We start from the raw sequence: 57671 nt of genomic DNA, 5'->3' as shown, positions 1-57671 counted from the left end.
CGCCCCACCAGGCACGAAAGCGCTCCTCGTCCAGCTTCAAGGGCCCCCGCGAGAGCGGTTGGGTCGCCGTCGAGGTGGCGGCGGCTTCAGGAGCGGGCCGGGCGCGGCGCAGCACCGCCTTCACGCGCGCCACCAGCTCGCGCGGACTGAAGGGCTTGGTGAGGTAGTCGTCGCCGCCCAGCTCCAGGCCGAGGATGCGGTCCACCTCGTCGTCGCGCGAGGAGAGGAAGACGATGGGCAACTCGTGCGCGCGGCGGACCTCGCGGCACACCGCCAGCCCGTCCATCTCCGGCATCATGATGTCCAGGACGATGAGCGCGGGGGGAGCACGCTGGACCTGCGTCACCGCCGCCCGTCCATCCGCGGCCTCCTCCACCCGGAAGCCTCCTTGCTCCAACGCGAAGCGGACGATGTCCCGCAGGTGCGGATCATCATCGACGACGAGGATGGTGGGACGCTCGGCCAAGGGACACTCGGAAAATGGGAGGGCGAGACTCGGAGTGTAGCTCCGCCACCCCTCCTCAGGGACTTGCCGTCACAGTCGTATTTTTTGTCGTCACGGAACGCAACTGCCGGATGGGTCGGTCGATAACCCCGGCATGACCGTTGTCGGTTCCCCCCGCCCGCTGACTCGTCTGCTCGTCAATTCATCCACCGCTGGCGTGGGGACCCGTCCCTCTCAAGACGTGTCGTCGCCCCAGGCGCGGAATGTCGCCGCCCTGGGCCTCAAGGATACGTTCGAGCAGGCGCCCGCCGCGAAGAAGGGCCCGGCCAGGACGGAGGCGCCCACCCCGCCGGCGCCGTCGGAGGGCAATGACCCCTTCGAGGGGCTCCGGGACGCCGCGCTGCTTCGCGCCATCAAGGAGTCGTCCTCCGGCAAGCACGTGAAGAGCTACACCGAGGCGCGCAAGGTCATCTTCGGCGAGCTCGATGTGGTGAACGGCAAGGTGGCGTGCGTGTACACCGGCCGGGAAATCGAGGGCGGCAAGCTGCCCAAGAACTCCGACATGAACGTGGAGCACACCTGGCCCCAGTCGAAGGGCGCCACGGGCGTCGCGAAGAGCGACCTGCACCACCTGTTCCCCACCGACAGCAAGGCCAACTCGAAGCGGGGCAACTGGCCCTTCGGCGAGGTGGTCAACGTGAAGTGGAGTGAGAACGGCGCCAAGTTTGGAACCGACGCGCAGGGGCGCACGGTGTTCGAGCCGCCCGACTCGCACAAGGGCAACGTCGCCCGCGCGATGTTCTATTTCTCCTCCACCTACAGCAAGCCCATCCCGGATGCGGAAGAGGCCGTGCTGCGCGAGTGGAATGACCTGGACGTCGTGGACACCGCGGAGCACGCGCGCAACCAGCGCGTCGCGGACATCCAGGGCAACGTCAACCAGTTCGTCGAACACGAGGACCTGGTCGACCGCATCAAGGACTTCTGAATTGACGGAAAGGGACGAGCGACCTCGGGGGAGGGGCTCGTCCGGGCCGAGCCGGGGCGTCAGTCCGAGCCCCGGCTCACCCAGTCACCGTGGGCGAAGGGTACGGCGGGTACCCTTCGCGAACCTTGAGTCGCCGCGTCCGCCGCCGCGGGCGCCGGATGGCCACCGCCGCTACGAGCGCGAGCACCACCGGAACGAACACCAACAACGCTTGAGCCGTCACCATCTCCCTCCTCCTGGAACTATGGCGGTGGGGTCTGACGCTCAGTCCCTGCAAAACCTGAAAGAACCAGGACTCCAGGTGTGGGGCGGGGTGTGACGGAACGGCTCAGGAGCAGGAGAAGTACGGGCCGTAGCCGGTACTCACCGAAGCTCCCGTGGAGTCCGTCACCGTCACCCTGGCCCTCAAGTCGTAGAGGAACGTTCCGGTTCCATCTGGCCCGGGACACGAGAAGCTCCGGGTGGCGCCGCCCGCAGTGGGCCCGGACGTGTAGGTCCTGTTCGTCGCATACAGGAAGTGCTGCTGGGTCCAGGAGTAGGTGAACGGCGGAATGCCGTCCGTGACGGTCGCCGTGCAGGTGACGCCGCTGAAGTCCTGGGAGCAGGCGAGCGAGGCCGAGAGGGCCGCGTCCTGCGTGACCAGCGAATCCGCACCTGGGTCCTCGATGTCGGCGGGTCCACCACAGGCCATCAAGAACAACCCAGCTCCGAGCATCGTCGCTGCCATGAAGTTCGTCGCCATGCGCGTCTCCTGGAACGTGATTCGGGTGAAGGACCGCGCTTCAACAATATCATCAGTGCAAAGTCGTTAAATCCCGCGAAAGCGTTGCGAGTCTTTGTGCGCCGTCGCGGGGCGTCAGGCGGACGGGTGTCTGGACTGTCTCCGCGCCATGAGCGCCAGGGTCATGAGCAGCGTCCAGGACAGCGCGCTGATGACATAGCCCGCCCAGAGGATGGGCGGTCGCCGGTACTCCAGTCGAAGCGTTCCTTGTCCCAGGCCGAGCAGATGAGGGTATGCGCGAAAGAGGGGCTGCTCGATGCCCTGCTCATTCACCAGCCGCATGCCGGGAAACCACGCCAGCTTCACCTTGAAGAGTCGCGGGCCTCCCTCGGGAAGCTCCAGGCGATAGGTTCCTCGCCCTTCCTTGTGCAACGAGACGGGCGCGGGCGGCAGGTTCACAGAGGGCCCCGCGTGGGCGAGCGCGTCGTGCAAGGGCTGCCATTCCGCGTCACCCACGAGCGTCTGTCGCAGGTGGATGCGCGCCTCGCAGGCGGGGCCGATGGGATGGAAATAGGCGTTGTAGAAGAACCGCTCCTCTCGCTCGAAGGGCATCAGCTCGGACGGAGGAAGCACTTCCACGGCGGAGTTGAGGGCGGGGCCGCCCGGGATGTCCTCGCGCGACTCGACTCGCAGGGTACGGAAGGGCGCGCCATTCACCGAGAACGAGGGCTCGGGCACGAGCCGGAAGCGCGAGGTTCCACCCAGCTCGAGCGTCCGCGTGTAGCAGGCGGCGCGGGCGGTGATGGCCTCCAGCGGAGTGCCCGGCTCCACGGGGCGCGCGGCCAGCACCCGCGCGTCCACCGAGAAGCGGGTGACGTTGAAGTCCGCGAGGAAGTGGTCCAGCACGCATTGCTGGAAGGGGCACGTGAAGCTGCCGAAGTAGAAGTGGTCGAGGATGACGGGTCGCCCCACGAGCGTGGCCATGTACGAGCTGACCAGGTGGTTGGCGGTGTTGCTCTCCCAGAAGAGGCCCTTGGGACCTTTGAATTCCTCGTCCATCGCCCCCAGGTAGCTCTCCACCGCGAAGTCGAAGGCCCGTCGGTACTCCAGAACGAAGTGGCGTCCGAAGCGCTCATCTGGGGTGGGCGCGGCCTCCCGCTCGAAGCGAGTTCCTTGCGCGATCCTGTCCGGCAGCGTGAGGCCCGAGCGCAGCGGAAAGAGCCAGGTCACGAGCCCCAGGGCCGCGAGCGCGGCGCTGCGCACCAGTCGGGTTCTCCACGGGGACGTCGTCGCGGGCAGGGCGTCCAGCACCGCCGCCGCCACGGCGGGGACCAGCACGAGGCCGCAGATGTCGAAACGGTAGTAGTGGAGCGAGGGCAGCCACGCGGCGTCCTCGAAGACACGCGCGAAGAGGGAGGGCAGGAGCAGCGTCACGACGCTGCCCGCGAGCAGGCGCATGCCGCGCGTCCAGCCGAACAGCGCCACGGGCAGGCACGCGAGCGCGACGCTCCAGCCTGTCTGTTCGACCATGACGCGGTTGCTGACCATCAACCCCCGGTAGGCGAGGAAGGGCAGCCAGAAGAACGCGCTCAGTCCCGCGCCGAGCACCAGCGCCCCCATGAGCCGAGGCACCCGGACAATCCGAGGCAGCGACAGGAGCACGAGCACTCCCGCGGCCAGGCCCATGATGAGGTGTGACAGGACCACTCCGGCCAGGAGCAGCGCCAGCCTCAGTGGTCGCGGTGTGCCGTACAGCTCGGCAGTCACCGTGAAGAAGAACACCGCGCCGAGGAACTGACTGGTGATGCCCACCCGGAACAGGTCCAGGAAGCAGAGGCCCTGTGCGAAGCCCTCCGCCTTGTGCGTGTAGAAGAGCAGCACCGAGGCGAGGACGAAGAGCCAGCGGACCGCTGGCCGCTCGAAGCGGAGTGCCAGGGCGCCCACGCCCGCGAAGTAGCCCGCCACCAGCAGCGACAGGAACAGCTTGAAGGTGGTGATGGGCTCCAGTGGAAGCCAGAGCAGCGCCCCCAACAGCAGGTCCTCGAGCGGCGGGTAGAAGAGGTTCTGGACGTAGCCCAGGAAGGCGCTGTCGTTGAACTGGTGGAAGTACCCTCGGCGCACCGCCATTCCACTGGCGAGATGTCCGGCGACGTCGATGCTGAAGACATCCAGCCGGGTCACGATGAGCACCGCCCCGTAAATCGCCGCCAGGGCGAGCGCGACGAAGAGGGCAGGGCGCGAGGTGAGTGTTTGCTTCATGGATACCGGGGACGTGGCTTGGACTCAGCTCGTGAGATTGTCTGTCATCTGGCGGGTGGAGGCTTGCCGTAGAACGCGGTGGGGGCGAAGCCATCTCGCCCCGCCGCCAGCATTACCGCGAAGCCCTCGGGACCCGCGCCCACGGAGGTGTTGGGGGACTCCAGGATGTAGCGGCCCGGGGCCGTCTCGCGGAAGCGGACGCCGGTGAGCGTGGGCAGCTCGGTGCGCTCGGCGTAGGCGGTGTCGTAGGAGAAGTCGAGCCCCCCGGAGGCTCGGCAAAAGACGCGGCGGGGGGAATACACGGCGCAATACCAGGACCAGGCATAGGGCAGGTCCACCGCGTGCGCGGCGTCCTGGAGGACCTGGCGTGGTGCGGTGGGTGGCAGGGGGATGAAGAAGAACTGGAGGTTTGTCTGGGCCCAGTCGGTGATGGGGGCAGCCATCTCCAGCTCGACGCTGGTGACGGCCTCGTCCCGGCGCAATGTCACAGCTTTGAAACGGTGGGCGCGCGCGTTGAGCGAAGGGTAGAGCACGGGCTCCGTGGTGCGAGTCGCGGCGAGTCTCATGTCGCCCGGGCCCACGGAGGGGACGGTGAGGTGGTCCACGAAGCCCACGTAGTCGCGGGCGGTGGCGAGGGTGACGGAGAGCGTGCCGGGAACGGGAACACCCTTGAGGGCGTAGTAGCGCTCCAGGGGCACCTCCACGTGGATCCGGGCGCCATCCACCTGCACGAGCACCTCCGCGTCGGGGCCCACCGCGTCCGCGCGGACCGTGTCGCGCACGTAGACCTGGGGCGTGTAGCCCTGCGTGCGCGGCGCCATCAGGCCCACGCGCACGTCCAGTCGATGGGGCAGCTCCAGCGCGGTGCGCACCGGGTAGCCCAGGTCCGCGGCGTACTGCGGGTCCGCCGTCAGCGAATACGTCGTCGGGGCGCCGTCGGTGGGCTCGCCCAGGAACAGATAGAGGTTCTGGTCCGCGGGGTTGCGAAAGCCGCCTTGGAGCGTCGCATCCACCACCAGGCGCGTGGTGGTGCGCGTCGCGGACAGGGCGGTGACCACCAGCTCGCGCGCGCCCGTGAGTTCGAGCCGATTGACTTGCTGATGCTCGACGAGGCGGGTGCAGTGGGACTCGACGTCCCCGGTGGGCAGCACGCAATCCAGCGCATACGGCGGGGGCTTCGAAGTACAGCCGAGCACGGCGGCCCACAACAGCAGCCGTGCCCGCAGGTGTCGCGGCGAAGCCAGACGGACTACCACTTCTCGATGGAAGTGATGGTCAGCGCGAACGGAGTGCCGATGAACGTGCCGTTCGACGTGCAGGGGCGGTTGGTGATGTCCAGGAGGTTGGCGGAGTAATAGCCGTGGGTGGAGCCGTTGCCCTTCTCGTAGAACTCGGTGCCGTTCGGCAGGACGACCTTCCAGACGTAGTCGAAGTGCTCGTACCACTTGGGGGTGGTGCGGTTGGAGATGGTGTTCCGGACCGTCACGGTCCACGTCCACGGGGCGGACGCGGGGGCGGCGACCGTCTGCGTGTTGTCCCACTCGATGGCGACGCCGTTGTCGAGCCCGCCCCAGCCGTGGATGAGATACACGGACGTGCCCCAGGGCAGCGTGTAGTTCCGGTACGACATCCGGATCTCCGCCTCATAGGAGCTGGCGTAGACACAGGAGTGGAGCACCGCGCGGCCGTCGGCCCACTGCTCGATGGCGACGGCGGACGTGGAGGCGAAGAACAGGGCGAGGGCGAGGACGTTTCGGACAGCCGAGGTCATGGAGAGAGACTCCCAGGTGGACGGTTCGGCCGATGTCTCTAGCACGAGGGTGGGTGCCGGCGCACTCCCTGTGTGTATGTCCACGGACAGGAATCCCGTGGTTTGCCGGGCGCGTGAAACACCGGGAGGTGATGGCTCGGGCACTCCGGGGCCTCTGGAATGACCCGCTCGGTGCCTTGGGAATGCAGCTTTCTGAGTCACCCGAAGGGCGCAAACCCCGCGCGAAGGTGTCGGACCTGCCCCAGTTGGATGTATGGATTGTCTTGTATTTGATGGGCCCCGAAGTCCTCGCGCCACATCAGCGAATCTTCGCTTTCGCGCGAGAGGGGAACAGTCATGCACCTTTTGAAGCGTCTTCCCGTCGCCGGGTTGTTGCTGGCGCTCGTCGCTGGCTGTGGTGAGGAGTTACCCGCGGGCGCGGGGGCGGTACAGATGGTCATCGGGACGCAGGAGTTCGCGGCGAGCGAGTCCAGCGTCACTCGCATCCAGGTGGTCATCTCCGGTCTGGGCATCTCCGACATCCAGCAGGACCTGGTGAAGACGGGCAGCACCTGGGGCGGCACCATCGATGGCATCCCCGCTGGGACGAATCGGGTCGTCGTGGTCTCCGCCTACGCCTCGAACAACTCGCTCCAGTACCAGGGACAGGCGACGGAGGTCACCATCGTCGAAGGCGAGACGGCGCTCGTGGCCGTCACGCTCCATGACATGACGTTGGGGCACTACACGGACAACGATGCGCCCATCATCGACTCGGTGACGGTGTCAGGCACGACGGTGGAGGCCGGTGGGCAGCTCACCCTGGGCGCGACGGCGCATGACCCGGTGCCCAACGACCTGGTTTCATATTCCTGGAGCGCTTCCGCGGGAACGTTGAGCAGCGCGACCATCGCGAACCCCACGTGGACGGCGCCCTCGTCCGCGCAGACCGTCACGCTGACGCTGACGGTGAGAGATCAGCGCAACGGCATCAGCCGGGCTCGAGTGACGGTGGAGGTCACGGAGGAGCTGGAGGTGGGCGGCAGCGCCACCATCCAGGTGAGCTTCAACACGCCGCCGCTCATCCTCTTGGTGACCGCGAGCGAGGGCAGGGTGGTGCTGGGCCAGAGCACGGCGGTGAGCGCCAATGTTCATGATCCGGACCTGGGGACGGTGCTGTATCAGTGGACGTCGTCCTGTGCGGGGACCTTCTCTTCGCCCACGGGCCAGTCGTCGAACTTCACGCCGTCGGCGGTCCCCACGGGCGCTTGCAACAACTGCAGCGTCACGATGACGGCGCGAGACCTCAAGGGTGGCGTTCGCTCGGGTTCGTATCACCTGTGCGTGGTGTCCACTCCCGCGCCGTAGTCGAGCGCGTGAGGGGGGATTCGCCGTGGGGCCGGGTGCGGTGTCCTCGTGGATGAGGAACGCCATGCTCGGCCCGTCGTTTCAATCCAAGGAACTCTCGCTGACGAACGAGTCCCCGCGCGGGAGTGTCTGGCTATTCGTCCTGGCCGAGATGCCGCGCGAGATGGCGAACTCCAGCAGCGCGTCGAACAATTCGCACGGTGCGGCCGGAGTGGTCTGCCTTGAGCGCTTGTCTGTGATGGTCTCGGCACGGCTCATGGACGATGCCGTGGCGTTGACCGGGCCGGGCGCTACTGGAAGTCGACCGGCGGCGCTCCCTGCGTCAGCCTCTTGGCGACCGCCGCCGCGCTGTCACGCATGTACTTGAGCCGATCATTGAAGTCTCCGTCGCCGCCGCTGCCCGCGCGCTCGGTGTGGAGCAGCTCTCCGCTCTCGTTGATGTAGTGCACATAGAAGAGCGCGGTGCCGTCGGCGGTGAAGCGATCCGTATCCACGCTTGCGAACGGCGTCCCGTCCTCGGTCCGGAGCTCCCGTTGGATGGGGGAGCGATAGAGGGTCGCGACCGGGATGATGATGCCCTTGGCGCCGGCCTCCTTCACGTACCGGGCAAGGTCCTGCTTCATCCTCGGCGGGACGGTGAACTTGTCGGTGGCGATGTTCGGGAGGGCCTCGCACCACTCGCTGTCCCCCTTCAAGCGCTTCACCTTCGCAGTGGAGACGTCCTGGCCGTAGGCGCTCCAGAGTGCCGGTGCGACGTAGTCCTCGATGTTTTGGATGACCTTGTCGTTGTTGTCCGCCGACTCGGCACACGCGAGCAGCGGTGTGAGCGCGTAGGGTTTGTCCAGCGCGCTCCATTTCCCTCCGGTGAAGTAGGTCGGGTTGGAGGTCGCGAGGCCAGGGACACAGCCGGAGATCGCGACGAGCAATAGAGCGGAAAGGAGGGGAGCGCGGTGAGCGGGCATGGAGATTCCTCGAGCGGGTAGGATTGGTACGTCCCGTACCTCTCCAACGTTCCATGCTTCGTTCTGTCGCACCGGTTCACATCACAACCGATGCATGCGACGCCCGACGCTCAGCGGATGACCGTGGTGATCCGCTCAGACCCCGTGCGCGACACCCGCCGTGTCTCTCGTCCGTTGAAGTCCACGGACTCGCCTTCACCCACCAGGGCGCGGATGGTGATGCGTGACAGGCATTGGCTGTCGTCCACGGCGTGCGTCACCACGTAGCGCGGCACGTTGGAGGCCGCCTCGCCCAGCCGCAGCCGCATCTCCCGAATCGAGTCGATGTAGCCAGCCAGCGGCTCCATGCGCGCCAGCGCCCGGCGCAGCACCTTGTCGGCCCGCTTGCTCATCACTCGGTCCCAGACGAGGTAGCCCGCGCCCAACGTCGCCGAGCTGGTGAAGAAGATGACGAAGTTCAGCACGCCCCCGAGGTAGCGGTTGCGCGTGAAGCCCTGCTCACCCGTCGCCTCCGTGAGGATGTCCTTCAGCGTCTCCACCGCCGCCTGGTTCGCCATCGCCGCCCACTCCCTGGCGTCCTTCGGACTGCCCAGCAGCAACCGGCAGACCCCCAGGTGCAGGGAGATCAACGAGACGCGCGCGGTGTCCCGCTCGGCGCCCAGCGCCTCCGTGAAGCAGTGACTCGCGGACTTGAGCAGCTCGAGCTGCGCCTCGCGGGTGCACTCGGGCCGCGTCGCTGTCTCCAGGTGGATCCGGCCTTGATGAAAAGCCCCCTCCCTCAGCAGATGCGGTTCCCGATGCAGATGGCCCAAGAGGACCAACTGCTCCCCCTCCGTCCCCAGCAGCGCCTCCAGCAGCGCCACCGAACCTTCATCCTGGAACTTGCCGCCCACCTGCCGGGGCGTCGCCTGGATGAGGTCATTCCACGTCGCCATTTGCGGACTCCCGTGTGCTGCCGCGCCTCATGGATCCGTCGAACCCCCTGAGGAACAAGTCTGCCACAGCCACGCGGTTTCACGAGCGGGGGGCCCCTCTTCCGTCCTCCGCCGCGCGCTCTTTCATGCCCAAGAACGAGAGCGCTTTCAGGCTCGGCAGAAAAAAGTACCCGCCTCCCCGGGTAGTCACGAATTTTCGCAGAGATGTCGCGCATTGCCGGACTGGCTCCGCGGGGATGACCAGGCGTCCGCCGCCGTCTCCGGCGAGTGGGTCCTCAACGCCCTCAATGCCTCCGAGCTGTTCGAAGTGCACCCAGCTTCGCTGGACAAGTTCGAACTGACGGCCCACGTGCGCGTTGAGGGCGATGAACAGGAGTCCCTTGCCCTCCGGGTCCTCGTAGTTGAATCCGCGCCGCAGGAGTCGATGGCGCCGCGTGACGTCGCTCGACACGTGAGGCGAGGGAGGCAGTGCGTCCCGAGGGTTGCATCGCCGCGTATGAGCGGTGATGGGGCAGCCGTACCCGTGAGGATCATCCCGCGCATAGAGGAAGTCGTTGTCGGGCTGGGGCCGTCCAGTGCCGCTCGCCCGCGCGGGTGTGCCGTCCTTCTGGAACAGGAAGGGAAGCAGTCTGCGCAGCAAGCGATGTCGTCGCGGCGCGGCGAGAGGAGCACCGTCGCGCTTGCGCCCCACCAGCTTCGAGGCCACCCACTCCCGTCGCTCCTCGGGGCTTCCTTCCGGCGCGAGCGAGGCCTGCTCGTCCAGGAAGGACTCGAAGGCCGGCACGTCCTGCTCCAGCTTGCGCAGGACGAGGAAGGTCCCGTTGTGTCCCAGGTCCCTTCGGCCCGGAAGGCCCGGGACGGGAGGCAGTGCGCTTGCGCCAGGCAGGTGCTCCGCGACATGCGGTGACAGGGGCCACTCGCCGTATTCATTGGCGTGGCCCAGGAGGAACTCCCCGCGCTTCACGGGCCGGTCGTAGTCGCGAGGGTGCGCCGTGGGGCCATCGAGTCCCTCCAGACGAGGTTGCGACACGCCATCCAGGAAGCCGAAGTGGTCGCGGAAATACCCCGCAGGATCTCCCTCGCGAGCGCGTCGCTGGCCTCGCTGGGCGAAGACTTCGCGCAGCCCGTGGCGCTGTGCCCGCTCGCGGTGTTCACGAAGCAGCGGCTCCATGTTCGCGGCGTCCGACGCATAGAGCAGCAGCAGGACATGCAGCGCGCCTTCGTGCCGCGTCCCACCGAGCGTCCAGCGGTCCGGGTCATTCTCCGCCACGTCGCGCAGGTGCTCCCGGGCCCTGAGGGCCATGCCTTCGCGCAGCTCATGGGGAAAGGAGTCGAGGACGTCTTCCGGCACGTCGAGCGCCACGAGCCCCGCATGGGACAGCGCCACGTTGACGCGCGTCTTGTCACGCGTGGAGTCGCTCGGGTGCTCGGTGCGGTCCGCCTGGGTCAGCGTCCCATCGCTCGTCAGCTCACGCAGCCACCTTCGACAGCCGTCAGCGTCGTCGATGCGCAAGAAGAGCAGGGTGAGTTCCCCCATGTGCCGGTAACCATGCAGCAGCACGCCCTGCACATCATGAAGGTCCACCTGCGTCGAAAGCTCAGGCGGGGGCGTGCTCCATGGGGGCGACGTGGGAAGGCTCGGCTCGGAAGTTCGCATGGTGTTTCCTCCGGGGCTCTCGCCGCCCGTGTCGAAGCGAGGTGAGCAGCGCGGACATCGAGTGGATGACGAGGGCCATGGGGCGCAGCAGCGGACGGCCGGGATCGCACGCGCCCCTGGACAGGAACGCGGCCAGGGCGCGGCGAGCGCCTCTGTCCTTCACGGGTTGGTCCATGCGCTCGCGCGTGAGTAGTTCACGCAGGCGAAGCGCGTTGTGCAGCAGCAGGACGGAGTGACGTTGGCGTGGAGTCCCGTCGAGCGCGGCGCTGTACCAGACTCGCGTGGGGACCTCGTGCGCGCGCAGCCAGGCCTTGAACGGCTCCACGGGCAGCCGCGGCTTGGGCATCGTCGGGTCGATGCCCCGCGACTTCGCGGGGAACCCTTCGGTCCGACTCCAGATGAGCTCCAGGAAGCCACGCACGTCCGCGTGGTCGACGAACGCGTCGATGTACGACTCCCAGGTGTCGTCGTAGTTGCTGAAGAAGATGAGGTGGTGCGGGCCCCGACCGTCCTCGTCGCTGTACACCAGCCAGCGCGCGCAGTGGATGGTCTGCACGTGGTTGAGGCCCACCACGTACCGTCGCAGGCGCAGGTTCACGCTGCGAAGCGCCAGTCTCGCCAGGGCCAGCGCCCCCGGGTCATCGACGATGCGCGCGACATGCACCATGGGGTTCTGCACCATGGCGTCGCTCATGGGAGGGATGGGGGGCGCGGACTCCGAAGCATGCGCCTGCGAGGAGGTCGCGCTCTCGGGCCGGTTCCTCGCGCCCAGCCACATCCTCAGCTTGAGCAGATAGATGCCGGGAAGCGCCCAGGCGTAGCGATAGAAGGCGTAGCCCAGCGTGGACACCGCCGCCGATTCGCGCGCGGTGGCCAGGCGCTCCCGCCAGCCCGGGTCATCCAGGTTCGTCGCGGCGGCGCGTGCGACGTCCCTCAGTTCGTGGTGCAGGTCCGGCATGTCCCGGGGGCGTCCCCGCCAGGGTGTCTCCGCGAGCAGTGGGGCCCGCGTGTCCAGGTGCGTGTTGACCGCGCGCAGGGCGTCCACGGAGGCGCGCAGGTCCTCGGGAGATTGGAAGCGGTAGGCGAAGTCCACGTGCCGGGTGATGGCGGGCGCGCGGTGGCCCACGAGGTAGTCCTCCACGGCCTCGGGCTCGGCCAGTCCCGCCTCGGGATAACCCGCGCAGTTCCGGTAGATGGCGTCGAACAGGTGGGCGGCGTCGGCGCCGCGTTCGTGGAGCGTCGTCAGCCAGCGGACCAGGGCATGGAGCAACTCGCGGTCCAGCGCGTCCGGCTTCGTGGTTCGCGTGTCGAGGACGGCATCCGCGCCGAAGATGAGCCTGGGGTCGGCGGGGCCCATTCCCGAGGTCCGAGGCCCCAGGTCGATGAGGGCCCAGCGCGCGAAGTGCAGGCCGGGCACTCCCGCGAAGAGCTCACGCCGCGCGTTGGCGGCCGAGCTCAGCAAGTCATCCAGTGCCTCGCGCTTGCCTTGGAGGACGCGGGTGATGACGGTCGATGTGCCATGGTGCATTCACACCTTCCCCGTTGCGTGGGCTGCTTCCGATGAGGTGACGCTGGCCCGGGCGGGTGGGAACCAGAGTGGGACCAGGGGCTGCGCCCGCTTGTCCCACCCGACGGTTCATGGGCAGGCAGGAGCCGCGTGGCACGCCTGGAGTTGGGGGGCAGGAGAGGACAACGGGCGCGGAGACATCCGGGGGACTCGGTGATGCCTGAGAGCGGCCAGGACGAGGAGCGATGTACTGATTCCGTGCTGGAGCACGGGCCGGACGCAATCGAGGACGGGGACTTCGACGACGCCTTTCTCCGGGAGGTGGCGCGGGCGTCCGTGCCCCCTCGGCTGCCTGTCCCTGGGATGCGAGTCGGCGACCGGGATGGGAAGCGCTACGAGGTGCTGGAGGAGCTGGGGGGCGGCGCCATGGGGCAGGTCTTCCGCGCGCTCGACTCGGAACTCCAGCGGCCCGTGGCCCTGAAGTTCCTCGTCCCGCACGAGTCCATCGCGGAGGCGCCGATGATCTCCCTGCTCCGTCAGGAGGGGAGGGCCATTGCGCAGCTGGACCACGAGCACATCGTCCGCATCTTCAACGTGGACCTCTGGAGCAGTGGGCCGACGGAGCCGCCGGTTCCCTTCCTGGTCATGGAGTGCCTGGAGGGCGAGTCCCTGTCCTCCCTGTTGCGGCGCGGTCGTCCGGGGCACCGGCGAGCGATGGAGATCCTGGACGCGGTGGCCTCGGGGCTGGCTCACGCGCACGAGCGGCACATCGTCCACCGCGACCTCAAGCCGAGCAACGTGTTCATCACGCGCTCGGGCGTGGTGAAGATCCTCGACTTCGGCTTGTCCTGGCTGGTGGCCGCGAGCGCCGCGCCTGACGTGACGCTCTCCACCGCCGGCACGCCGCCGTACATGGCGCCCGAGCAATGGCGTGGCGAGGCGCAGGATTCCCGGACGGATTTATGGGCCGCCGGCGTGCTGCTCTACGAGATGCTCGCCGGTGAGCCACCCTTCCTGGGCACCCCCGAATCGATTCGCGAGCGGGTGACGTCGCAGGGCCCGGTGCCGGCGGTGCGTGAGCGAGAGCTCGATGTGCCGGAGCCGGTGGAGGGCCTCCTGGCCGAATTGTTGGCCAAGGCGCCCGAGGCCCGGCTCCGCTCGGCGACGGAGCTGCGCGAGCGGCTGCGCGAGGTGGAGGAGGGCCTGGCGCCGCGACGTGAGCCGAGGCGAGTCCGGGCCCCGCAGCGAAGACAGGTGACGCTGGTCGCCTGTCGCCTCGCGGACCTGGCCGGGCTGGCCGGGCGGCTGGATGCGGAGGACCTGGGCGAGTTGGAGGCCGCCTTCCACCGGAGCTGCTCGGAGGTGCTGAGGCAGCAGGGGGGCACGGTCGTGCTGTGCGTCGGTGAGGAGGTGCTGGGTTGCTTCGGTCACCCCGTGGCGAGAGAGGACGACTCCGAGCGGGCCCTGCGCGCCGCGCTGCGACTCGCCGCCACCGTGGCTCCGACGCTCCAGGAGTCCCTGGCATCGCTCCCGGAGCGGAAGCTGACCGTGACGGTGGGCGTGCACACGGACACGGTGGTGCTGGACGATGCTTCCATCCAGGGAGAGGCGCCCCGCGTGGCGGCATGGCTGGCGCGACAGGCCACGCCGGGGACGGTGTGGATCAGCGACTCGACGGATGCGCTGACGCGCGGGGCCTTCGTGACGCAAGCCATGCCGCCGCTGCGATTCACCGGGCTGTCGGGCGTGCGGGATGTGACGCCGTATCGGCTGGTGCAGCCTCGGCGCGTCACCAGTCGTTTCGACCGGGGACTCGTGTCGCGCTCCCTCACACCGCTGGTGGGACGCAAGGGAGAGCTCCAGTTCCTCCTGGAACAGTGGGAGGAGGCGCGCGCGGGCCGAGGGTCGTGCGTGCTCGTCACGGGAGAGGCGGGCATCGGCAAGTCCCGGCTGGTGCGCGAGGTGCGTGAGCGCGTGCCGCCCTTCATGGCCCATCTGCTCCGGGGACAGTGCTGGCCCCAGTCGACCACCAGTGCGTTCGCGCCGGTCATCGACTTGTTGCGCCGCATGCTCGAGCTCGACGCCGAGGGCACTCCGAAGGAGCACCGGGCGAAGCTGGAGGCGGGCCTGGGTGTGCTCGGGCTGGGCGCGGGGCGCACGCAGTTGTTGTCGGGGCTGGTGGGGCTCTCCGGTGACGAGGGCGCGCCGCACCTGCGCTACGCCCCCGAGCGCCTCAAGCAGGAGACGCTGGATGCACTGGCGCACCTGCTGGCGCGACTGGCCGAGCAACGCCCGGTGTTGCTCGAGGTCGAGGACCTGCACTGGGCGGACCCGTCCTCGTTGCAATTGCTGGGCTTCCTTCTGGAGCGGCTGCCGGAGCTGCGCGTCTGCATGTTGCTCACCTCGCGCGTCGCGCTGCCTCCGCCCTGGGGCGACGATTCGAGGGTCCAACGCCTGGCCCTGGAGCGGCTGCCGCCCCCGGTTGCGGGCGAGCTGGTGCGGAAGGCCGCGGGGGACAGGCCGCTCTCGTCGGAGCTCGTCGCCCAACTGGTGCGCCGCACCGACGGCATTCCCCTCTTCGCCGAGGAGCTGACGCGTCGGGTGGTGGAGGAGCCCCGAGGGGGCGAGTCCGCATCGGTGGAGGTGCCCGTGTCGCTGCGCGAGCTGCTCCTCACACGGTTGGACAGGCTGCCCGGTTCGCAGAAGGAGCTGGCGCAGGTCTGCGCGGTGGTGGGGCGCAGCTTCTCCCATGCGCTGCTGTCGGCGCTGTCGGGGCGGACGGAGACCTCGCTTCGCGCGGATCTCTCAGGCCTGGTGGCCGAGGGGCTGTTGCAGCCAGCCGAGACGGTGGAGCCGAGCTACGGATTCCGGCACGCGCTCATCCAGGACGCGGCGGCGGACTCGCTGCCGAGGAAGGCGCGGCGGCAGTATCACCGTCGCGTGGCCCGCGTGCTGGCGGAGCAGTTCCCGGAGGTGACCGAGGCCCAGCCGGAGCTGCTGGCGTGGCACTACACCGAGTCGGGCCAGGCCGAGGCGGCCATCCGGTGGTGGGCGCGAGCCGGAGAGATGGCGAGCCGGCGCATGGCCAACGTGGAGGCCATCAGCCACTTGCGGCAGGCCCTGTCGTTGCTTCGCGCGCAGCGCCCGTCGCGCACGCTGGATGGCGAGGAGCTGCGGCTGCTGCTCGGCCTCGCGCTGTCACTGGTCCAGGTGCAGGGGTACTCGTCGCCGGAGGTCGAGTCCGTCCATGCGCGGGTCCGCTTCCTGATGCGCGAGCTGGAGGATGACCTGCCTCGACTGGAGCCGCCGCACTGGGTGGCCTTCGCGCACGCCTTCGCGCGGGCGCACTGGGACGAGGCCCACGAGGTCGCGGAGCGACTGGTGCGCCTGGGCAAACGGCATGGGCAGCGAGAGTTGCTGGCCCTGGGTTACCGGATGCGAGCCACGGACTTCTTCACGTGGGGGCGGCTGGCTTCAGCGCTGGAGAATGTGGAGCTGGCGCTGACGTTCTCGGACTTCGAGCTGGAGCGGCATCAGATGCTGGCCGTGAAGCACTGGGTCAATCCGCGCGTGGCGGCGCTGGCCTACGCGGCGGTGCTGCACGCGGTGATGGACGCCCCCCACGCTTCCCGCGAGCACGCGCGACAGGGGCTGCGGCTGGCGATGGACATCGGCCATGCGAACACCTCCGCGTTCGCGTTGTTGTACGCGGCCCTGGCGGCCCAGCTTCGCCGCGAGCCGCGCGAAGCCCTGGAGCTGTGTGACAGGAACATCGCGCTCTCCCGCGAGCACCACTTCCGGCTGTGGTTGGGCTGGTCCACGCTCATCCGCGCCTGGGCGCAGGCGCTCCTGGGCAATGCGCGTGAAGGACTGGCGCTGATGCAGGCGGCGCTCGGGCACTGGCGACGCTCCGGCTTCAAGGCGGGGCTGCCCCACAACCTGGGAATGCTGGCTGAAATCCAGCTGCTCCTTGGGCAGAAGCGCCAGGCGCTCGACTCGCTGCACGAGGCGTTGGGGGAGGCGGGGTCGACGGGCGAGCGCTCCTACGAGGTGGTGCTGCGGGGCCTGGAAGCGGAGGCGCTGTCCATGATGGGGCGCGAGGACGAGGCCCTGCTCGCCCGGGCGCACGCGTTGCGCGTCGCGGAGACGCAGGGGGCGCTGGGGTACGGACGGCTGGTGCGGGAGAGAAGGCTGGGCCATCCGCTCCTGGAGCTTCCTCCCCTGCGGGACCTTCAAGCGGAGGAGCCCGCGCCTGGGCCGTGAGACGACGTCGTCACAGGGCCGAGGGGGTGACTCCTCCCGGCAGGTCCACAGCAGGAGCGTGACGTGATGATGTCCATGAACGTCGAGCCAGGGGGAGTCTCGGGCGCGGAGGTGGCGGTGCCCCGTGAGCAGGCGGAGGAGGTGCTCCACGTGCTCTGCACTCGCGGCGAGTACGGCAAGGCGGTGGAGTTGGCCATGCGCACGTATGGGCCGGAGCTGCGACGATTGATGGCGTCCGTGCTGCATCATCCCGAGCTGGCGAAGGACGCGTTCGGGCTGTTCAGCGAGAACCTGGTCAAGGGGTTGCCGGGCTTTCGTTGGGAGAGCTCCTTCCGGACGTGGGCATACCGGCTGGCGCGCAATGCCTGCTACCACCAGCTCCACTCGCCGTCGCTGCGGGAACAGCCGGTGAGCGAGCCCGCGGCGAACGAGCCCCAGCGGCACCGCACGGACACGCACCCCTGGCAGCGCACCGCCGTGAAGGAGCGCTTCCGCGCGCTGCGGGAACAACTGGAGCCGCAGGAGCGGATGTTGTTGATGCTGCGCGTGGACCAGCGTCAGCCCTGGACGGAGATCGCGCGTGTCATGGTGGAGTCCGACGAGCCGCTGACGCGCGAGGCGCTGAACCGGCGGGCCGCGGCGCTGCGCCAGCAGTTCCAGCGCGTGAAGGCGCGGCTGCGGGCGCTCGCCATCGAACAGGGCGTCATCTCCGCGGAGACGGTCGAGTCGGCGGAGTGAGTCGCGGCCTCAGGTCGTCCCGGGAGGCGGGGCCTTGTAGACGCGGAAGCGCGTCACGGGCCGATAACCCATGCGGAGGTAGAGCGGCAGTCCGGCCTCGGTGGCGTGGAGCACGGTGCGCTGGATGCCCCAGGCGTCGCGAGCCTCCTGAAGCGCGCGTCGCATGACGACTTCGGCCGCGCCAACACGGCGGTGCTCGGGCGACGTCGCCACGAGCGCGATGTATGCGACGTCGTCCACGCGCATCACCACGGTGCTGCTGGCGGGGGCGTCGCCTCGGCAGGCCACGAAGCCTCGGGAGTCCGGCCCGTAGAGGGCCTCCACGTCGAACGCCTCACGGCCCGTCTCGCGAGATGCGTCGTATGACTGGGCGTTGATGTCCGCCACGGCCTGTCGGCCCCAGGTGTCTTGCACGGGGCGGAACTCGAGAGAGGGCAGGGGATGCGTGGGCTCCGCGAGCCCGTCCGCCACCATGCCGGTGATGACCGCGAGCGGCTTGAGCTTGTACCAGGCGAGGATGGACTCGGCCCGCTCACGAACCTGGGGCGCGAGCCAGTCGTCGGATACGACGAACGTCCACGCGTGCTTGCCCGTGGAGAAGTAGCGCGCCGCGGAGGCGACGGAGGTCGCCAGGGCCTGCTCCGTCTCCGCGGGGGCGCGCAGGAAGGACGCGTTCATCAGGGCCCACGAGACGTGGCTCGCGGCGATGTAGATTTCGGGACGCTCGACAACCTCACCCGCGCGTCCCGCCAGCGCCATCCTCCTCCACGCGCCTCGAAATTGCGCATGGGACTCGTCGATCTCTGCCTGCGTCGCGGAGTGCATGGAGGGGCTCCAGGGTAGGGGTGGACCCGCGAGTCTACCCCACGAGCCCCGCCTGGAAACGCGGGGCGCCGGAATCCATCCGCTTCTGTTCAGCGCGCGGCGACACCGCGCAGCAGCGGCCGGGCCTTCTCCAGCAGCGTGAGGAACTCCTCGCGCTCCGCGTTGCCCGCGGGTGACGCCGCGCGTGCGATGTCGCGCATCGTCTCCAGGCTCCAGTGCTCCGCGTGTGGGCTCTTGCGCAGCAGCTCCGCCGCGCCCATCACCGCCGTCGCGAAGCGCAGATCGACGCTGGCCTCCTTGAACGTGCTCGCGAGTGCGTGGGCCTGGAACGGGTACGCGCGCTCGGTGGCGTTCACCGCACGCGGCTGCTTCGCGCGCACTCGCACGGTGGCCAGTGCCTCGCCCGCGCCGGGCTTCAGCTCCAGCTCGTACAGCGCGGTGACGGTGTGGCCGGAGCCCAGCTCGCCCGCGTCCACCCTGTCGTCGCGAAAGTCGCGGTCCGCGATGTTCCGGTTCTCGTAGCCCACGAGCCGATAGCGGGCGACCTGCGCGGGGTCGAAGTCCACCTGGAGCTTCACGTCCTGCGCGATGACCTCCAGCGTGCCGCCGAGCTGCTCCTGGAAGATGCGGCGCGCGGCCATCAGTGAGTCCACGTAGAAGTAGTTGCCGTTCCCCTTGTTCGCGAGCTGCTCCATCGTGGTGTCCTTGTAGTTCCCCATGCCGAAGCCCACGGTGGTGAGGGTGATGCCTTCCTTCACGTGGCCCTGGATGGTCTTCAGGATGTCCTCGTGCGACGTCCTGCCCACGTTGGCGTCGCCGTCCGAGAGGATGATGACGCGCGAGAAGGAGGTCCCATCCAGGGTCTTCATCGCTTCCTGGTACGCGAGCTCGATGCCCGAGCCCATCGCGGTGGAGCCTCCGGCGGTGAGGTCCTCGATGGCGGAGTGGATGAGGGCCTTGCGCTCCATGCCCGTGGGGCCGAGCACCCGGCGCACGTTCCCCGCGTAGGTGACGAGCGCCACCGTGTCGCCGTCACGCAGGTTGTCCACCAGCATGCGCAGGGCGCGCTGGGCCAGCGGCAGGCGGTCCGGTGAGCTCATCGACCCGGAGACGTCCACGAGGAAGGTGAGGTGCGCGGGCTTCCGCTCGGAGATGCTCAGGCGCTTGCCCTGGACTCCCACGCGCAGCAGGTGTCGCTTCGGGGTGAAGGGTGACGGCGCGGCGTCCATGTGCACGGCGAAGGGTCCGTCGCTCGGCCGAGGGTCCGGATACGTGTAGCGGAAGTAGTTGAGCAGCTCCTCCACGCGCACGGCGTCACGCGGTGGAAGTGAGCCTTCCATCAGCGCCCGTCGCGTCATCGTGTACGAGGCCGTGTCCACGTCCACCGCGAAGGTGGAGAGCCGGTCTTCCTGCGTCGTCACGAAGGGATTCACCACCGTGTCGAGTGCGGCCTCCGCGCGCTGTGCGGCGGCAGGATCTTCCTCGGGCGTCGTGTTCAGTTTCCCGGCCAGGACGGCCATGGGGTGCACTCGGTGTGGGCCGTTGGAGCCCGACGGGGCCTTGGCGGAGCCATAGTTCGAGCTGCTTCCGCCGCGGCCCTTCGTTCCGATGGAGCCCGTTCCCATGGAGCCAATGGCCGGGCCCAGCCTGCTCCCCAGGCCGCCGCCGCCCGCGCCGGTGCCGAACACGCCAAGACCTTGCGAATTGAGGTGGCTGCGCTTGGCGGAGGGCGGGGCCGAGGAGGGTGCTGGTGCTGGGGCCGATGCGGACGCGGGCTCAGGCGCTTGCTTCGAGGGCTCGGGCGTCACGATCAGCCCTGCCTTGTCGGCGAAGACGGGGGCTCCGTCCGTGTCGCCCTGTGCCTTCTCCGGGGCGTTGGCGGCCTCCTCGCTCGAACGGCACGCGAACATCATGCTGCCCACCGCGAGTGCGCACACGACACCCATGACGGCCCTGGGGTTCCGCCTCATTTGCTGCCTCCGTGTCTTGGAATCGCCGGAACCTCCGACAGCAGGCGGGCGCGAAAGGTTCCGCGCGTTCCCGTCAGACGCAGTCGCGTCACGTTGGAACGCCAGGGGCGCGGTCGTCAGGGACCCTTGCCCGCACGGGACATGCTCCCGTGTCGGTACGCTCCTTGCTCAAGGCGACGTCAAAAGGGTGACGCCGCCATGATGATCTTCTTGAGAAACACCGCCGACGGTAATGACACCGCCATCACCACGGCCAATCCGGCCATCCTCATCGCGAACTACACCGGGACCTACCCCAAGCTGAACAACGCCACCCGCGTCGTCCCCTGGTACTCCATCGACGCGGATCCCCAGGTGTTCGGAAGGCGGCTGCTCACCGTGGCGGCGGCGGACCCCGTGTGCCGCGCGCTCGTCGCACGCGCCACCACCGTCTGGGGGCTGGATTTCTCCATCAACGCGGGGGCGTTCGTCACCGAGGCGGTCCAGAAGCAGTACCTGAAGCTGCTCAAGGTCTGGCTGAGCCCGCTGTCGGGTAACCTGGGCAGCCGCGATGCGCACCGCTCCACCGTGGACGAGCAGTACAACCGGCTGTGGAGCAAACACGGGCTCAATCAGGCGACGCTGAACAACCTGGCGGACCTGCCCTTCTTCAGTGAGCTGAATGTCGCGGGTCGCCGGGATCGCATCCAGATCTATCGCAACGTGACGGAAGCGGCCCGCGCCATCGTCGGCGAAGTCACCTCCTGGCCCTCGCGCACCATCGAGAAGATCTCGGTGTTGTCACTGCTGCGCAGCAGGGGACTGGCCGCGCTCCAGTTGCAGATGCTCGACGCGGTGGCCGCCGCGGTCGCCGCGCCCACGGCCACTCCCTCGATGTGGGAATACCTGCCGTACTATCTTCGTGGCATCGCGCTGGAGAAGTCGGGCCCGGGTCAGGCCCTGACCGCGCTCCAGGTGGCGACTCGCGTGCTTGGCGCGCTGCATGACTGCCTGAACGACTCCCCGGCGACGCGTGCCCGAGCGAACGCGCAACACATCGCTGACTTCCAGGGGCTCGACGGCGGCAAGGAGTACCGCCGTTGGCGGATGTTGCCACCGGTGGCGAGGTATCAGGTGATGATCAGCGACCTGGCGCGCATCCTGCCGGGTGGCAAGGCGCACAGCGCTCACATCCGGGTGGAGTTCGACCATGCCACGCTGGGAGGACTCCCCGGCAACGTCGCGGGATGCGGCGGGTGGCCGGTGTCGATGCGCGTCCATCAGAGCGCGACGCCACACGACCCCGGATACGGAAACCCGGCGGCCAATCCCTTTCCGTTCGCGACGGGGTGGAGTCGCAACGAGTTCTGTCCCAACGTCGTCTCGTCGAGACTCATGCTCGCGCCGCTCTACGCGGGCACGTCGGGCCACAACCAGGGGCGCATCCTGGCGTGGCTCGCGCTCGTGCCGACGGTGCCCGCGCTCGCCAACATCCCCTTGGGGCTCGTCATCTCCGCAGGCTACGCCGTGCTCTGGCGCTTGTATTACGACAAGCGGGTGAGTGGCTTCCACACGATGTTCGAGACCTTCCAGGGCTCGCACGCCGACGCGACGGTCCGTGATTTGAGCGCCATTCCCCGCGTCGACGGGGACGACGTGTGGAATGCCGTGTTGAACCGTTCACCGGGTGGACAGACACAGGTGCGGTCGTTCTGGCAGGACTGCGTCGACCTCTACAAGAAGACGGGCGCGAACCTTGGCCGGGAGCTCAAGGCGGCGACGGCCCAGGCGCGTGAGCAGGTGCTCGCGGCCTGCCCGGGCTCGGTCATTCCCCGGTGGAGCACGACGGGCGACGTGGACCGCACGGGCACCGAGGTGGATGTGTGGGCTGGTGACAAGAACCAGGAGGTCCTTCGCGAGTACGCGGCGTGGCAGCGTCTGGTCCGGGGCGAGTCCGTGCCTCGGCCCCTGTTGGATGGGTCGATGGGCGCACTCATGCTGCACCAGGAACAGGCGCCCAGCCTCCAGCCCGCACAGCGGTTGACCCTCCAGTCGGATATCGCCGCCGCGATTGGCGCGCAGAACTACCTGGGCGACCCCCAGATGAAGAAGCTCTTCCACAAATGGCTGGTCACGCATTCCTCCGACAAGACGACCGACGAGGAGGAGAAGAGGAAGCGCGACGACGAGGTTCAGAGAATCCGCTCGATGTTCGATAAGCTCACCCAGGGGAATGCCGGGCCTGTCTTGGCGATTGCCGGCCCGAATCTGGGGCTTCCTCCCATCACGGATGAAGGGCACGTCTGATAGGCCCATGCGCATACCTCCTCTTGCTCCCGATGCGACGTCCGCGGTGCTCGTTCTCGACGACGGGGGCGACGAGGCGCGCCTGCTGCGCACGACGACGCGGCCGCCGGACATGGTGGGGTTGGACACGCACGGTCTCTCGGAGCTGCGGTGCTCGGGGAGTGCCCAGCTCTCCGTGGCGGGCTTTCGCGACCTGGTGCGGCGACTCGAGGGCGTGAGCGCTGAAGCGCTGCACGTGTTCGACCTGCGCCAGGAGTCACATGGCTTCCTGAACGGCGTCGCGGTGAGCTGGTACGCCGAGTCCAACTGGGGCGCGGCGGGCCTTTCCGACGAGGAGTCGCTGGCGCTGGAGACCGGCCGGCTGTGGCTGCTCGCGCGGTCGCGGACGGCGAGGGTGGGGGATGCCGGCACGGTGAAGCGCCGTGAGCCCCTGGTCTCCACGGAGTGGGAGTGCCGCGATGTCCGCGACGAGGCACGGGCCTTCGAGCTTCCGCCGGAGCGCTACGTGCGACTGCCCGTCACCGACCACACGCGGCCTCGCGACGAGACGGTGGAGCGCTTCATCCAGAAGGTGCGTTCGCTGGACGAGGGGGCGCACGTGCACCTGCACTGTCGGGGAGGCAAGGGGCGCACCGCCACGTTCATGTGCCTGCTGGACATGCTGCGCAATGCCGAGAGGCTCTCGCTGGACGCGCTGCTCACGCGCCAGACGCGGCTCGGTGGCTATGACCTTCGCAAGGAGGCGGACCCCACCAGCCGCAAGGCCCCGTACATCGCCGAGCGCCGGGCCTTCCTGGAGCGGTTCCACGCGTATGCACGGGAGAACCCCGGCGGTGCGCCGCTCGGATGGTTGGCGTGGCTTGCTCGGCAGCCCATGAACCCCGAACACAAAGGATGAGCGGTGGTCTAGGGTCCGCCGCATGACGCAGGCTGTTTCGGACGCATGGACGTTGCCCTGGCGGGGCCTGGGGCTGAGCAGCAACCTGAGCGCGGCGGACATCCCGCAGCCCTACCGGCTGCTCGACGCGTCACCGGGCCTCTTCGACTTCGTCGAGTACAGCGCGCCCCTGTCCCTGGACGAAGCGCGCGCCCAGGCGTCGCTGTTCCCCGAGATGTGGAGCCGCCGCTCGGACGTGCCCGTGCTCTTTCACCCCGTGCACCTGAATCTCTGGGGGCCGGAGCTGGAGCCTGTCTCCGTGCTGAAGGACCTGGACGCGCACGCGCGCGCCGTGGGCAGCCCGTGGGTGGGCAACGACGTGGGCTGGTGGCACGTGGGGGGCCAGCCGTTTCCGGGCTACCTCTACATCACGCCTCCCTTCAACGAGGCGGGGCTCAGCGACTGCGTGGCGCATGCGCTCCATGTCCAGGCCCACCTCTCCATGCCCCTGGTGCTGGAGAACCCCGCGGTGCTGGCGCGGCGGGGCGAGTGGCACGTGCTCGACTTCCTCGCGAAGCTGCACGCGCGTACGGGCCTGCCGCTGCTGCTCGACCTGGGGCACCTCTTCAGTCATCAGCTTGCGTCCGGTCTCCCGTTGGAAGCCGGACTGGATGGCTTCCCCCTGGAGCAGGTCGTCGAAATCCACATCGCGGGCGGTGTGGTGACGCGCAGGGGGGCTCGCGGCTTCTACGTCGATGACCACACGCAGCCGGTGCGCGAGGAGCTGTTCAAGCTGTTGGAGTCCTTGCTACCGCGTTGTCCTTCGCTGCGCGCCGTCACCTTCGAGGGCGATGGTCACCCCGCCGAGGTGGCGCAGGTGTCACTGCGTCGCCTGCGCGCGATGATTCCTTCGGGAGAGCGGCCTCCGCTGCGCCTGCGCGCTCCCGAGGCTCGCACGCCGACCCCGCTGACGGGTGACAGCCGCCCCTGGGAGCTGTTCGAGGCGGGCCACGGCCTGGTCCCCACGGGCGCGACGGAGGACCCCGAGGGCACGCTGGCGGACCAGGACTTCCGGCTGGCCGTGGTGGCGGAGCTGCTGGACAAGGACTGGCCGCTGTCGCGCCTGCTCCTGGCGGGAACACGCGAGGACCTGGTGGCCTTCACCAGCTCGCGCGAGTACCGGAACCTCTTCGAGGGGGGAGGGCGCTCGCTGGCGCAATCCTTCTCCACCTGGGCGATGCGGCGGCTGCGCGAGCGGCCCGATGACGGGGCTTCCGCCGCGCTGAGCCTGGAGATGATGGCGCCCACCGCGTTCATGAAGGCGGCGCCCGCACCGGGGGCGGGGCAGGTGGGTTTGGTGGACGAGGTCCGGCCCGGGAGCTTTCCGGCGGACCTGTCCGAGCTGCTCTTCGCGGCTCGGGCCGTGCGCCGGCACCTCACCTCCCGTGCGTGGGCATGTGGGGAGCTGGAGCTGTCCGGGCTGGAGGCCCTGGCGCAGGTGGCGCGGCGCCCGGGAGCCTCGCCGTGGACCTTCGCGGTGCGACGCAAGTCCCCGGGACATGAGCTGTTGAGCGTGTCGCGGGGGCTGGCGGAGCTGCTCCGGGAGCTGTCCGCCCGGCCCCGGGCGGTGGAGTCGGTGCCCCCGGCCCTGCTGGCGGAGGGGCTCCATCACCGGCTGATCCGCCTGGGTGACACCCCCGGAGTGGACCGAACCCTTGCACCTGCCCGTCCGGTAGGGTAGGTCGCGCCGCAATGACGTCGTCACCCCTGGTTATCGGCATCGCGGGTGGCACCGCGTCCGGCAAGACCACCGTCGCCCGAAAGGTCCGTGAGGCGCTTGCCGACTGCCGCGTGGCCTTCATCGATCAGGACTCGTACTACCGGGACCTGAAGGACCTCCCCATCGCGGACCGCCGGGAGGTGAACTTCGACCACCCGGACGCGTTCGACACGGACCTGCTGGTCAAGCACCTCCGGGAGCTGAAGGCCGGACGCCCCATCCAGAAGCCCGTCTATGACTTCGTCACCTCGTCGCGTCAGCCCCGCACCATGGGCGTGGACCCGGGGGACATCATCCTCATCGAGGGCATCCTCGTCCTGCACATGAAGGAAGTGCGCGACGAGATGGACGTGAAGATCTACGTCGACGCGGACGATGACCTGCGCATCCTCCGGCGCCTCACCCGCGACATCAAGGACCGGGGCCGCGACTTCGACCACGTCGTCAGCCAGTACCTGCGCCACGTGCGCCCCATGCACATGGGCTTCGTGGAGCCGTCCAAGCACTTCGCGGACATCATCATTCCGCACGGCGGCAACAACGAGATCGCCATCAGCATGCTGGTGGGCGCGTTGCGCGGGAAGCTCTCCGCGCCGCAGCCCCGCGAGTAGCGGAGGGCCGTCTTCAGCCCACGCGCCGGAGGAAATCCCCCAGCGGCGCGTGCAGTCGCTCCGGCTCCGTCAGCAGGGCCCCATGGTCTCCGGGGCCGGGCAGCTCCACCATCCGCGCGCTCACGCCCGCGGCGCTCAGCAGATGGTACGTGTCCCGCACCCGGTTCACCGGCGCCAGCACGTCCGAGCTCCCCGCCAGCAGCAGCACCCGCGCGCGAATCTGCGAGAAGCAGTCCGCCACGTCGCAGCCCGCGTAGGCCGAGCACAGCGTGGCCCACGACGTGGCATCGAAGCGGTCGGCGAAGTCCTCCGCCTCCGCGTCCAGGGCGGCTTTCGCCGTGTCGACGTCAGGGAAGGTGCGGGACAGGTACTCCCGTCCGTACAGCAGCTTCTGGAAGTCCAGCCGCAGTCGCCGCATCGTCTTGCGAGGCTGAGCGTCCGGCTCGTACAGGCCCTCGCGGAAGTCCGGGTCCGCGCGGAGCAACTGCCACGCCAGCCCCAGCTTCTCGCGCACGCCCTCGGGCAGCGCCCGCGCCGCGCCGATGACGACCACCGAGTCCGACAGCTCTGGGAACAGGGCCGCCAGTCGCAGCGCTACCTGGCCTCCCAGCCCCACGCCCACCAGGCCCCGGACGCGGTTCAGCCCGCGGGCCCTCAAGAGCGCGGACACCCCGCGCGCCATGTCGAGCACGGTGAGCGGCGGCAGGTTGAGCCCCAGCCGCTCGCCCGTCTCCACGTCCACCGTCGCCGGTGACGTGCTCCCGAAGGGACTGCCCAGGAGCCCCGGGACGACGATGGGCATGATGCCCGGGTCCAACGGCCGCCCCGGCCCCACCACCTCCCGCGCCCATCCCGACGACTGGTACGCGGAGTCCTCCACGGGCCCGAGCGCCCGGTGCGAGTGAGATAAGTCGTGCAGCAGCACCACCGCTTTGCCGTCGCACGGTTCCCCGTAGGCCTCCCAAGCCACCTGGGGGTTGCGCAACAGCTCTCCCTCCTCCAGAGGAAGCAGCGAGTTGAACAGGTGGGTGCCGGTGGCCTGGATCACGTTGGGGAATTTTCATATCACTGCCTGCTCCACCGCACAGGAGACTGCCGCTTGAAGCGCTATTTCGGAGTCATTGTCCTCGTCGCTGGTGTGCTGCTGGGCGCCATCATGAGCTACCGCAGCGCCAGTGCCCGCACCAAGGAGGCGCAGCGTGAGGCGGACATCCAGCGCATCCACGCCGACTATCTGGAGCGCGTCTCCTGGATACGGGTCAACCCTGACGACAACGCGTATCGCGAGGAGTTGAAGCCCTTCTTCAAGAGCTACTTTGAGCAGGTGGACGACCACCTGAAGGCGTTCAACGGCAACAAGAACTTCGACAACTACCTGCAGGAGCTGGAGAAGCGCGCCGACAGCGGCAAGGACGAGCGCGCCGGAGATCGCAAGGCGTTCTACGACTACACGCGCAAGGTCTTCGACAGTCTGCGCGAGGGGCGCTACCGCCCGGTGTGGACGGCCACGGACAAGGGCATGCGGCTGGATGTCGTGTCCTCGGACGTCATCATGGTGATGGGCAAGCCCCAGGTGCGCTTGCAGCTCGCGCTGTGGGGCGCGCAGCGGACGCTGAAGGACGAGGGCAAGGTGCGGAAGATGATCACCAGCGCCTCGTTCGACACGGTGTGGAAGCTGACCGACGCGAAGGGGAAGCTCCTGGGCGAGATGCGCGGGAGCGACCCGTCGATGAAGGTCGACCACCCGGAGCGCTTCATCGCGGAGTTCCCTCCGCAGATGGTGCTGGGCCACTACGACCTGGACCTGATGCCCATCGAGGTGGCGAAGATGGACATGACCATCAACATCTCCTCGCGCGCGGCCTCGGGCGGTGACGCCACGGCCTCCTACGTGTGGAAGCTGGACGTGCCCTCCGAGTGGAAGCTGGGTGCGGGCGAGACGTGGGAAGGCGCCACGCAGGAAGAGCGCCCCGAGGACGAGATCGACCCGAGCAAGAAGGCCGCCGCGAACTAGCGGCCTTGGGGAGGAGGGGGCGCGGTGGGACTTCGCGCCCTCACTCCACGACGGTGAAGTGGGAGCCGAGCCGGTACGCGGACAGCGTGCCGGTGTCGTCCAGGAAGTAGAGGTTGAGGCGCACGTCCGCCTGGAGCGCGACGAGCCCCAGCCCGGCGCGGACCTCCGCCAGCACCTGGCCCCCGCGAGGGTCCACCGCGCGCACCTTCTCGCCGGCCAGCAGCGTGACGCCTCGCGCGGTGCGTGCCGGCAGCGCGCCGATGAGGGGCTCTCCGGCGGCCCCCACGCGCCAGTCCACCGTGCCCGACGCGGCCACCCGTGCCGCCGCGCCAGAGGCGCTCGTCACCACCACCGCGCGCGGCAGGGGCGACAGCGCATAGGGGCCCGGCCCCAGGTTCAGCGGCCGTTCCCACACCCGCTGTCCCTTGGCGTCCAGGCACAGCAACATGCCCTCGCGCTCGCGCTCTCCCGCGATGAACACCCGCGAGCCCACGGGCAGCGGCGCGGAGGGGTGGGTGAGGTTGGGCTCGTGCGTCCACGCCGCCTCGCCCGTGTGCGCGTCCGCCAGCAGCAGGGCCCAGTGTGAGCCGCGTCCCAGCAGCGCCAGGAAGCGCCGTCCCCACGGCACGGGGGCGCCATGGAAGGGCATGGGCGCGCGCATGCGGTAGCGCACCTGACCGTCCTCCAGGTCCAACCCGTAGACGTAGCCGGAGTCCGTCGTCACCAGGGCCCGGTGTCCCTGCGTCGTCAGCCAGCTTCGCTGTGTGCGGGGAGGCGCAAGCCGCCACACCTCTCGTCCGGTGGCCTCGGCGAAGGCGACCACGGTGCGGTCCTCGGAGAGCGTGAGCAGCAGCCCGTCCTTGCGCAGCAGCAACGGCCCGAGGGGGATGCCATCGTGGTCATGCAGCCAGCGCGCACCCGTGCCCCGGCCCGTGAAGCCGTACACGCGCGACAGGTCCGCCGCCACCGCGTGCCCATCCGCCGACGCGGCCACGCCCAGCGCCGCCGCCCGCTTCCACAGTCGCGAGCCGTCCTTGCGCGAGAAGGCCACCGCCGCCTGGGGCGCGCAGCACACGGGCCCATGGCGCCCCAGCAACAGGCGGGACTCCTCCGCGTCCTCCAGCCCGCGCTGTTCCCACAAGCGGTCGAACCGCAGCCGCCGCAGTCGACCGGGCACCTTGAGTGGCTTCGACACGCTCTCCGCCGTCCTCGTCCGCTTCTCGCGGGCCGCGCCGGTCTGCTCCGGGGGCTCCACCGCGCCGCGCAGGTGGGACAGGCCCTCCCGGCACCGGTCCGCCAGCTCCACCAGATAGGGGTTGCTCACCTGTGCGCGGTCTTCCTCCGCGAACGCGGCGGCGAGCGCCTCACCCAAATGGAAGAGGGCGGTGGCCAGGGTGCCGCCGGTCAGCGCGAAGGGGGCTCCGGTGCGCCCCGTCCGGGCCTTGCCCGTCTGGAGGTCCAGAAGCAGCGGAGTCCGGGCGCCCGCGGGCTCCAATTCGAAGCGCGCCTCCCCCAGCTCCACCGCCCGGGTCAGCTCCACCGCCTGCCGCGACAGCTCCAGCACGGTGAGGAACGGCGGGGCCTGCACCTTCCACGCGTCCGGCCGGCCGGGCAGCGCCAGCCACACCTCACCGGCGCCCAACAGGGAGGCCAGGGTTCCGGACGCGCCCCGCTTGCCTCCCTCGCGACTGGCTCGCGCGCCGGCGTCCTTCAGCTCGAAGCCGAAACCGGGTGTTTCAGGCGGCTCCACCCGCTTCACCGACGGGCGGGCGGGCTCTTCCTCCGGGGGCCTCGCCGGGCGACCGAGCTGTTTCAGGGGCTCCGCCAGGGCCTGGGCCAGGGGCCCGGACACTGCTCGGGGCGCCACCCGGGTGACGTCCGACAGGAATCGCGCGCCGGTGCCCCGGACCGCCTCCGTCAGCTCCTCGGCGTCCACCCGCACGGGGGGGCGCATCAGCCGGGCGGGGCGGGCGAGGCTCGCCACGAGGAGCTCCACCTCCGCGCCGACCCTCCGGAGCACCAGCTCCAGGTGGGCCTCCGCCAGGGAAACCTGGGCCAGCCCACGCCCCCCTGTATGCAAGGAGGCCACGGCGCGCACCAAAGCGGGAACGACTTCTGCTAAGGACTCCTCCACCGCGCCGGACAGCAGGTCCACTCCATCCAGTTCCAGTGCGATGGAATCCAGCGGGGAGGCCGAGGGTTCGCGTTTCCAACGCTGTCCGATGCGTATGCGGGTCATCTTCGGTTCGTTGACAAGCCAGTTTACCGATGGCTAGCATCCGCCGCCCATACGGACCTACATTTTTGTAACCGTTCGGAATTCTTGGGGAATACTCGATGACATTTTACGAGGCCGCGCTCCGAATCCTGGAGAGCGAAGGTCGTCCCCTCCACTTCCTTGAAATCACCGAGAAGTCCATCCAACAAAGCCTGCTCTCCCACGTCGGCAAGACGCCTGAGGTGACGATGCTCTCGCGTCTCGCCGCCATGGCGCGTCGCACGAGGGACCGCAAGGTGATTGTGACCGCGAAGGACACCTTCGCGCTGGTGGATTGGTCGATTCCCGAGGATGTGGAGGCCCTGGCGCAGACTGGCGTAATCGAGCCGAATCCGGAAGAGGACTTGCCGCCGCTGCGTCCAGCGGAGCGGCATCCGGAGCCGCGCACGGACAATGTGCGTGCGGCGGGCAGAGGCAGCGAGCGCAAGCGCCGGAGGGACGAGGACGAGGAGCGGGGTGGAAAGCGCAAGCGCTTCCCGCCGCTGCCCGAGGTGGTGTTCGAAATCCTCAGCGACGCCGAAGCCGGGCTGCGCACGGAGGTCATCATCGAGCGCGCTCGGAGCAAGGAGCTGTGCGCCGAGGACCTCACGGTGGAGGCGGTGCTCACGGCGCTGTTGGAGGACAACCAGCGTCGCATCGACGCGGGTCGGCGTCCGCAGTACGCGTTCAACAAGGACTCCGGAGAGGTGACGCTGGAGCGCGCGGGTTCGCCGAGCGAGGCTCCGTCGCTGGAGCTGCAGGCCGCGTTCGCGCAGGCGCTGGGCATTCCCCTGGAGGCCGGGCGTCCGGTGCTGGCCCGTACGGCGGCCACGGCGGCGGCGGGAGAGCCGGTGGTCGACGCCGCGCTGCTCGCCACGCTGCGCACGTCGCTCAAGGATGCACGCCGTGCCGTGGCGCGCGGGCTGCGCAAGCGCCTGGGCGAAGCGGACGTGGGCACCTTCGAGAAGTCCGTGGTGAAGATGATGCACGGGCTGGGCTTCCGCGAGCTGAAGGTGGCCAAGCGCTCCAAGGAAGGCCCCCTGCTCACGGCGCGCAAGCGCGAGGGCAGCGTGGAGCTTCGCTACGCGGTGCGCATGCTGAAGGGCGCGCCCGCCATCGACCGCAAGTCGGTGCAGGAGCTGCGTCGCGACCTGAGCCACTACTCGGCGCAGGTGGGTCTGCTGGTGAGCGCGGGTGACGTGCGCGGGGATGCGCGCACGGAGGCCCAGGCCAGCGGCTCGCTGGTGATGTTGTGGTGTGGCGACGCGCTGGGTGAGAAGTTCCTCGAGGCCGAGACGGCCGTCACCATCACCCGGGTGGAGCTGTACGAGGTCGACGAGACCTTCTTCGAGGCCGCGAAGCTGGACGCCGAGGAGGCCCAGAAGCGCCGCGAGGAGCGTCAGCGCGAGAAGCAGACGCGCGACGACGAGTCCCCGGAGGTTGCCGCCGCCGCGTCGTCGGAGCGGCCGGAGCGTCCTCCCCGCGAGAAGCGTCGCCGGGAGCGCGAGCGAGACCGCGACAAGCAGCGCGAGGCCCGCCCGAGTGACGAGGTCGAGGTCTCCTCCGAGGGAGCCGAGGCACGCGGAGGCGGAGAGTCCGCCGCCGAGGGCCGTGAGAGCTTCCCCGCCGCGCCCGTGTCCCCGCCGCAGTCCACGGGGGCCGAGGACGAGGAGGGCGATGACGGGGATGACGACGAGGACGACGACCTCGAGGCCGCGAGCGCCTTCGTGGGTGCGCGTCCCGAGGGCGGAGCCGCGGAAGGCGGCGATGCCGCGCAGGGTGACCGCAAGCGCCGCCGCCGCCGTCGTCGGGGTCGCCGCGGCCGTGGCAATCGGGGCACCGAGGCGGGTGCCACGCCTACGGGCGAGGCCGGTGCCGCGCCTACGGGTGAGGCCGGCGCCGCGCCCCAGGGCGAAGCAGGGGCCGTCGCTCCGGGCGAGGCCGCGCCTTCGGGCGAAGCCACCGCCGCGCCTCAGGGCGAGGCGGGAGCCGACACCCAGGGCGAGACCGTCGCCGCTCCGGCGCGGGTCTCCGAAGAGGAGGCTGTCGCCGCGCCCCAGGTTGGCGTCGAGTCCACGGAGGAGGGGCGCATTGCTCCCGCCGCCGAGGCCTCGCCCACGGAGTCTCATCGGGATGTTCCTCCGCCCCCGCCGGCCACCGAGTCGACGCAGGCGGGTGAGTCGCACGAGGTGCGAGAGGCTGCGCCTCTTCCGGCTCGGAGTCCGTCCGAAGGGGGAGAGGGCTGACACGGTTCGTCGCGGAGGGTGGGATTGGCCGGCACGGGCTGTCCCCGGGTGTTAGCCTGGGGGAGCGATGAAGCCGGCCTTGATGCTCGCCATCTGCGTCGTCCTCCTTGGCGCCTGCCGGTCGCAGGCGCCAAGCTACCCGGTGGCGCCGGTGGATGTGTCCGGCGCCACGGTGCGGGACAACGCCCTGCTGGGACTCGCGCCCGAGGGTGTCGCGACGTTGTTCACCCAGGCATTGAGGTCCTCCCGTCGCTTCGAGCTGAAGGGCGAGGAGGGGCCCCGCGAGGTGCGTCCCTGGCGCCTGACGCTGGATGTCCCCTTCACGCGCGAGGTGCTGAAGGACGGGGACCCTCGCAGCTACGCCGAGGTGGGCGCCAACCTCGTGCTGGAGCGCTTCGGCGGTGAGCTGCCGCAGCACTACGAGGTGGTGGGCCTGGGCGAGGCGCCGGTGCTGGAGGACTCGCCCTCCGGACGACAGGCCGCCATGCGCACCGCGCTGGAGTCCGTGCTGCGGCAGGTGACGGACTCGGCGGTGATGCAGCTGTCCGCGCTGGATCGCACCGATGAGGTGCTGGTGCAGGAGCTGCGCGCGGATGACACGCGCGTGCGCGAGTTCGCCCTGCGCACGCTGGCCGAGCGTCAGCACCCCGCCGCCGCGCCGCTGCTCATGGATCGGCTGAAGGAGTCCTCCGACGGGGACGTCCTGCGCAAGACGATTGGCGCGCTGGTGGAGATGAAGGCGCGCGTCGCCGTGCCTGCGCTGATTGACCTGGCGCGGGGACGCGACAACGGCTTCGTGCAGGAGCTGGTCTTCGCCGTGGGGGAGATTGGTGGCCCCGAGGCGGAGGCGTACCTGTATACGGTGGCCCAGGGGCATGACGCGCCCGCCGTGCAAGCCGCGGCGCAGCAGGCCCTGGAGACGCTCTACGCATCACGCAAGCACATCACCGCGGAGGCGCGTGGTCGGGACCACGCGGACTGACATCGAGATGACGCGTTCGTTCGGAGTGGGTGGCGCCGTCCTTCTGGCCGCCCTGATGCTGGGGAGCGGCTGCTCCAAGCGGGTGGAGGCGGAGCCGGAGAAGCAGTCCGCGTCTGGCGACGTCTCGGACTACTACCCGCTCGCGGTGGGCAACCGGTGGACGTACCGGGTCAACGGTCGCGCCGACAAGCTCGTCACCGTGGAGATCCTCAAGCAGGAGGAGGGTTACTTCCACGACAACCAGGGTGGGCAGCTGGCCGTGGACGCCTATGGCCTGAGAGACCCCAAGCGCTACCTGCTGCGAGGGCCCCTGGAGACGGGCCACGCGTGGACGAACGTGGTGTCGGTGTCCTCCACGGAGCGCTACCAGATTGTCCAGGCCGGGGGCTCGTGTGACACACCCGCGGGCAGCTTCCCGTCCTGCATCCAGGTGGAGGGGCGCAACCGGGTGGATGCCCAGGCCACGCTCATCAACACCATGACGTTCGCCCCAGGGGTGGGCATGGTGCTCCTGGAGACCGCGCTGGAGACGGCGAGCCAGCGCATCCCCCAGACGCGCCTGGAGCTGACGAAGTACGAACTGGAGGGCAGCCGTCCCTCTGGGGCAAGCACCCCGCCCGCCGGCTGACCGCCCGACTGGTGAACAGGGAGGGGCAGGCGTTGGGGCGGGCGAGTTGAAAGCCCGTCCGCCGGTCCGTACCCTTGCGCCTCGTGCGAGGTGCCGCCGTGCCCGTGGAATCGACTGAGCAGACGCAAGAGGAACTCATCCTGGGGTTCCTCTCCGAGAGTGGTGACGACTACACCTCTGGCGAGGCCCTGTCGGGCAAGCTGGGCCTTTCCCGCACGGCCGTCTGGAAACGCGTGGAAGCCCTGCGCACCAAGGGCTACCGCATCGAGGCCATCCCCGCCCGGGGCTACCGGTTGGTGGAAGTGCCAGACCGACTCACCTCGCTGGAGGTGGCGCCGCTGCTGGAGACCCATGACCTGGGTCGTACCCTCCACCACCACGCGGTCCTGGGCTCCACCAATGAGGTGGCCTTCCGCCTGGCCCAGGACGGGGCCGAGCACGGCGAAGTCGTCGTCGCCGAGCAGCAGACCTCGGGCAAGGGCCGCCGGGGACGGGTCTGGGTGTCCCCGCCGGGGCTCAACCTGTACTTCTCCGCCATCCTCCGTCCGGAGCTGCCGCCCCAGCGGGCCCCGGAGCTGACGCTGGTGGCCGCCGTGGCGCTGGCGGAGACGCTGCGCGAGGCCGGTACCGACGCCGCCATCAAGTGGCCCAACGACGTCCAGATTTCGGGGCGCAAGGTCGCGGGCATCCTCACCGAGCTGTCGGCCGAGCCGGAGCGGGTCCACTTCGTCATCGTTGGAGTGGGGGTCAACCTCAACTGCCAGGCCGAGCACTTCCCGGAGGAGCTGCGGGAGACGGCCACCTCACTGTCGCTGGCCCGGGGTGAGCGGGTGAACCGCGCCCAGTTCGCCGCCCAGCTCTGGACGCGCATGGAGGAGTGGCTGGACCTCTATCTGGAGACGGGCTTCGACGCGGTGCGGACCCGCTGGAAGGAGCTGTCCTCCACCCTGGGGCAGGACGTGCTGGTTCGTACGGACCGCAACGAGCTGCGGGGCCTGGCGGTGGACATCGACCCGTCGGGGGCGCTGCTGGTGCGCACGGAGTCAGGGCAGGTGGAGCGCGTGCTGGCGGGGGACGTGGAGCAACTGCGGCCCCGGCAGTCGCCGCGCTCGAAGTAGGCGCGGGGCAAGGCGGTCCTCGACAAGTCACCTTCGGAGTAGAGTGCGGGCCGTGATTCTCCTGGCCATCGACGTGGGTAACACCAACACCGTCCTCGGCGTGTTCGACGGCCGCAAGCTGCTCGACCACTGGCGCGTGGAGACGAGCACCCGGCGCACCTCGGACGAGTACGGCATCCTGGTGCGCCAGCTCTTCTCCCACAGCGGCATCGACGCGACGAAGGTCGGCGCGGTGGCCGTGTCCAGCGTGGTGCCGCCGCTCCAGTTCAGCATGGAGAAGATGAGCGAGCGCTACTTCCGGATGCGGCCCATGTTCGTCGGGCCGGGCGTGAAGACGGGCATGCCCATCCTCTACGACAACCCCCGCGAGGTGGGCGCGGACCGCATCGTCAACGCGGTGGCCGCGTACGAGAAGCACCGCTCCGCCGTCATCGTCGTGGACTTCGGCACCGCCACGACGTTCGACGCGGTGTCGGCGCGGGGCGAGTACCTGGGCGGCTGCATCTGCCCCGGCATCAACATCTCCATGGAGGCCCTGTTCCAGAACGCCTCCAAGCTGCCGCGCGTGGAGTTCGCCCGGCCGCCGCACGTCATCGGCCGCAACACGGTGCACTCCATGCAGTCGGGCCTCGTGTACGGCTACGTCGGGCTGGTGGACGGCATCTGCGCGCGCATGCAGGCCGACCTGGGCCAGCCCGTGAAGGTCGTCGCCACCGGGGGCCTGGCTCCCCTGGTGGCCAGTGAATCCAAGGCCATCCACGAAGTGGACGAGCTCCTCACGCTCGAGGGCCTTCGCATCATCTACGGAAGGAACCACGCGACATGACCGCCGCCGCCCCCAGCAACATCCCAGCACCGCCTCCGGGCTGCCCCTTCAACGCGGAGTTCATGCCGCCCAACCTGCGCAAGCACGTGGACCCGGCCGCGCCGGTGCCGCTGCGGATGATGGCCGCCAAGTCGCTGGTTCCGCTCAGCCCGTCGGACATGCTGGGCGCGTTGTTCATGCTGACGTTCGACCCGGACGAGGCCGTGCGGGAGACGGCGGCGAAGACGTCCGCGGGCCTTCCGGACAGGATTCTCGGCTCCGCGCTGCGCGACGAGGAGGTGCAGCCGCAGGTGCTGGGCTTCTTCCTGGGCCTCCTGAAGGAGAAGGCCGCCTACGCGGAGATGCTCATCCTCAACGCCAGCACGCCCGACGACGCCGTCGCGGTGGTGGCGCGCGACTGTGGCGCGAAGCTGGCGGAGATCATCGGCCAGAACCAGCTTCGCTTGCTTCGTCACGAGGACATCCTGCGCGGCCTCTGCTCCAACGCGCAGGCGCAGGTGTCGCTCATCGACAGCGTCTGTGACTTCGCGGTGCGCAGTGGCCTGGCGCTGGCGGACGTGCCGCAGATGAAGGCCGCGCGCGTGCGCCTGTTCGGCCCGGAGGCCGCCGAGGCCCCGCCGGACCCGGGCCCCACCGCGGATCAGCTCCTCCAGGAGATGGGGGGCGAGGTGGCGGACGAGAACGCCGCGCCGCTGGAGGAGGGCAAGCGGCTGACGCTGGCGCAGCGGCTGATGAAGATGTCCATCGCGGAGAAGATCAAGCTGGCGACGCTGGGCAACAAGGAAGCCCGCACGGCGCTCATCCGCGAGACGAACAAGCTGGTGGCCGTGGCCGTCGTCCGCAGCCCGCGCATCACCGACGGCGAGGTGCTGTCCTTCGCGGCCAACCGCGCGATGATGGATGACGTCCTGCGCGTCATCTACAACAACCGCGAGTGGACGAAGAACATGAAGGTGCGGCTGGCCCTGGTGAAGAACCCCAAGGTGCCGCTCACCGTCACCATGAAGTTCCTCAACTCGCTGCGCGACAACGAAATCAAGGACCTGAGCCGCGACAAGAACGTGCCCGCGGCGGTGCAGGCATTCGCCAAGAAGCTCTTGGAGAAGAAGACCACGCCCAAGAAGACCGAGGACAAGTAGGCGCGGGGTGGGGGAGCCTTCCAGACGGGAGGCTCGACCCCCGAGGTTCAACCGCCCCGGGTGGACCCGGGGCGTTCAGCTGCTTCAGGCCGCCGCTTCGTCGGCGTCGGCCACGGCGGAGGCGGGCTCCTCCAGGAGCTGCTGGGCGATGACGAGCGCCTTCTTCGTCTTCTCGCGCAGCTTCTCGTCGTTCTTGATGCGCGCGTAGAGCTTCGTCACGCGCTCCTCGTTGCGGACCGCGGTGGCCTCCAGCTCGGAGATGCGCTTGCGCAGCTCCTCCGCCTCGTCCGCCGCGCGGGTGCCCTGCTCGGACAGCTCCGACTGGGTCTGCTCCAACTGGCCCCGCAGCTCCTCGGCCTCGCGCTGCGCCGTGTCCACCTGGGCGCGAAGGCCCTCGGCCTCCTCGTGCGCGGCCTGCACATCCGCCTCGAGCTGGCCGGTGCGGTTGCGCAGCTCTTCCAGCTCCGCGTTGAGTCCGGCGACCTGCGCGGCCTGCTGATCCAGCTCCTCCTGGACGGTGGCCAGCCTGGCGGTGGCGCCGCGCGCCTCGTCCTTGGAGGTGGCGAGCTGCTGGTCCACGCGCTTGCGCTCCGCGGCGAGCGTGTCCGCGCGCGTGGTGAGCGTCTTGATCTGCGCGTCGCGCCGGGCCATCTCCGACTCGGACGTGCTGGACTTCTGCTCCAGCTCCAGGTGCTGGTCCTTCAGCTCGACGATCTCCTGGTCCTTCTGGTTCAGCTCCGTCTTCAGGCGCAGGATTTCCTTGTCGCGCTTGTTGACGGCGTCGCGCAGGGCGAAGGTGTCCTTGTCGTTCTTCCCGACGGACGCGCGCGCGGTCTCCAACTCGGTGGCCTTGCCTTCCAGCTCGGACTCCAGCTCACGCACCCGGTCCTCGGCCTGCGCGGCCACGCCACGCGAGTCCTCGAGCGACGCCTGGAGCTCGGCGACCTTCGCGCGCAGGTTGCGCAGCTCGGCGGCGTCGGCGGCGGACGTGACGGGGGCGGCCGGAGTGGCGGCCACGGGCGGAGTGGTGGGGCGGGAAGGCGCGGGCGGCGGGGTGCGCGCGGGAGGCGGGGTGGCGGGCCGGGCCGGCTCGATGACCCTCAGCGGGGGCGGCGGCGCGGCGGCGGGGACGGGCATGAAGCCCACCACCGTCTTCTCCGAGTCATCCAGCGCGTCCAGGGCGTCATCCGCGTCCGAGCCGAGCGAGTCCAGGGTGGAGAAGTCCTCCTCCACGCCCTCCACGACGGCGTCGGGAGGCGCCTCGACGGGCTCCTCCTCCACGAGCGCGGCGGGCTCCGGCTCGGGCGAGGACATGTCGTTGAAGGCCGCGTCCAGGTCCAGCTCCTCGCCGGCGACAGCGGGCTCCTCTTCGCCCGTGTCCACGGAGATCTCCTCGCCGAAGTCCGCCGTCATCGGCTCATCGCCGAGCGCGTCCAGGGTGAGGCTCTCGTCCACGACGTCCTCGGAGACGGGCAGCTCCGGGAAGCCAATCAGCGCACCCACGCGGTCCGTGAGGAGCTGCGCGTCCACCGGCATGGCCACGTACTCGTCCGCGTGCGCCTTCAGCTTGCGGTGCTGCGCGAAACCATCCGGGTTGCCGATGATGACGATGGGGACGTTCTTGAGGTCATCGTCCTTCTTCAGCTTGCCGCAGATGAGGTAGCCGTTCTGCCCGGCGGACAGCTCCACGGCCAGCACGACGAGGTCGGGCCGGTCCCGGCGAATCTGCTCCACGCTGCCCTTGCCGTCGGCGGTGTCGTCCACCGTGAAGCCCCGTCCTTCCAGGACGGGCCGCAGGGTGGCGGCGAGGGCGGTGTCGCTCTTTTCGACGATCAGGATTTTCTTGGACATGTAGGAACGGCCCGACCTGGGTGCGGCGCGCGCGGGCGCCACGAGTGACGGTGGCACGCGAGGAAAGAAGTGCCATCGAGGCTATCGGCCATGTCAGGGACCGTCAAATGTTCGGGCCGCACGGAATTCCGCTCGCCGGGCAGCCGGGCGGCCGCTTCCAGCGCGACTCACGTGAGGCGCTTCGAACACGAGGGGATGCCGCGCGCTTCTGCTCAGGGATACGAAGCGGGCTCGGCGGAGACGGCGGGACGGGAGCGCTGGGGCCGCGGGAGTGTTTGATACGAGTAATTCCCGTCAGCGGATTCGAGCGTCCGAGGCGTGCTCGCCACCGTGGTGCCGTGCTCGCGCTCATCCAGCATGCGGAGGATGTCGCGCTCGTCCATGTCGGTGACCATCTCGTAGACGATTTCGTGGTCCCGCCAGGTGACGATGTTGAAGCCCTGCGCGGAGTCGACTTCCACCGCGGGCAGCGCCTGGGGCCGGGGGCCATCCTCGTCGGGGAGCACGAAGACGCCCAGGCGGCGCGTGGGCTCGCCGTCGTCGGGGAGCGTCTCGTAACTGATGTACGCGACTTCCCGGCCGTTGAGGATGGAGATGCGGCCACCCAGGGGCTTCGCCTTGGGGAGCTGGGGAAGGGCGACGCGCGCGTCCACCTTGCCCTTGAACCAGGTCTCCAACTGCTCGGGCGCGGACGAGGCGATTTCAAACGGCAGTCCGCGCGAGTGGCGCTTGATGATCTCTTCCCGGGCCTGCCGCTGCCGCTGCCCGGCTTGATACGTGGACCAGCCCCCCGTCACCGTCACCACCACCAGCGCGACGGCGCCCGCGCGCAACCAGACGCCGTACTGGGCGCGACGGTGTTCCTGGTGGAGCCCCCGGGCGATACCCGCGCGCAGGGAGTCCGGCGCGCGCATCTGCTTCACGGAGTGACGGGCGGCCCTGCGAAGGGCCAACTGCATGTTCCGCTCATCCTCGACGCGCCCCTGGCAAGCGGCGCACGTGGTGAGGTGGGATTCGAGGTCGACCCGCTCCTCCGGCTGAAATTCGCCGTCGAGATACGGGTACAGAAGCCGTTCGAGTTCCTGGCAGTTCATGGGCGCGCGGTAGGAACCTGTTTCTACCCCGTCTTCTTCCTTTGACGATACTCTTCGAGGTTCGCCGGCGTATCGGTGCCCTCGCCTTCGTGTCGGAAGACACCCTGGCCCACCGCGTACTCGCGCAGCGTCTTCTGCAGGAGCTTGCGGCCGCGGAACAGCCGGCTCATCACCGTGCCCACGGGGCACTCGAGAATCTCGGCGATCTCCTTGTAGGAGAACTCCTGCAGGTCCGCGAGGATGACCACCAGTCGGAAGTCGATGGGCAACGAGTCGATGGCGCGCAGCACGTCGTCCGACAGGAGCCTGTCGAAGAAGTACTGCTCCGGGTTGGCCGCGAAGTCCGTCGCGTCCCGGCTGACGAAGCGCTCATGGACCGCCTCGCGCTCCACGCCCTCCACCACCGTGCGCTCCTTCACCTTCCGCCGGTAGCGGTTGATGAACGTGTTGGTGAGGATCTTGAAGAGCCAGGCCTTGATGTTGGTGCCCCGCTCGAACTTGTCGAAGAACCGGTAGGCCCGCATGCAGGTGTCCTGAACCAGGTCCTCTGCATCCCTTTCGTTCTTCGTCAGGCGCAGGGCCGCCGAGTACAGCGGGTCCAGGTGGGCCAGCGCCAGTTCCTCGAATTCCTGCTTCGTCCGGTTGGGTTGTCTGAAATCCAACATGTCCCGCCTTCCAAAGGCCCGAAACAATTGGGGAATGAGTTGTCGCCTGCCCATCAATGTATGCATGGGAACAGAAGTCGCAACAACGGCTTCCCAGTCACACCCGCCCGTCCGGTCGCTTCGGGTACGCCAGACTCCGGACGGGGCACTTTATTCCCCACTTTCAATAACGAAGGGGAGACGGGATGTCGCCATCCGCGCCTCCCCTCCGGGTGGGGCCCTGTCTGTCAGGCCGCTCTACAGGCTACTTGCCGCTGAGCGCGTCCAGGATGGGGCGGTAGTCGTACCCCAGGTCCTTGGCGACGGCCTCGTAGGTGACGTGGCCATTGTAGGTGTTCATCGCACGCGCGAGGGCGCGGTCGGCCTTCACGGCCTCCACCAGGCCCAGGTCGGCGATCTTCCGCGAGTAGGGGCGGGTGGTGTTGGTGAGGGCGTAGGTGGACGTCTGGGGCACCGCGCCGGGCATGTTGGCGACGCAGTAGTGGACGACGCCGTGCACGACGAACGTGGGGTTGTCGTGGGTGGTGGGCTTGCACGTTTCAATGCAGCCGCCCTGGTCCACGGCGACGTCGACGACGACCGCGCCGGGGGTCATCTCGGAGATGAGGGCCTCGGAGACGAGCTTGGGGGCCTTGCCGCCAGGGATGAGGACCGCGCCGACGACGAGGTCCGCCTCGCGCACGGACGTCGCGATGCTCTCCGTGTCGGAGGCCAGCACGCTGACACGGCCGAGGAACACGTCATCCAGGTAGGTGAGGCGCTCCAGGTTGACGTCGAGGATGGTGACCTCGGCGCCCATGCCCACTGCCACCTTGGCGGCGCACAGACCGACGACGCCACCGCCGATGATGGTGACGCGACCGCGGCGCACGCCGGGCACTCCGCCCAGCAGGATGCCCTTGCCGCCGTGGGCCTTCTCCAGCGAGGCCGCGCCGACCTGGATGGCCATCTTTCCGGCCACCTCGCTCATGGGCTTGAGCAGCGGCAGGCTGCCGTCATCCAACTGCAGCGTCTCGTACGCGACGGCCGCCGCCTTCTTCTTCACCAGCGTCTTGGTCAGCTCCGGGTCCACGCCGGCCAGGTGGAAGTACGTGTAGATGATCTGCCCGGGCTGGATGCGCTCGTACTCCGGCGCGATGGGCTCCTTCACCTTGACGATCATCTCCGCGCGCTTCCAGACCTCGTCCGCGCTGGCGATGAGCTGCGCGCCGACGCGCTGGTACTCCGAGTCGGGGATGCCTGAGCCGACGCCGGCGTTCGTTTCGACCAACACCGTGTGGCCCGCGCTCGTGAGCGCGCGCACGCCCGCAGGCACCATGCCGACGCGGTACTCACGGGTTTTGATCTCCTTGGGAACTCCGACGATCACGACTGCCTCCGAAAGGGACTGAAAAAGCGCGCGGACCCTAACGAGCCCTCCCGAGGGAATCAAGGCATCCGCCGAAGCCGGACACATGTCACCGGTGAGCCTTTGTTACCTCGGAGGGATGACGCGTGGCGTTGAATGCAACGCGTCTCATCGCGCTTCGACGTCGAAAGAGAAGGGGGGCTGGTGGTAGTTAGCGTCACATGACGTCCGCGCCCAAGCTGCTGTTCGCCGACCCCAAGGGGAAGGTGATGGAGCACCCCTACCTGCTGGCCACGCTGCGCAGCGGCGAGGAACTCGTTCCTCCGCAGGACAAGCCCATCCCCCTGCCGTCCGCCGGGCGGCTGGTCCACCTGCCGGGCAGGCTCCCCGTGGGCCAGGACCCCCGGACGGGGGAGCTGGAGCTGGTGCGGGAGATCAACGTGGGCGGCAAGACCTTCACCCCCAACGCGGTGGGCGCGCTCCTGCCGCCGGGCTACACGCGCACGTTCTTGCCGGGCGAGGTGAAGGGCAACGGGCCGGTGCTGCCGCAGTGGGCCTATACGGCGGCGGCGTGGGGCAAGGACGGGCCGGTGGCGTGGGCCATCCACACGGACCGCCGCTCGCATTGGGATCCGGAGCGCTACTCGACGCCGGACATGAAGGCGCTGGTGGACAAGCACCTGGCGCGCTTCCCGGACAACCGCGTGCTCAAGCAGCTCAAGACGTGCGCGATGTTGTACCGGTGCTTCACGTCGCAGAACACCTTCTATGTCCGCGACGAGGCGGCCATCCCCGCGTCTGTCATGTGCAACGCGCGCTGCGTGGGCTGCATCTCCGACCAGCCGGCGGGCGGCCCACCCGCGTCGCACGAGCGGATGGATGACGGCCCCACCGCCGAGGAGATGGGCGCCATTGGCCTGTTCCATCTGGAGAACGCGCCCGGCCGCACCATGGTGAGCTTTGGCCAGGGCTGCGAGGGCGAGCCGCTCACTCGCTGGAAGCAGATCGCGGAGTCCATCCGCTACATGCGCGCGCGCACGGACAAGGGCTCCATCAACATCAACACCAACGCGAGCCTCACGCGCGGCCTGGAGGCCCTGCTCGACGCGGGCCTGGACGCGGTGCGCGTGTCGCTCAACGCGGCGTCGAAGGGGCTGTACGAGGCCTATTACAAGCCGGTGAAGTACGGCTGGGAGGACGTCGAGGCGTCGATTGCCCTCGCGCGCGAGCGCGGCGCGTACCTGGCGCTCAACCTGCTCCTGTTCCCCGGCGTCACGGACCGCGAGGGCGAGGTGAAGGCCCTGGAGCGGCTGGTGAAGAAGTACAAGGTGGACCAGGTGCAGACGCGCTCGCTGGCCATCGACCCGCTCCAGTATCTGGATGCGGCGCGGGACGTGGGCGCGGGCGGAGAGCCGGTGGGCATCCGCGAGCTGCTCCAGCGCCTGAAGGCGGCGCGGCCGGGGCTCATCATCGGCAACTTCGCGCGCGGGCTGGAAGAGCGGGAGAACGCCGCGGGACGGTAGAGCCCGGAGTTCGCCGAACGGGACGGGCCCGCGTGAGGCGGGCCCGTGTGTCTCCTGGCGGGCTTCGTCGAGAACGGACGCATGCGGGCCGGGTGGGGCCCTCGTGTCGGCTACTCGCCGCCGCCAGGCGGCATCAGCTCCTTGGCGACCAGGTTCCCCATGACGGCATCCTTGGGGATGTAGCCATCGGCGCCGGCCTCACGACAGATGCGCTGGAGCTCCTCGACGTTTTCGCCGGAGCACAAGAGCACCTTGATGCCCTTGAAGAGGCTGTTGCTCTTGATGAAGCGGCAGAACTGCTCGCCGTTCACGTTGGGCATCCGCACGTCCAGCAGCACCAGGTCCGGACGCGTCTGCTTCTTGAGGATGATCTTCGTGGCCTTGTCGGCGGTGTCCGCGACATGAACCTCGAAGCCCTTCGCCACCAGATCCGCCTCGATGATTCGGGCGGTCATCTCGCTGTCGTCGACAATGAGGATGCGCGGCTTGCGCCCACCGGTGCTGGGGGCGGCCTTGAGCCCCGTCGAGGCGACAGGGGCGGCTGCCTGGGGGGCATCCGACGTGGCCGGGGAAGGGGGGACGGCGGCGGGGACGCCCAGGGCCGGAGCCCCGATGAGCCCCATCACTCCTCCGAGCACGGCCTCCAGGCCACCGCTCTTGAGGATGTAGCCGTCCGCGCCGGACGCCTTCGTCTTGCCGGCCAGCTCCGCTGATGTCGGAGTAGAGGACCAGCTTCGCGGTGACTTTCTTCTGACGCCGCAGGTATTCGACGACATCGTCGCCAAACATCTCCGGCATGTTCACGTCCATGAGGATGAGCGCGAACGGTCCCTCGGTGAGCTTCTGGTCGAGGCTCGCCAGGTCCTGGGCCCCGCTCGCCTGGTAGCCGGCGGCGGTGAGGGCCCGAACGGTGAGCTCCACCAGCATCGGGCTGTCATCAATGACCAGTACGCGCGACATCGTCCTCCTCAAAGGATTCAGGGTGCAACCCTACACCTTTGGTTCAGCGCGGACCATCGAAACGGCGAGCGGCCGGCCTCCATGCGACCTCCCCTTGACCGGTTTTCGTCCCCTCCGGATACTCCGACGCCTTGACCACGACCTCGACTCCCCTCCAGCGAGCACTCCGGATGGCTCCGGACCGTGCCGTGGCCGCTCAGGCCCGGCCGGAGCAGGAGTTCTTTTGCTTCCGGGTGGGAGACCTGCGGTTCGGGGTGCCCAGCGAGAACGTCCTCGAGGTGTTCCGCGCCGGGCTGCTCACCCCCCTGCCCAGGACTCCTTCCTTCATCATGGGCGTCACCGGCCATCGCGGTGAGGTCCTCCCCGTCGTCGACCTCTTGCGCTTCCTCTCCAAGGGAGAGGCGCGCATCGGTCCCCGCACCCGCCTGTTCATCGGCGTCACCGGCAGCATCGTCGCCGGGGTCGTCGCGGACACGGTGCTGGGCCTGCGCCGCATCCCGGTCTCCGACATCCTCCCTCCGCCGCTCGGAGGAGACGCCGCCGCGGAGCATCTGCTCGGCGTGGTGCAGGGCAGCACCACCCAGGACGGCATCAACCTGCTCAACTTCCACAAGCTGCTGCAGACGGCCCGGCAGCGCGCGGTGGCTCGATGAACGACGAGTCACTCGTGGAGGAGAAGGTCGAAGAGGTGGACATCCTCTTCTTCGAGATTGGCAGTGGGACTTTCGGCACGGACGCGTCGCAGGTGCTGCGCATCGACCGCTCGTTGCCGGAGGACATCACCCTGCCGGAGCTGGGGCGCCTCTCCCGAGGCCACCGCGCGCTCGTGTTCGACACCCCGGAAGGAGAAGGCCACCTGAAGGTGGACACCGTCCGGGGCGTGCGCCCCATCCCCGTGACGCAGCTTCGCCGCATGCCCCCCACCGCGGGCGCGGCCTCTTATGCCGTCGGTGTGTGCCTGGAAGAAGCCCGCACCGTTTTGCTGATTGACCTGGTGGAGACCGCCAGGACCCAAGATTCTCAAGGAAGGCACTGACCGCAATGTCCCTGGACACCCCCAACGAGAAGCCCGCGTCCAAGGCCCGCTCCGCGCGCAAGGCCCCCGCCAACAAGGCGAGTGCCGCCGCGCCGCCGGCGCCCCTCAAGGCCTTCACCGACACGCTGCTGACGGTGCTGGCCGGCAACCTCCAGGCCCGCGTCCCCAAGGAGCTGGTGGGCGAGGGCGGCGAGGAGATGGCCCACCTGCTCAACCAGGTGCTGGACAACTTCGCCAGCTCCGAGCACCGCAAGCACGTGGCGGCGCAGGAGATCGATCAGGCGCTCGACGCGCTCATCAGCCTGGTGCGCGAAGGCGACCTGTCCCGGTGGAACACCACCACCGAGGACCCCCAGCTCGGGCCCCTGCTGGAGGGCTTCGGCAAGGTCATTGAAACGCTGCGCACCTTCGTGCGGGAGATCAACGAGGCGGCGCTGCGGCTGTCCTCGTCCGCCAACCAGGTGCTGGCGGCGTCCACCCAGCACGAGACGTCCTCCACGGAGCAGGCGGCGGCCATCCACGAGACGACCGCCACCATGGAGGAGCTCAAGCACGCCTCCGCGCAGATCGCCGAGAACGCCGGCAGCGTGGCGCGCGTGGCGGAAGAGACGCTCGGCGCGGCGCGCGCGGGCCGTGGCGCCATCGGTGAGTTCATCCAGGCCATGCAGCAGATCCGCAGCGACGGCGTCGCCGTGGCGGACTCCATCGCGAAGCTGTCCAAGCGCGTGGAGCGCATCGGCACGGTGGTGGAGGTCATCGACGAGATCGCCGACCGATCCGACCTGCTCGCGCTGAACGCGGCGCTGGAAGGCAGCCGCGCGGGTGAGGCGGGCAAGGGCTTCTCCATCGTCGCGGCGGAGATGCGCCGGCTGGCGGAGAACGTCCTGGACTCCACCAAGGAGATCAAGAACCTCATCACGGAGATCCGCGAGGCCACCGCGGCCGCCGCGGGCGCCGCCGAAGCGTCCAAGTCCGCCACCGAGTCCGGTGAGAAGCTGGGCGCCGTCGCGGCCCAGGCCGTGGAAGGCATCCTCGCCGGCGTGCAGGAGACGAGCGACGCGGCCCGCGTCATCAACCTCGCCACCCAGCAGCAGCGCACGGCCACCGAGCAGGTGGTGGCGTCCATGGCGGAGATTGAAGATGTGACGCGTCAGACGACCCAGGCGTCGAAGCAGGCGACGGGGGCGGCGGCGGAGCTCACCCAGCTGGCCGCACGGCTGGCGGAGCTCATCAAGCGCTTCAAGGCCGACTAGCTCTTTTGGGAAGGGGAGGGTGCGCAGCGCTCACCGCCCATGGATACCGAGGCACTCAAGAAATCCCTCCTGAAGAAGTTCCAGGAGGTCACCGCCGACCGCCTCCAGAAAATCCAACTGGGTGTGTTGGACCTGGAGAAGGAGACCGCGGATCAGGCCGCGGACGACGTCGCGCGCGAGCTGCACACGATGAAGGGAGAGGCCCGCATGCTGGGCCTCGCCGCCATCGGTCAGCTCGCTCACGCGGCGGAGGACGTCCTGCGCGCCGAGCGCGAGGGACGCACGGCCACGGAGATCGCCACGGACGTCATGCTCCGTGCCTGCGATGTCCTGTCCGATCTCATCGAGGACATGTCCGGTGCGAACACCGGCACGTCCGCGAGCGAGGACATCGTGCGTGCGATGGCGGAGGTGTCCGGCCAGGCCGCGCCCGCCATTCATGTCGCGAAGCCCAAGCCGCCTCCGGTGGCGGCGCCCGTTGTCGCCGCGCCGCCCTCCGTGGCGGCTCCCCGGCCGGCGCCCGTGGAAGCTCCGGCCGTGGCGCACCCTCCGGCCCGTGGTGGGGAGGAGGAGGCTCCGAGCGCGGCGAAGTCGGCCATCGCCGACCGCACGATTCGGGTGAACGTGGAGGTGCTGGACTCGCTGGGCCTGCTCGCGGGTGACCTGCTCGTGGAGAGCGCCCGGGGTCGGCTGCGCAGCTCGGAGACGGAGGCGCTGTTCGAGCGCTTCAGCCGCCTGGGGGATCGTTTCCTGCGGCTGGCCGAGCAGGTGGAGATTCCCAACGAAGTGCGCATGGTGTTGGACCGCGTGGAGAGCGACCTCCACATGCTGCGCGACGATGCGTTCCGCTTCGTGCGGCGCAACGACGACGGCATCAACATCCTGCACGGCAACCTGTCGAAGATGGCGGACCACGTGGCGGAGGCCCGCCTGGTGCCGCTGTCCACGGTGTTCGACGCCTTCCCGCGCGCGGTGCGGGACATGGCGCGCACGCAGACGAAGGAAGTGGACCTGCTCATCGAGAACGCCGACATCGGCGTGGACCGGTCCATGCTGGCCGACGTGCGCGACGCGCTGGTGCACCTCCTGCGCAACGCCGTGGACCACGGCCTGGAGTCGCCGGACACGCGCCAGCAGCTCGGCAAGCCGCTCACGGGCCGTGTCCGCATCCGCGTGCGCGTGGATGGCGACATGCTCCACATCGAGGTGGAGGACGACGGGCGCGGCATCGACCCGGAGCGCCTGCGCCAGGTGGCCGTCAACAAGCGCCTCATCAACGCGGTGCAGGCCGCCGCGCTGTCGGAGCGCGAGGCCATCGAGCTCATCTTCCGTCCCGGTTTCTCCACCCGCGAGCAGGTCAGCGAGCTGTCCGGCCGCGGCGTGGGCATGGACGTGGTGAAGCGCAAGGTGGAGACGCTCGGCGGTTCGGTGGGCGTCAACAGCCGCATCGGCCGTGGCACCACCATCACCCTGCGGCTGCCCCAGTCGCTCGCCTTGATGAAGGTGCTGCTGGTGCGCCTGGGCGACGACGTCTACGGCATGCCCGCCGCCGACGTCGAGGCGGTGATGCGCGTCAAGCCGGATGACCGGCTGGAGATCTTCGGCACCCTCGCGGTGCGGCACCGGGGCAAGCCCACGGCGCTCGTGGCGCTCGGGCCGTTGCTCGGCCTCAACGGTGGCAACCGGTTCGACCGGCCCCCCGCCGTCGTCGTGCGCCATGGCGAGGACCACGCGGCCCTCGTGGTGGACGGCTTCGTGGACGAGCGCGAAGTGGCCGTGAAGCCCTGCGGCGGAGAGTTCCTCAAGGGCGCGCCCTTCATCGCCGGCACCGCCGCGCTGGAGGACGGCCGCATCGCCGTGCTGCTGCATGTCCCCGACATCATGACGGAGGTGCGCCGCATGGCGCGGCCCGTCACCCAGGCGCCAGCGGCCAAGCGGCTCCGGGTGCTGCTCGTGGACGACTCTCCCATTGCCCGCGCGACGGAAGGCGCGCTCGTCAAGGCGCTGGGCCACATGGTGGAGGAGGCCCAGGACGGCGAGGAGGCCTACGGGAAGGTGCAGAACAACAGCTACGACCTCATCCTCACCGACGTGCAGATGCCGAAGATGGACGGCTTCTCACTCGCGCGGCGGCTGAAGTCGACGCCCGCCGTGGCGCGCATCCCCGTCATCATCCTGTCGTCACTCGCCTCGCCCGAGGACAAGCGGCGCGGCCTGGACGCGGGCGCGGATGCCTATCTCGTCAAGGGAGAGCTGGGCGTGGAAGTGCTCGCGCAGGCGATTGACCGGCTGACCTGAGGAGCGACGTTTGGGTGGCACGGCCGCGGCGGGGATGGCGTTCAGAGTGCTCATGGTGGGCAAGGGGCTGCGCGCGCTCGCGGCCCGTGGCCTGTTCGACGGCGAGTCGCTCGTCCCGGTGGGGCCCGCCGAAATCGACTTCCCTGGCGCCCTCGTCGCCGTGCAGCGCCACTTCCCGGACGTGCTGCTGGTGGACCTCACCGGCCTGGAGGCCCTGGAGGCCATCGAGCAGGTGATGGCGGGGCGGCCGGTGCCCGTCCTCGCGCTGCATCCGGGCGCGCTGTCCGGCCAGGAGGCGTTCCAGGCCATGGCCCTGGGGGCCCTGGACGTGGTGGAGCGCCCCGCCATCCCCGGCGCGGACTTCTGGGCCCATATCGCGCGCAAGCTGGTGCTGCTGGCCCAGGTGAAGGCCGTGCGCCAGACGCGCTCCTCCGCGAAGCTGCCCAAGGAGGACCTGCCCCCGCCGCCCTTTCCCCTGGTGGCCATCGCCGCGTCCCTGGGCGGTCCGAAGGCCGTTGCACAGGTACTGCGGAAGATTCCACGAGACTTTCCCGCGCCCATCGCCTACTGCCAGCACATCAGCGAGGGTTTCACGGAGGGCCTCGCGCACTGGCTGACGATGGAGACGGCGCTGGGAGTGACAGAGGCGGAGCACGGCATGGTGATGGTGCCGGGGACGGTCTACATCGCACCGTCGGGCAGTCATCTGTTGGTGCGACCCGAGGGCCGGCTGGAGCTGGACTCGGGACCCGCGCTTCGGGGCTTCCGGCCTTCGTGTGACATGCTGCTCACTTCGGCGGCGGAGGCCTTCGGCTCGAGCTGTGTCGGGGTCATCCTGACGGGGATGGGGCGGGACGGAGCGCGGGGGATGAAGGAGATCCGGGAGCGGGGAGGGCGGACCATCGCTCAGGATGAAGGGACGTCCGCGGTATGGGGCATGCCTCGCGAGGCGGTGCTGCTCGGGGCGGCGCAGGAAGTGCTGCCGCTGGAGCGAATTGGCCCCACGTTGGTGCAGTGGGTGGATGCGTGCTGAACGTGAGCAACAAAGTGCTTCAGCAGCTCGCGGCGCTCCTCTTGGAGCGCGCGGGGCTGAAGATTACCCCGGATGGGTTCCACAGCTTGAGGTTGGCGCTGTCCACCCGCATGCCCGCGCTGGGCGTGGAGGAGCCGGAGCGCTACCTCCAGCGGCTGACGGGAGCCGGGGGCGAGGAGGAGCTGCGCTCGCTCTTGCCGCTGGTGACGGTGGGGCACACGGAGTTCTTCCGCGACGGCAAGCAGTTCCGCGCGCTGGAGAAGAGCGTGCTGCCGGACCTGCTGGCGCGCGCGCGGCGGGAGATGCGCAAGGTGTCCGTCTGGTCCGCGGGCTGCGCGACGGGCGAGGAGCCCTACAGCGTGGCCATGGTGCTGGCGGAGCTGGGGGCGCTGTCCGCCGAGGTGGACCTGTGGGCCACGGACTTGAACCTGGCCGCGGTGGAGGCCGCGCGGCAGGGGCGCTTCTCCCTGCGACGGAGCATCAGCATCCAGCCGGAGCGCCTGGGCCGCTTCTTCCGTCCCGTCGAGGATGGCCACGAGGCGCTGCCCGCGCTGCGCGAGTACATCCGCTTCGACGGGCAGAACCTGGCCGTGCCCGTCTTCGACAAGGTCGCGCTCAACTCGCTGGACCTCATCCTCTGCCGCAACGTCATCATCTACTTCGACCTGCCCACCATCCGTGGGCTGATGGACCGGTTCCTCAGCGCGCTGCGGCCCGGTGGGCTGCTCTTCCTCGGGTACTCGGAGAGCCTCTTCAAGGTCTATGACCGCTTCGAGATGATCGAAGTGGACGGCGCCTTCGTGTACCGGCGCCCGCCGAGCGACAAGGGCTACCGCCCGCCGCCCCTGCGCATCCATCCGTATCCCGGCACCGCGGAGCAGTCCCAGCGCGCCCCAGAGCCGGAGCCGTTCTCCCCGGCCGTGTACGCGCGGCCGCCCGTGGAAGGGGCCTTCGGAGCCCGTCCTCGCAACGCGGCGGAGGCCTCTTCGGTCCGGGGGGCCGGCGCACTCTCAGGGTCCTTTCCCGCCGTGGGGCCGCTGCCCGCCGCCTCGCCCGTGCCGGGGATTTCCTCCGCGTCGACCCCGTCGTCGTCGACGACGTCGCGGGTCAATGACCTGGGCCGTCCGCGCATCACCGTGGAGCTGCCCGCGGTGGGGACCTCGGACGCCGCTCGCACGCGCCCCACCGTGGAGCTGCCCGCGGTGTCCGCGCCCGCGCGCACCGTCACCGGTGAGCTGCCGGTGCCCTCCGCGTGGCCCAAGCTGCTGCCTCCCGCGGAGCGGCTGGCCATGGCCGTGCGGAAGATGACGCTGGGGGATTTCCCGGCCGCCATCTCCGGCGTTCAGCGGTTGCTGGTGGATGAGCCCAGCGACCTGGACGCGCTGTTGACGCTGGGCAACCTCTTCTCGCTCACGGGGCGCATTCCCGAGGCGCGCGAGGCCTTTGCCCAGGCCATCCTGCGCGAGCCGCTGTGCGTGGAGGCCCGCGTGTTTGGCGGGGTGGCGGCGCTGCAGGCCGGGGAGCTGAAGGAGGCGCGCTCGGAGCTGGCCAAGGCGCTGTTCCTGGAGCCCACGCTGGCCATCGGCCACTACCTGCTGGCCCAGGTGCAGGAGCGCAGCCACGAGTCGGAGGCGGCGCGTCGCAGCTACCGCAACGCGATTGCCCAGCTGCGCTTCCCGCAGCGCACGCTGGCGGGGCACTACCCGGAGATGCCTGACTCGGCGGAGGCCATCTCCCGCGCGGCGCGCTACGCCCTCGCCGCGCTGGAGGAACAGCCTCCGCACTGAAGCCCGGCGCCCTTAGTCCAGGGTGCTCTTCACCTGCTCCAGCGACTTGCTCGGGTCCAGCACGGACCCGAACTTCTTCTGGAGGTAGGACTTGGCCTGACCGCGCAGCAGCATGCCGGGGTCCGTGCCCTCGCCCTCGACGGCCTTGTCGGTGATCTTGAAGGACGCGTCCAACTGGATGCCCATCACCTTGCCGACAATCTTGGCGCCCTCGCCCTGCCAATCCGCCTTCACTCCGTACTTGCCACCCCAGTACTGAAGGAGCTGCTCCACGCGCTTCTTCACTTCGTCCTTCGGAAGGGAGTGGGGAATATCGAACTTCATCATGCCCATGGCGCGGCTCCTGGCGTCGTTGTCCCACCTTTGCGTTTAGTGGCGGTGAGACGGGAAGGGAACCGCCGTGTCACTTTTGGACGCGCGGATGTCAACAGCCTTGCTCACCGGTCCGCCACGCGCCGGGCGCGCTTGAGCTTCACCGGCGGGTCCCCGGGCCGTCCCCAGCGCGCCATATAGGGCGCCAGGTCATACTTTTCCGCGGTGCGTGGCGAACTCATGGGCCGCACCTTCCCCAGCACCTTGCGCTCCTGGAAGGGCCTGTCATGCAGCCCCAGGACCCACATGAAGTTGGCCACGCTCGCGGGGTCTCTGCCGTCCACCGCGTATTTGTCGTTCAGGTGGGCGATGCGCTGAAGGCCCTCGTCCGGTGTGCGGCTCCACTCCAGGATTTTCTTGCCCCACAACATGCGCAGGTAGTTGTGGATGCGGCCCCGCTCCACCAGCTCGCGCTGCGCCGCGTTCCACAGGCCATCCGCCGTGCTCGCGTGCTCCAACTGCTCCAGCGAGTACAGGTGCTCCCGCGCGTCCTTCTGGTGCGTGGACAGTGTCTCTCGCGCCCAGCCTGGCAAGGACTCCACGGAGAGCTGCTTCGCTTCCGGCGTGTGGAAGCAGAAGTTGAAGCCCAGCTCGCGCCGCACCAGCAGCTCCTCCAGGAAGCCGCGCACGTTCGGGTCGTCGGTGCCGCGCGCGCGGATGGCGGCGCGGGCCGCCTCGCCCGGGAAGAGGTTGCCCCAGTGGAAGAAGGGGGACAGGCCGGACTGGCGCGCGAGGCCCGGGTCATTGCGTCCGGCGTCGTAGCCCTCCAGGTTCTCGTGCAGAAAGGCGTCGAGCGCCTTGAGGCCCGCCTTGCGCCCTCCGCGCTCCGCGAGCGGTGTCACGGCGTGGTCGATGTGGAAGCTCGCCAGGGACTGACGGGCCTCGCGCGCGTCCGCCACGTCGAAGTCCGGTGACAGCTTGCGCCCCGCGGCCGCGGCCTCGAGGTGGCGCGAGCGCAGCGTGCGGCCCAGGTACTCCGGCCACAGCTTCTGCAGCTTCGGCCGCAGGGTGTACGCGCCGGCCTGGAGCGTGGGGATGCGCTGCATGGGCACCACGCAGGAGGCATCCACCGCGAACAGCGGCACGTGGAGCGCCTTGGCCGCGCCGCGCAGGTGCCCGGGGATGATGTACGTGGGGAAGAAGTCCGTCACCACGGCGGCGGCGCGCTTGCCCAATTCCGCCAGGCGCGGGTGATGCTCGCGTGCATGGCGTGGCAGCTCCACCCAGTACGGCAGCCCGCGCGACGCGAAGGCCGACGTCAGGTCCGCCATGCCCTCCAGTGCCCAGGCATGGAGCCGGTCCGAGGCGTGGGGATAGTCCGGGCGCAGCGCGTGATACACGACGACGGGCAGGTGCAGGTGGTTGCCCAGGGCGATGGCCGTGTCGAGCGCGTGGTTCTCCTCGGCGCGATGGTTCACCATGCACCAGTACAAGACGAAGTCTCGACTGGCGTCGGGCAGGGGCACGTCCTTGACGACGAGGATGCGCGCGGAGTCGACGTCGAGCTCGGACCACGAAAACCCGATGGGCATGATGCGCAGGGATGCCCGACCGCCATCCGCGTCGCGAAAGAATTGAAGCACGCACGGAGGAATGCCGTGCTCATGACGGTTCCACCCACCTGGGGCGCTTCCGTCGTGGCGAGTGGGCCCAGGTGGATGCAAAAAACACCACGGGGACGTGGGTTGTGGTCTTGTGGCGGACGGACCCAAGGAGTTGCTTGCGTGTCACTTCTGAGAAACTGGATCTGCCTTCCCGCCGTCCTCGCGCTCGTGCTCGCTTCGCCCGAGGCCGCGCGCGCACAGACGGGCTCCTCGTATCCGTACACGGAGCCGTCCCAGGCGCAGCCCTCGTACCCCTCACAGCAAGCCGCGCCCTCGGAGCCGTCGTCCCCTCCATCCACGGAGCAACAGCCCGGGGACTCCGCGGCCGGCCAGCCCGGGTATGGGCAGCCCATCTCCGCGCAGCAGGAGCAGGCCTCCCCACCGGACGAAGGCAATGTCCCCACGCGGGATGCGCCGCTGGCCCAGGAGCCGGACTCGTCGCGCACCTCGCCCCTGGCGCCGGTGACGCAGGATGGCCTGCGTCCCACCCTGTCCCCGGCGTCGACGCCCGTTCAGGCCGACTACGTGGACAGTGGCGCCGTGCTGGACGGCCGCCAGCGTCTGGGGCCCTTCCTGTCGGGCCCGGGCAGCTTCAAGTTCATCGCCCACCACACCACGCTGGGCGCGCTGGGTGGCTTCTTCACGCAGGCGTTCGCCAATGACTTCAGCTTCGACCAGAGCTCGCGCGAGGCGATGCTGGCCGGCACGCTGATTGGCGCGGGTCTGGGTTTCGGTGCCTCCGCGTGGTGGCAATTCAACAATTGGGTGGACCGGCCGATGTCGACCTTTGGCATGGGCAACTCCGTGGTGGGCGGCATGTTCATGGCCGGCTTCATGGACCTCTTCACCCAGGACCCGGGGGTGCTGACCTGGTCGGCGTTCCTCGGCGCGGAGCTGGGCGCGTGGCTCACCGCGGGGCTCGGGGGCGGACAGCTTCCGCTCAACGACGGCCTGCTGATGGCCTCCGGCGCGGGCTGGGGCGCGGCCTATGCGGCGCTGCTGCTGGCCGTCATCCACTTCTCGGGGACGGACATCTCCTCGAAGACGTGGCGAGACACGCTGCTCTTGGCGCCCGGTATCGGCGCGGGCGCGCTGGCGCTGGCCACCATGCGGTATGACCCGACGCCGTCGCAGATTCTCCGAGCGGACCTCTTCGGCGCGGGCGTGGGCGCGGCGGTGCTGCTCATCTCCGGCCTGGTGCTGGGCGGGTTCGACCAGTCCACGCCGTATGTGCTGTCCTTCCTCGGCTCGGCGGGCGCCATCACCACGGTGAGCCTGCTGTGGGAGGAGAGCGTGGACCGCTCGTCGCTGAAGTCGTCGGCGAAGGACCGGCCGTACCGCAACGTCTGGTGGTAGACGGGCCCCCAGGCGAGCGAGCGGGCGCCGTGGCAACGCGAGGTGGCAGACACCACCTTCCGTCGACATGGCGCGCGTCCATCCCTTCACGGCCCTGCTGACCCCGCTGGCTCGGACCCTCGAGCCCAGCGGCTACGTGCCGCGCAGCAACGCGGTGCCCCAGCCCTCCCACGTCCGGCCCCTCCTGGAGGCCGCCAACCCTTCCGCGGAGCTGCGCCGACAGCGCGAGTCCGGCGTCCTGTTGCGCGACGCCCGGCCCGCCCTGTACCTGGTGGAGGTCCACAGCCAGGCGGGCAAGCTGGGAGGCCCTCCGGTGCGCTATCTCCTGTGCGCGCTGCGCCAGGACGCGGGGACGCCGCTGGAGTTCGACCCGTATCGCCCCCGCTCCTGGGAGGCCGAGCCGGCCGTCACGCTCACCGCGGATGACCATGGCGTGTTCCGAGGACTGCTCGCCGAGGCAAGCGAGCGCTCCGTCCTCGTGTGGGAAGGCGAGTTTGACGGCCGCACCCTCGTGCTGCGCCGAATCGAGCCTTCCCCCGTGTCCAAGCGCATCCAGGCCGTGTTGGACGAGGCGCCCATGCGCCCGCTCACCGCGCTGGCCGAGAACGGGCCGACGCTGGCCGCGGTGGTCCCCCTGTCGGACCCGGGACTGGAGCTGCTGCCCATCCACCGCGCGCTCAAGGGCGTGGCGACCTTCAAGGAAGAGACCTTCCTGACGCTGGTGACGGCGTACGCGCGCGTGTACGAACTGGACGAGCCGCTCGACACGCCTCGGGGCCTGGTGGCCGCGCGCGAGCGGCTCGCGACGCTGATCTCCGGCCACCACGCGGTGTTGCTGGTGCTGCCCGGGGGGCGGGGGCGCATCCTCCGCTTCCGACAGGGGCTGGACCTGGCCCATTTGAAGGGCGCGCCTCGCAACCCGACGCTGCGCAGCCTGGACCTGGCGCTGCTCAACGCGCTGGTGCTGCGGACGGTGCTGGGCATCCAGGACCCCGAGGCGGCGGGACATCCCCACGTCTTCCCGGTGCAGGGATTGGAGTCCCTGGTGAAGGGGGTGGAGTCGGGGACGTTCCAGGCGGGCTTCGCGCTCAATCCGCCGCCCATCTGGGAGGTGCGCGCGGTGATGGAGGCGCAGGCCACGCTGCCGTCGCGGACCCTGCGGGTGGACCCGCTCCCTCCCGCGGGTCTGCTGTTCCTCGACACCGACACCTAGCTTCGCGTGAGGGAGCTGACGCCAGGCGGCGCGAACGCCTTCACGCCCGAAGTGCTGTTGATGGTGGTGTGAATCGCCGAAGCGCCGGCGCATGCGGCGCGCCAGGGAAGGCCGGGTGAGGCATCCCTGGACGCGCGGCTGGGCGCCTGGTGTTTCAGGCCACCTGCCTTACGGCGCGGACTCGCCCGCCTGGGGCGGAGTGGGAGGTGCCGACTCCGTGGGCGTCTGGGCCTCCGGAAGCTGGACGGCCTCGAGCATGAACACCGAGGGAGCCTGGGCGAGCAGTCGCGCCAGGTCGGCCGCGGCCACCGCCGCCAGGGGATGCCCGTGGTGCGCGTAGCAGCGGCGTCGATCATCAAGTTGCCTGCTGTCCCAGATGGTCAGCGGTTCGATGGGCGCGAGCACCTCGATGCACAACCCCAGCCAGTCCAGGACCTGCGCCAATTCCACACGGGTCTCCTCTCGCGCCACCGTCAGGGCCTCCGCCGCGAAGGGCTTGGCGAGGACGTCGAAGAGCCGCTTGCCCAGGGCCTTGTCGGCGCGAGCGATGCCGACGAGCTGGGGGATGATGTCGGCCACGATTTCCGGCGCCGGCCACGGGTCGTCTCGCATGGCGATGAAGCCGCGCTCGAACAGGGTGGTGGCCTCTTCCAACCGTTTCTGGCGCAGGTGCACCATTCCCTCCAGCATGTCCGCCTCCACCGGCAACCTGGCTCTCAGGGGGGCGGTGTACTTCAATGCCTCTTCGTCACCCGCGGCGGCGAGGACCCTGGCGAGGGCCAACTGCTCGCGAGGGCCGATGGGCTCCCAGCGCGCCTGCTGCCAACGCGCGCGAGCGATGGGGAGCTGGTTCCGGGTGTACGCGTCGATGAAGGGCGCGCGCGCCTTCACGGAGGCACTGCTGGACTCGGCGCGGGAGAGCGGGGTGCTGGTCCAGGCGCGGTGCAGCCCCACGCGCTCCCAGTTCACTTCGCCGACAACCTGTGGGCGGCCGGTCCCCAGGTTGTGTGTCGTCTTCCAGAAGAAGAGCATCGAGAAGCCCGCATCGCGTCCGAGGCTGCGCGCGAAGGCGAACTCCATGAAGGACACGTCATCCGTGTTGATGAGGGCCTGGCTTGCCTCCGCC

General features: G+C 69.4%; 44 protein-coding genes and 1 pseudogene (2 of these 45 running past the window's edge). 24 read left to right on the top strand and 21 right to left on the bottom strand.

From position 1 onward, the window contains the following. Nucleotides 1-466 carry the 5' portion of a response regulator transcription factor gene (locus HUA74_RS25860; RefSeq protein ID WP_174456681.1) on the bottom strand. It extends 233 nt beyond the left edge of the window, so the window shows 466 of its 699 coding nt (coding positions 1-466); its start codon is at nt 464-466; its stop codon lies off the left edge, out of view. A 133-nt stretch (nt 467-599) separates the two neighbouring features. Between HUA74_RS25860 and HUA74_RS25855 the strand changes: the two genes are divergently transcribed. Beyond that, a complete protein-coding gene (locus tag HUA74_RS25855; protein WP_174456680.1) occupies nt 600-1433 on the top strand; it encodes an endonuclease I family protein in 834 nt (277 codons plus the stop codon). A gap of 328 nt (nt 1434-1761) precedes the next feature. On the opposite strand, the gene HUA74_RS25850 is transcribed toward HUA74_RS25855, so the two are convergent. The 4 genes from HUA74_RS25850 to HUA74_RS25835 form a co-directional block, all read right to left on the bottom strand. Then, the gene (locus HUA74_RS25850; protein ID WP_174456679.1) at nt 1762-2175 is read right to left on the bottom strand and encodes a hypothetical protein; all 414 of its coding nucleotides are present in this window, start codon (nt 2173-2175) and stop codon (nt 1762-1764) included. Nucleotides 2176-2289: 114 nt separating this feature from the next. Further along, on the bottom strand, nt 2290-4413 hold the full coding sequence (locus HUA74_RS25845) for a hypothetical protein (protein ID WP_174456678.1): 2124 nt from the start codon (nt 4411-4413) through the stop codon (nt 2290-2292). Between the two features lie 44 nt (nt 4414-4457). Then, a complete protein-coding gene (locus tag HUA74_RS25840; RefSeq protein ID WP_174456677.1) occupies nt 4458-5669 on the bottom strand; it encodes a hypothetical protein in 1212 nt (403 codons plus the stop codon). After that, nucleotides 5663-6184, bottom strand: a complete 522-nt coding sequence (locus HUA74_RS25835) for a hypothetical protein (protein WP_174456676.1) — start codon at nt 6182-6184, stop codon at nt 5663-5665. Before HUA74_RS25835 ends, HUA74_RS25840 begins: the two co-directional genes overlap by 7 nt. 336 nt (nt 6185-6520) lie before the next feature. Between HUA74_RS25835 and HUA74_RS25830 the strand changes: the two genes are divergently transcribed. Continuing rightward, complete coding sequence (locus tag HUA74_RS25830; RefSeq protein ID WP_174456675.1) at nt 6521-7531, top strand: Ig-like domain-containing protein; 1011 nt, start codon at nt 6521-6523, stop codon at nt 7529-7531. A 290-nt stretch (nt 7532-7821) separates the two neighbouring features. Here HUA74_RS25830 and HUA74_RS25825 read toward each other — a convergent pair whose 3' ends face one another. From HUA74_RS25825 to HUA74_RS25810, 4 genes are all read right to left on the bottom strand, one after another. Beyond that, nucleotides 7822-8493, bottom strand: coding sequence for a 2-hydroxyacyl-CoA dehydratase family protein (locus HUA74_RS25825; RefSeq protein WP_141643748.1), 672 nt, complete (start codon nt 8491-8493; stop codon nt 7822-7824). 110 nt (nt 8494-8603) lie between these two features. Beyond that, nucleotides 8604-9428: a hypothetical protein gene (locus HUA74_RS25820; protein WP_174456674.1), complete on the bottom strand. Its 825-nt coding sequence runs from the start codon at nt 9426-9428 to the stop codon at nt 8604-8606. 79 nt (nt 9429-9507) lie between these two features. Next, complete coding sequence (locus HUA74_RS25815; RefSeq protein WP_174456673.1) at nt 9508-11085, bottom strand: Dyp-type peroxidase domain-containing protein; 1578 nt, start codon at nt 11083-11085, stop codon at nt 9508-9510. Beyond that, nucleotides 11027-12613: a hypothetical protein gene (locus HUA74_RS25810; protein WP_174456672.1), complete on the bottom strand. Its 1587-nt coding sequence runs from the start codon at nt 12611-12613 to the stop codon at nt 11027-11029. Before HUA74_RS25810 ends, HUA74_RS25815 begins: the two co-directional genes overlap by 59 nt. A 195-nt stretch (nt 12614-12808) precedes the next feature. On the opposite strand from HUA74_RS25810, the gene HUA74_RS25805 reads away from it, so the two are divergent. Both HUA74_RS25805 and HUA74_RS25800 read left to right on the top strand, forming a co-directional pair. Continuing rightward, a complete protein-coding gene (locus HUA74_RS25805) occupies nt 12809-16855 on the top strand; it encodes a protein kinase (protein ID WP_174456671.1) in 4047 nt (1348 codons plus the stop codon). Between the two features lie 66 nt (nt 16856-16921). Further along, a complete protein-coding gene (locus HUA74_RS25800) occupies nt 16922-17593 on the top strand; it encodes an RNA polymerase sigma factor (protein WP_254614888.1) in 672 nt (223 codons plus the stop codon). Between the two features lie 9 nt (nt 17594-17602). Here the strand turns inward: HUA74_RS25800 and HUA74_RS25795 are convergent, their stop codons facing one another. Further along, nucleotides 17603-18418, bottom strand: coding sequence for a GNAT family N-acetyltransferase (locus HUA74_RS25795; RefSeq protein WP_174456670.1), 816 nt, complete (start codon nt 18416-18418; stop codon nt 17603-17605). 89 nt (nt 18419-18507) lie between these two features. After that, complete coding sequence (locus HUA74_RS25790; RefSeq protein WP_254625253.1) at nt 18508-20388, bottom strand: von Willebrand factor type A domain-containing protein; 1881 nt, start codon at nt 20386-20388, stop codon at nt 18508-18510. Between the two features lie 198 nt (nt 20389-20586). Between HUA74_RS25790 and HUA74_RS25785 the strand changes: the two genes are divergently transcribed. Genes HUA74_RS25785 through udk form a run of 4 tightly spaced genes read left to right on the top strand, consistent with a single transcriptional unit; the run spans nt 20587 to nt 25942 of the window. Continuing rightward, a complete protein-coding gene (locus HUA74_RS25785) occupies nt 20587-22674 on the top strand; it encodes a hypothetical protein (RefSeq protein ID WP_174456669.1) in 2088 nt (695 codons plus the stop codon). A 7-nt stretch (nt 22675-22681) separates the two neighbouring features. Continuing rightward, nucleotides 22682-23572 (top strand): protein tyrosine phosphatase, encoded by an 891-nt coding sequence (locus HUA74_RS25780; RefSeq protein ID WP_174456668.1) that lies wholly within the window; start codon nt 22682-22684, stop codon nt 23570-23572. Nucleotides 23573-23594: 22 nt separating this feature from the next. Beyond that, nucleotides 23595-25292 carry a DUF692 family multinuclear iron-containing protein gene (locus tag HUA74_RS25775; protein ID WP_174456667.1) on the top strand — a complete coding sequence of 566 codons (1698 nt, stop codon included), beginning with the start codon at nt 23595-23597 and terminating at the stop codon, nt 25290-25292. Between the two features lie 11 nt (nt 25293-25303). Then, on the top strand, nt 25304-25942 hold the full coding sequence (udk, locus tag HUA74_RS25770; protein ID WP_141643739.1) for a uridine kinase: 639 nt from the start codon (nt 25304-25306) through the stop codon (nt 25940-25942). Nucleotides 25943-25955: 13 nt separating this feature from the next. Here udk and HUA74_RS25765 read toward each other — a convergent pair whose 3' ends face one another. Next, complete coding sequence (locus HUA74_RS25765) at nt 25956-26990, bottom strand: alpha/beta fold hydrolase (protein WP_174456666.1); 1035 nt, start codon at nt 26988-26990, stop codon at nt 25956-25958. A gap of 51 nt (nt 26991-27041) precedes the next feature. Between HUA74_RS25765 and HUA74_RS25760 the strand changes: the two genes are divergently transcribed. Then, complete coding sequence (locus HUA74_RS25760) at nt 27042-27956, top strand: hypothetical protein (protein WP_174456665.1); 915 nt, start codon at nt 27042-27044, stop codon at nt 27954-27956. 40 nt (nt 27957-27996) lie between these two features. Here HUA74_RS25760 and HUA74_RS25755 read toward each other — a convergent pair whose 3' ends face one another. Beyond that, complete coding sequence (locus tag HUA74_RS25755) at nt 27997-30195, bottom strand: PQQ-binding-like beta-propeller repeat protein (RefSeq protein ID WP_174456664.1); 2199 nt, start codon at nt 30193-30195, stop codon at nt 27997-27999. A gap of 98 nt (nt 30196-30293) precedes the next feature. On the opposite strand from HUA74_RS25755, the gene HUA74_RS25750 reads away from it, so the two are divergent. The 6 genes from HUA74_RS25750 (at nt 30294) to HUA74_RS25725 (ending at nt 37152) form a co-directional block, all read left to right on the top strand. Beyond that, a complete protein-coding gene (locus HUA74_RS25750; protein ID WP_254625252.1) occupies nt 30294-32459 on the top strand; it encodes an HTH domain-containing protein in 2166 nt (721 codons plus the stop codon). A gap of 67 nt (nt 32460-32526) precedes the next feature. Further along, nucleotides 32527-33441, top strand: coding sequence for a HEAT repeat domain-containing protein (locus HUA74_RS25745; RefSeq protein ID WP_141648073.1), 915 nt, complete (start codon nt 32527-32529; stop codon nt 33439-33441). Further along, on the top strand, nt 33419-34069 hold the full coding sequence (locus tag HUA74_RS25740) for a hypothetical protein (protein WP_371745625.1): 651 nt from the start codon (nt 33419-33421) through the stop codon (nt 34067-34069). Before HUA74_RS25745 ends, HUA74_RS25740 begins: the two co-directional genes overlap by 23 nt. A gap of 98 nt (nt 34070-34167) precedes the next feature. After that, nucleotides 34168-35187 (top strand): biotin--[acetyl-CoA-carboxylase] ligase, encoded by a 1020-nt coding sequence (locus HUA74_RS25735; protein WP_174456662.1) that lies wholly within the window; start codon nt 34168-34170, stop codon nt 35185-35187. A 55-nt stretch (nt 35188-35242) separates the two neighbouring features. Continuing rightward, complete coding sequence (locus HUA74_RS25730; RefSeq protein WP_141648083.1) at nt 35243-36013, top strand: type III pantothenate kinase; 771 nt, start codon at nt 35243-35245, stop codon at nt 36011-36013. Further along, a complete protein-coding gene (locus HUA74_RS25725; protein ID WP_174456661.1) occupies nt 36010-37152 on the top strand; it encodes a hypothetical protein in 1143 nt (380 codons plus the stop codon). The genes HUA74_RS25730 and HUA74_RS25725 overlap by 4 nt, the downstream gene beginning before the upstream one ends. A gap of 84 nt (nt 37153-37236) precedes the next feature. Here the strand turns inward: HUA74_RS25725 and HUA74_RS25720 are convergent, their stop codons facing one another. The 4 genes from HUA74_RS25720 to ald form a co-directional block, all read right to left on the bottom strand. Continuing rightward, nucleotides 37237-39003, bottom strand: a complete 1767-nt coding sequence (locus HUA74_RS25720; RefSeq protein ID WP_174456660.1) for a response regulator — start codon at nt 39001-39003, stop codon at nt 37237-37239. Between the two features lie 212 nt (nt 39004-39215). Continuing rightward, nucleotides 39216-40097: an anti-sigma factor gene (locus HUA74_RS25715; RefSeq protein WP_141648078.1), complete on the bottom strand. Its 882-nt coding sequence runs from the start codon at nt 40095-40097 to the stop codon at nt 39216-39218. A gap of 23 nt (nt 40098-40120) precedes the next feature. Further along, nucleotides 40121-40762, bottom strand: coding sequence for a sigma-70 family RNA polymerase sigma factor (locus tag HUA74_RS25710; RefSeq protein ID WP_141648079.1), 642 nt, complete (start codon nt 40760-40762; stop codon nt 40121-40123). Nucleotides 40763-41006: 244 nt separating this feature from the next. Then, entirely contained in the window at nt 41007-42131 is a 1125-nt protein-coding gene (gene ald, locus HUA74_RS25705; RefSeq protein WP_141648080.1) for an alanine dehydrogenase, read from the bottom strand. Between the two features lie 200 nt (nt 42132-42331). On the opposite strand from ald, the gene HUA74_RS25700 reads away from it, so the two are divergent. Beyond that, the gene (locus HUA74_RS25700) at nt 42332-43633 is read left to right on the top strand and encodes a radical SAM protein (protein ID WP_174456659.1); all 1302 of its coding nucleotides are present in this window, start codon (nt 42332-42334) and stop codon (nt 43631-43633) included. A 110-nt stretch (nt 43634-43743) separates the two neighbouring features. On the opposite strand, the pseudogene HUA74_RS25695 reads toward HUA74_RS25700, so the two are convergent. Then, nucleotides 43744-44593, bottom strand: a pseudogene (locus HUA74_RS25695) (response regulator). 170 nt (nt 44594-44763) lie between these two features. Here HUA74_RS25695 and HUA74_RS25690 point away from each other — a divergent pair. From HUA74_RS25690 to HUA74_RS25665, 6 genes are read left to right on the top strand one after another with little or no spacing between them, the layout of a single operon-like run. Next, nucleotides 44764-45246, top strand: a complete 483-nt coding sequence (locus HUA74_RS25690; RefSeq protein WP_141649264.1) for a chemotaxis protein CheW — start codon at nt 44764-44766, stop codon at nt 45244-45246. Then, nucleotides 45243-45629 (top strand): Frizzy aggregation protein FrzB, encoded by a 387-nt coding sequence (locus HUA74_RS25685; protein ID WP_141649263.1) that lies wholly within the window; start codon nt 45243-45245, stop codon nt 45627-45629. Before HUA74_RS25690 ends, HUA74_RS25685 begins: the two co-directional genes overlap by 4 nt. 5 nt (nt 45630-45634) lie before the next feature. Beyond that, on the top strand, nt 45635-46882 hold the full coding sequence (locus HUA74_RS25680; RefSeq protein ID WP_141649262.1) for a methyl-accepting chemotaxis protein: 1248 nt from the start codon (nt 45635-45637) through the stop codon (nt 46880-46882). A 39-nt stretch (nt 46883-46921) separates the two neighbouring features. Continuing rightward, nucleotides 46922-49180, top strand: a complete 2259-nt coding sequence (locus HUA74_RS25675; protein ID WP_174456658.1) for a hybrid sensor histidine kinase/response regulator — start codon at nt 46922-46924, stop codon at nt 49178-49180. A 34-nt stretch (nt 49181-49214) separates the two neighbouring features. Then, entirely contained in the window at nt 49215-50213 is a 999-nt protein-coding gene (locus tag HUA74_RS25670; protein ID WP_174456859.1) for a chemotaxis protein CheB, read from the top strand. Beyond that, on the top strand, nt 50207-52000 hold the full coding sequence (locus HUA74_RS25665) for a CheR family methyltransferase (RefSeq protein ID WP_174456657.1): 1794 nt from the start codon (nt 50207-50209) through the stop codon (nt 51998-52000). The genes HUA74_RS25670 and HUA74_RS25665 overlap by 7 nt, the downstream gene beginning before the upstream one ends. A gap of 12 nt (nt 52001-52012) precedes the next feature. Here the strand turns inward: HUA74_RS25665 and HUA74_RS25660 are convergent, their stop codons facing one another. After that, nucleotides 52013-52333: a polyhydroxyalkanoic acid system family protein gene (locus HUA74_RS25660; protein ID WP_141647258.1), complete on the bottom strand. Its 321-nt coding sequence runs from the start codon at nt 52331-52333 to the stop codon at nt 52013-52015. 104 nt (nt 52334-52437) lie between these two features. Continuing rightward, a complete protein-coding gene (locus HUA74_RS25655) occupies nt 52438-53904 on the bottom strand; it encodes a deoxyribodipyrimidine photo-lyase (protein WP_174456858.1) in 1467 nt (488 codons plus the stop codon). A 192-nt stretch (nt 53905-54096) separates the two neighbouring features. Between HUA74_RS25655 and HUA74_RS25650 the strand changes: the two genes are divergently transcribed. Beyond that, on the top strand, nt 54097-55332 hold the full coding sequence (locus HUA74_RS25650) for a hypothetical protein (protein ID WP_246137641.1): 1236 nt from the start codon (nt 54097-54099) through the stop codon (nt 55330-55332). 67 nt (nt 55333-55399) lie between these two features. Further along, nucleotides 55400-56545, top strand: coding sequence for a DUF1015 family protein (locus tag HUA74_RS25645; RefSeq protein WP_174456656.1), 1146 nt, complete (start codon nt 55400-55402; stop codon nt 56543-56545). 168 nt (nt 56546-56713) lie between these two features. Here HUA74_RS25645 and HUA74_RS25640 read toward each other — a convergent pair whose 3' ends face one another. After that, nucleotides 56714-57671, bottom strand: the 3' end of a protein-coding gene (locus HUA74_RS25640; protein WP_174456655.1) for a fused MFS/spermidine synthase. It continues 2291 nt past the right edge of the window; 958 of the gene's 3249 nt are visible here — the last part of the coding sequence; the start codon falls outside the window, past its right edge — the gene reads right to left on this strand; its stop codon occupies nt 56714-56716.

Origin of the sequence: Myxococcus sp. CA051A (assembly GCF_013336705.1) — a bacterium.
In the GTDB taxonomy this organism is placed as follows: Bacteria; Myxococcota; Myxococcia; order Myxococcales; family Myxococcaceae; genus Myxococcus; species Myxococcus llanfairpwllgwyngyllgogerychwyrndrobwllllantysiliogogogochensis.
This window is presented reverse-complemented; position numbering and strand designations above follow the sequence as displayed.

What these genes read in the sequence shown, in the direction of transcription:
- HUA74_RS25855 (WP_174456680.1), top strand. Translation starts at nt 600, where the DNA reads ATGACCGTTGTCGGTTCCCCCCGCCCGCTGACTCGTCTGCTCGTCAAT.
- HUA74_RS25850 (WP_174456679.1), bottom strand. Translation starts at nt 2,175, where the DNA reads ATGGCGACGAACTTCATGGCAGCGACGATGCTCGGAGCTGGGTTGTTC.
- HUA74_RS25845 (WP_174456678.1), bottom strand. Translation starts at nt 4,413, where the DNA reads ATGAAGCAAACACTCACCTCGCGCCCTGCCCTCTTCGTCGCGCTCGCC.
- HUA74_RS25835 (WP_174456676.1), bottom strand. Translation starts at nt 6,184, where the DNA reads ATGACCTCGGCTGTCCGAAACGTCCTCGCCCTCGCCCTGTTCTTCGCC.
- HUA74_RS25830 (WP_174456675.1), top strand. Translation starts at nt 6,521, where the DNA reads ATGCACCTTTTGAAGCGTCTTCCCGTCGCCGGGTTGTTGCTGGCGCTC.
- HUA74_RS25825 (WP_141643748.1), bottom strand. Translation starts at nt 8,493, where the DNA reads ATGCCCGCTCACCGCGCTCCCCTCCTTTCCGCTCTATTGCTCGTCGCG.
- HUA74_RS25820 (WP_174456674.1), bottom strand. Translation starts at nt 9,428, where the DNA reads ATGGCGACGTGGAATGACCTCATCCAGGCGACGCCCCGGCAGGTGGGC.
- HUA74_RS25815 (WP_174456673.1), bottom strand. Translation starts at nt 11,085, where the DNA reads ATGCGAACTTCCGAGCCGAGCCTTCCCACGTCGCCCCCATGGAGCACG.
- HUA74_RS25810 (WP_174456672.1), bottom strand. Translation starts at nt 12,613, where the DNA reads ATGCACCATGGCACATCGACCGTCATCACCCGCGTCCTCCAAGGCAAG.
- HUA74_RS25805 (WP_174456671.1), top strand. Translation starts at nt 12,809, where the DNA reads ATGCCTGAGAGCGGCCAGGACGAGGAGCGATGTACTGATTCCGTGCTG.
- HUA74_RS25800 (WP_254614888.1), top strand. Translation starts at nt 16,922, where the DNA reads ATGATGTCCATGAACGTCGAGCCAGGGGGAGTCTCGGGCGCGGAGGTG.
- HUA74_RS25795 (WP_174456670.1), bottom strand. Translation starts at nt 18,418, where the DNA reads ATGCACTCCGCGACGCAGGCAGAGATCGACGAGTCCCATGCGCAATTT.
- HUA74_RS25790 (WP_254625253.1), bottom strand. Translation starts at nt 20,388, where the DNA reads ATGAGGCGGAACCCCAGGGCCGTCATGGGTGTCGTGTGCGCACTCGCG.
- HUA74_RS25785 (WP_174456669.1), top strand. Translation starts at nt 20,587, where the DNA reads ATGATGATCTTCTTGAGAAACACCGCCGACGGTAATGACACCGCCATC.
- HUA74_RS25780 (WP_174456668.1), top strand. Translation starts at nt 22,682, where the DNA reads ATGCGCATACCTCCTCTTGCTCCCGATGCGACGTCCGCGGTGCTCGTT.
- HUA74_RS25775 (WP_174456667.1), top strand. Translation starts at nt 23,595, where the DNA reads ATGACGCAGGCTGTTTCGGACGCATGGACGTTGCCCTGGCGGGGCCTG.
- udk (WP_141643739.1), top strand. Translation starts at nt 25,304, where the DNA reads ATGACGTCGTCACCCCTGGTTATCGGCATCGCGGGTGGCACCGCGTCC.
- HUA74_RS25755 (WP_174456664.1), bottom strand. Translation starts at nt 30,195, where the DNA reads ATGACCCGCATACGCATCGGACAGCGTTGGAAACGCGAACCCTCGGCC.
- HUA74_RS25750 (WP_254625252.1), top strand. Translation starts at nt 30,294, where the DNA reads ATGACATTTTACGAGGCCGCGCTCCGAATCCTGGAGAGCGAAGGTCGT.
- HUA74_RS25745 (WP_141648073.1), top strand. Translation starts at nt 32,527, where the DNA reads ATGAAGCCGGCCTTGATGCTCGCCATCTGCGTCGTCCTCCTTGGCGCC.
- HUA74_RS25725 (WP_174456661.1), top strand. Translation starts at nt 36,010, where the DNA reads ATGACCGCCGCCGCCCCCAGCAACATCCCAGCACCGCCTCCGGGCTGC.
- HUA74_RS25720 (WP_174456660.1), bottom strand. Translation starts at nt 39,003, where the DNA reads ATGTCCAAGAAAATCCTGATCGTCGAAAAGAGCGACACCGCCCTCGCC.
- HUA74_RS25715 (WP_141648078.1), bottom strand. Translation starts at nt 40,097, where the DNA reads ATGAACTGCCAGGAACTCGAACGGCTTCTGTACCCGTATCTCGACGGC.
- HUA74_RS25710 (WP_141648079.1), bottom strand. Translation starts at nt 40,762, where the DNA reads ATGTTGGATTTCAGACAACCCAACCGGACGAAGCAGGAATTCGAGGAA.
- HUA74_RS25700 (WP_174456659.1), top strand. Translation starts at nt 42,332, where the DNA reads ATGACGTCCGCGCCCAAGCTGCTGTTCGCCGACCCCAAGGGGAAGGTG.
- HUA74_RS25690 (WP_141649264.1), top strand. Translation starts at nt 44,764, where the DNA reads ATGGCTCCGGACCGTGCCGTGGCCGCTCAGGCCCGGCCGGAGCAGGAG.
- HUA74_RS25685 (WP_141649263.1), top strand. Translation starts at nt 45,243, where the DNA reads ATGAACGACGAGTCACTCGTGGAGGAGAAGGTCGAAGAGGTGGACATC.
- HUA74_RS25680 (WP_141649262.1), top strand. Translation starts at nt 45,635, where the DNA reads ATGTCCCTGGACACCCCCAACGAGAAGCCCGCGTCCAAGGCCCGCTCC.
- HUA74_RS25675 (WP_174456658.1), top strand. Translation starts at nt 46,922, where the DNA reads ATGGATACCGAGGCACTCAAGAAATCCCTCCTGAAGAAGTTCCAGGAG.
- HUA74_RS25670 (WP_174456859.1), top strand. Translation starts at nt 49,215, where the DNA reads ATGGCGTTCAGAGTGCTCATGGTGGGCAAGGGGCTGCGCGCGCTCGCG.
- HUA74_RS25660 (WP_141647258.1), bottom strand. Translation starts at nt 52,333, where the DNA reads ATGGGCATGATGAAGTTCGATATTCCCCACTCCCTTCCGAAGGACGAA.
- HUA74_RS25655 (WP_174456858.1), bottom strand. Translation starts at nt 53,904, where the DNA reads ATGCCCATCGGGTTTTCGTGGTCCGAGCTCGACGTCGACTCCGCGCGC.
- HUA74_RS25645 (WP_174456656.1), top strand. Translation starts at nt 55,400, where the DNA reads ATGGCGCGCGTCCATCCCTTCACGGCCCTGCTGACCCCGCTGGCTCGG.